Annotated in this window: 49 protein-coding genes; 23 read left to right on the top strand and 26 right to left on the bottom strand. The window is 65.2% G+C overall.

The window, feature by feature from the left end; genetic code table 11:
* Positions 1–358: 358 nt before the first annotated feature.
* The 3 genes from M9H71_RS19935 to M9H71_RS19925 all read right to left on the bottom strand — a co-directional run bounded on the left by M9H71_RS19935 (position 359) and on the right by M9H71_RS19925 (position 4,284).
* A complete protein-coding gene (locus M9H71_RS19935; RefSeq protein WP_455406660.1) occupies positions 359–1,210 on the bottom strand; it encodes a hypothetical protein in 852 nt (283 codons plus the stop codon).
* Positions 1,211–1,330: 120 nt separating this feature from the next.
* On the bottom strand, positions 1,331–2,884 hold the full coding sequence (locus tag M9H71_RS19930) for an acyl-CoA synthetase (RefSeq protein ID WP_455406659.1): 1,554 nt from the start codon (positions 2,882–2,884) through the stop codon (positions 1,331–1,333).
* Between the two features lie 224 nt (positions 2,885–3,108).
* Complete coding sequence (locus tag M9H71_RS19925) at positions 3,109–4,284, bottom strand: acetyl-CoA C-acetyltransferase (protein ID WP_455406658.1); 1,176 nt, start codon at positions 4,282–4,284, stop codon at positions 3,109–3,111.
* Between the two features lie 144 nt (positions 4,285–4,428).
* Here M9H71_RS19925 and M9H71_RS19920 point away from each other — a divergent pair, with 144 nt between their 5' ends.
* From M9H71_RS19920 to M9H71_RS19885, 8 genes are all read left to right on the top strand, one after another.
* Positions 4,429–5,106 carry a TetR family transcriptional regulator gene (locus M9H71_RS19920; RefSeq protein WP_164606252.1) on the top strand — a complete coding sequence of 226 codons (678 nt, stop codon included), beginning with the start codon at positions 4,429–4,431 and terminating at the stop codon, positions 5,104–5,106.
* A 459-nt stretch (positions 5,107–5,565) separates the two neighbouring features.
* Positions 5,566–6,324, top strand: a complete 759-nt coding sequence (locus M9H71_RS19915; RefSeq protein WP_013503496.1) for an SDR family NAD(P)-dependent oxidoreductase — start codon at positions 5,566–5,568, stop codon at positions 6,322–6,324.
* A 222-nt stretch (positions 6,325–6,546) separates the two neighbouring features.
* The gene (locus M9H71_RS19910; protein ID WP_455406657.1) at positions 6,547–7,353 is read left to right on the top strand and encodes an enoyl-CoA hydratase/isomerase family protein; all 807 of its coding nucleotides are present in this window, start codon (positions 6,547–6,549) and stop codon (positions 7,351–7,353) included.
* Between the two features lie 49 nt (positions 7,354–7,402).
* The gene (locus M9H71_RS19905) at positions 7,403–9,277 is read left to right on the top strand and encodes an AMP-binding protein (protein ID WP_455406656.1); all 1,875 of its coding nucleotides are present in this window, start codon (positions 7,403–7,405) and stop codon (positions 9,275–9,277) included.
* Between the two features lie 165 nt (positions 9,278–9,442).
* Complete coding sequence (locus M9H71_RS19900) at positions 9,443–10,570, top strand: acyl-CoA dehydrogenase family protein (RefSeq protein WP_415219888.1); 1,128 nt, start codon at positions 9,443–9,445, stop codon at positions 10,568–10,570.
* 116 nt (positions 10,571–10,686) lie between these two features.
* Positions 10,687–11,934 (top strand): acyl-CoA dehydrogenase, encoded by a 1,248-nt coding sequence (locus M9H71_RS19895; RefSeq protein WP_455406655.1) that lies wholly within the window; start codon positions 10,687–10,689, stop codon positions 11,932–11,934.
* Between the two features lie 188 nt (positions 11,935–12,122).
* Positions 12,123–13,367: an acyl-CoA dehydrogenase gene (locus tag M9H71_RS19890; RefSeq protein WP_455406654.1), complete on the top strand. Its 1,245-nt coding sequence runs from the start codon at positions 12,123–12,125 to the stop codon at positions 13,365–13,367.
* 166 nt (positions 13,368–13,533) lie between these two features.
* Complete coding sequence (locus M9H71_RS19885) at positions 13,534–14,229, top strand: nitroreductase (protein ID WP_455406653.1); 696 nt, start codon at positions 13,534–13,536, stop codon at positions 14,227–14,229.
* Positions 14,230–14,634: 405 nt separating this feature from the next.
* Here M9H71_RS19885 and M9H71_RS19880 read toward each other — a convergent pair whose 3' ends face one another.
* Positions 14,635–15,417 carry an enoyl-CoA hydratase/isomerase family protein gene (locus M9H71_RS19880; RefSeq protein ID WP_455406652.1) on the bottom strand — a complete coding sequence of 261 codons (783 nt, stop codon included), beginning with the start codon at positions 15,415–15,417 and terminating at the stop codon, positions 14,635–14,637.
* A 302-nt stretch (positions 15,418–15,719) separates the two neighbouring features.
* Here M9H71_RS19880 and M9H71_RS19875 point away from each other — a divergent pair, with 302 nt between their 5' ends.
* The 4 genes from M9H71_RS19875 (at position 15,720) to M9H71_RS19860 (ending at position 20,448) form a co-directional block, all read left to right on the top strand.
* Complete coding sequence (locus tag M9H71_RS19875; RefSeq protein WP_455406651.1) at positions 15,720–16,394, top strand: Crp/Fnr family transcriptional regulator; 675 nt, start codon at positions 15,720–15,722, stop codon at positions 16,392–16,394.
* Positions 16,395–16,404: 10 nt separating this feature from the next.
* Positions 16,405–17,289, top strand: coding sequence for a DUF6537 domain-containing protein (locus tag M9H71_RS19870; protein ID WP_455406650.1), 885 nt, complete (start codon positions 16,405–16,407; stop codon positions 17,287–17,289).
* A gap of 247 nt (positions 17,290–17,536) precedes the next feature.
* Positions 17,537–17,941, top strand: a complete 405-nt coding sequence (locus M9H71_RS19865) for a DUF3307 domain-containing protein (protein ID WP_455406649.1) — start codon at positions 17,537–17,539, stop codon at positions 17,939–17,941.
* A 290-nt stretch (positions 17,942–18,231) separates the two neighbouring features.
* Positions 18,232–20,448: a sensor domain-containing diguanylate cyclase gene (locus tag M9H71_RS19860; RefSeq protein ID WP_455406648.1), complete on the top strand. Its 2,217-nt coding sequence runs from the start codon at positions 18,232–18,234 to the stop codon at positions 20,446–20,448.
* Between the two features lie 32 nt (positions 20,449–20,480).
* Here the strand turns inward: M9H71_RS19860 and M9H71_RS19855 are convergent, their stop codons facing one another.
* Entirely contained in the window at positions 20,481–20,864 is a 384-nt protein-coding gene (locus tag M9H71_RS19855) for a hypothetical protein (protein ID WP_455406647.1), read from the bottom strand.
* A 247-nt stretch (positions 20,865–21,111) separates the two neighbouring features.
* On the opposite strand from M9H71_RS19855, the gene M9H71_RS19850 reads away from it, so the two are divergent.
* Entirely contained in the window at positions 21,112–21,519 is a 408-nt protein-coding gene (locus M9H71_RS19850; protein ID WP_455406646.1) for a hypothetical protein, read from the top strand.
* Here the strand turns inward: M9H71_RS19850 and M9H71_RS19845 are convergent.
* Positions 21,465–21,851 (bottom strand): YkgJ family cysteine cluster protein, encoded by a 387-nt coding sequence (locus tag M9H71_RS19845; RefSeq protein WP_455406645.1) that lies wholly within the window; start codon positions 21,849–21,851, stop codon positions 21,465–21,467. The two genes, M9H71_RS19850 and M9H71_RS19845, sit on opposite strands and share 55 nt — an antisense overlap.
* Positions 21,852–21,920: 69 nt before the next feature.
* Positions 21,921–22,541 carry a pyridoxamine 5'-phosphate oxidase family protein gene (locus M9H71_RS19840; RefSeq protein ID WP_455406644.1) on the bottom strand — a complete coding sequence of 207 codons (621 nt, stop codon included), beginning with the start codon at positions 22,539–22,541 and terminating at the stop codon, positions 21,921–21,923.
* A gap of 102 nt (positions 22,542–22,643) precedes the next feature.
* Here M9H71_RS19840 and M9H71_RS19835 point away from each other — a divergent pair, with 102 nt between their 5' ends.
* From M9H71_RS19835 to M9H71_RS19825, 3 genes are read left to right on the top strand one after another with little or no spacing between them, the layout of a single operon-like run.
* Positions 22,644–23,561 (top strand): LysR family transcriptional regulator, encoded by a 918-nt coding sequence (locus M9H71_RS19835; protein WP_455406643.1) that lies wholly within the window; start codon positions 22,644–22,646, stop codon positions 23,559–23,561.
* A complete protein-coding gene (alkB, locus tag M9H71_RS19830) occupies positions 23,561–24,211 on the top strand; it encodes a DNA oxidative demethylase AlkB (protein WP_455406642.1) in 651 nt (216 codons plus the stop codon). The genes M9H71_RS19835 and alkB overlap by 1 nt, the downstream gene beginning before the upstream one ends.
* Positions 24,212–24,248: 37 nt before the next feature.
* A complete protein-coding gene (locus M9H71_RS19825) occupies positions 24,249–25,478 on the top strand; it encodes an MFS transporter (RefSeq protein ID WP_455406641.1) in 1,230 nt (409 codons plus the stop codon).
* A 150-nt stretch (positions 25,479–25,628) separates the two neighbouring features.
* Here the strand turns inward: M9H71_RS19825 and paaK are convergent, their stop codons facing one another.
* Genes paaK through paaG form a run of 3 tightly spaced genes read right to left on the bottom strand, consistent with a single transcriptional unit; the run spans position 25,629 to position 28,215 of the window.
* Positions 25,629–26,960 carry a phenylacetate--CoA ligase PaaK gene (gene paaK, locus M9H71_RS19820; RefSeq protein ID WP_455406640.1) on the bottom strand — a complete coding sequence of 444 codons (1,332 nt, stop codon included), beginning with the start codon at positions 26,958–26,960 and terminating at the stop codon, positions 25,629–25,631.
* 14 nt (positions 26,961–26,974) lie between these two features.
* Positions 26,975–27,376 carry a hydroxyphenylacetyl-CoA thioesterase PaaI gene (gene paaI, locus M9H71_RS19815; protein ID WP_455406669.1) on the bottom strand — a complete coding sequence of 134 codons (402 nt, stop codon included), beginning with the start codon at positions 27,374–27,376 and terminating at the stop codon, positions 26,975–26,977.
* A 53-nt stretch (positions 27,377–27,429) separates the two neighbouring features.
* Entirely contained in the window at positions 27,430–28,215 is a 786-nt protein-coding gene (gene paaG / locus M9H71_RS19810) for a 2-(1,2-epoxy-1,2-dihydrophenyl)acetyl-CoA isomerase PaaG (protein WP_455406639.1), read from the bottom strand.
* Positions 28,216–28,367: 152 nt separating this feature from the next.
* Between paaG and paaZ the strand changes: the two genes are divergently transcribed.
* From paaZ to M9H71_RS19795, 3 genes are all read left to right on the top strand, one after another.
* On the top strand, positions 28,368–30,407 hold the full coding sequence (paaZ, locus tag M9H71_RS19805; RefSeq protein ID WP_455406638.1) for a phenylacetic acid degradation bifunctional protein PaaZ: 2,040 nt from the start codon (positions 28,368–28,370) through the stop codon (positions 30,405–30,407).
* A 57-nt stretch (positions 30,408–30,464) separates the two neighbouring features.
* Positions 30,465–31,481: a quinone oxidoreductase family protein gene (locus M9H71_RS19800; RefSeq protein ID WP_455406637.1), complete on the top strand. Its 1,017-nt coding sequence runs from the start codon at positions 30,465–30,467 to the stop codon at positions 31,479–31,481.
* Positions 31,482–31,787: 306 nt separating this feature from the next.
* Positions 31,788–32,525: a hypothetical protein gene (locus M9H71_RS19795; protein ID WP_455406636.1), complete on the top strand. Its 738-nt coding sequence runs from the start codon at positions 31,788–31,790 to the stop codon at positions 32,523–32,525.
* A gap of 442 nt (positions 32,526–32,967) precedes the next feature.
* Here M9H71_RS19795 and M9H71_RS19790 read toward each other — a convergent pair whose 3' ends face one another.
* The 6 genes from M9H71_RS19790 to M9H71_RS19765 all read right to left on the bottom strand — a co-directional run bounded on the left by M9H71_RS19790 (position 32,968) and on the right by M9H71_RS19765 (position 40,479).
* Positions 32,968–34,089, bottom strand: a complete 1,122-nt coding sequence (locus tag M9H71_RS19790) for a hypothetical protein (protein ID WP_455406635.1) — start codon at positions 34,087–34,089, stop codon at positions 32,968–32,970.
* Positions 34,090–35,132: 1,043 nt separating this feature from the next.
* A complete protein-coding gene (locus tag M9H71_RS19785; RefSeq protein ID WP_455406634.1) occupies positions 35,133–36,095 on the bottom strand; it encodes a fatty acid desaturase family protein in 963 nt (320 codons plus the stop codon).
* A 52-nt stretch (positions 36,096–36,147) separates the two neighbouring features.
* Complete coding sequence (locus M9H71_RS19780) at positions 36,148–37,371, bottom strand: bifunctional alpha/beta hydrolase/OsmC family protein (protein ID WP_455406633.1); 1,224 nt, start codon at positions 37,369–37,371, stop codon at positions 36,148–36,150.
* Between the two features lie 78 nt (positions 37,372–37,449).
* Positions 37,450–38,649 (bottom strand): cytochrome P450, encoded by a 1,200-nt coding sequence (locus M9H71_RS19775; protein WP_455406632.1) that lies wholly within the window; start codon positions 38,647–38,649, stop codon positions 37,450–37,452.
* Between the two features lie 68 nt (positions 38,650–38,717).
* On the bottom strand, positions 38,718–38,945 hold the full coding sequence (locus tag M9H71_RS19770; RefSeq protein WP_455406631.1) for a ferredoxin: 228 nt from the start codon (positions 38,943–38,945) through the stop codon (positions 38,718–38,720).
* 100 nt (positions 38,946–39,045) lie between these two features.
* Positions 39,046–40,479: an amidase gene (locus M9H71_RS19765; RefSeq protein ID WP_455406630.1), complete on the bottom strand. Its 1,434-nt coding sequence runs from the start codon at positions 40,477–40,479 to the stop codon at positions 39,046–39,048.
* 137 nt (positions 40,480–40,616) lie between these two features.
* On the opposite strand from M9H71_RS19765, the gene M9H71_RS19760 reads away from it, so the two are divergent.
* Complete coding sequence (locus M9H71_RS19760) at positions 40,617–41,729, top strand: SbmA/BacA-like family transporter (protein ID WP_455406629.1); 1,113 nt, start codon at positions 40,617–40,619, stop codon at positions 41,727–41,729.
* 15 nt (positions 41,730–41,744) lie between these two features.
* On the opposite strand, the gene M9H71_RS19755 is transcribed toward M9H71_RS19760, so the two are convergent.
* The 6 genes from M9H71_RS19755 to M9H71_RS19730 form a co-directional block, all read right to left on the bottom strand.
* A complete protein-coding gene (locus M9H71_RS19755; RefSeq protein WP_455406628.1) occupies positions 41,745–43,121 on the bottom strand; it encodes a GH1 family beta-glucosidase in 1,377 nt (458 codons plus the stop codon).
* Positions 43,122–43,310: 189 nt separating this feature from the next.
* Positions 43,311–44,090 (bottom strand): SDR family oxidoreductase, encoded by a 780-nt coding sequence (locus M9H71_RS19750; protein ID WP_455406627.1) that lies wholly within the window; start codon positions 44,088–44,090, stop codon positions 43,311–43,313.
* 41 nt (positions 44,091–44,131) lie between these two features.
* The gene (locus tag M9H71_RS19745) at positions 44,132–45,616 is read right to left on the bottom strand and encodes an ATP-binding cassette domain-containing protein (RefSeq protein WP_455406626.1); all 1,485 of its coding nucleotides are present in this window, start codon (positions 45,614–45,616) and stop codon (positions 44,132–44,134) included.
* Complete coding sequence (locus M9H71_RS19740; RefSeq protein ID WP_455406625.1) at positions 45,616–46,539, bottom strand: branched-chain amino acid ABC transporter permease; 924 nt, start codon at positions 46,537–46,539, stop codon at positions 45,616–45,618. Before M9H71_RS19740 ends, M9H71_RS19745 begins: the two co-directional genes overlap by 1 nt.
* A gap of 1 nt (position 46,540) precedes the next feature.
* Positions 46,541–47,416, bottom strand: coding sequence for a branched-chain amino acid ABC transporter permease (locus M9H71_RS19735; protein WP_455406624.1), 876 nt, complete (start codon positions 47,414–47,416; stop codon positions 46,541–46,543).
* A 195-nt stretch (positions 47,417–47,611) separates the two neighbouring features.
* On the bottom strand, positions 47,612–48,862 hold the full coding sequence (locus M9H71_RS19730) for an ABC transporter substrate-binding protein (protein WP_455406623.1): 1,251 nt from the start codon (positions 48,860–48,862) through the stop codon (positions 47,612–47,614).
* A gap of 204 nt (positions 48,863–49,066) precedes the next feature.
* Between M9H71_RS19730 and M9H71_RS19725 the strand changes: the two genes are divergently transcribed.
* Positions 49,067–50,146, top strand: a complete 1,080-nt coding sequence (locus M9H71_RS19725; RefSeq protein ID WP_455406622.1) for a tartrate dehydrogenase — start codon at positions 49,067–49,069, stop codon at positions 50,144–50,146.
* Positions 50,147–50,176: 30 nt separating this feature from the next.
* Here the strand turns inward: M9H71_RS19725 and M9H71_RS19720 are convergent, their stop codons facing one another.
* The 4 genes from M9H71_RS19720 to M9H71_RS19705 all read right to left on the bottom strand — a co-directional run bounded on the left by M9H71_RS19720 (position 50,177) and on the right by M9H71_RS19705 (position 54,396).
* Positions 50,177–51,022 carry a hypothetical protein gene (locus M9H71_RS19720; RefSeq protein ID WP_455406621.1) on the bottom strand — a complete coding sequence of 282 codons (846 nt, stop codon included), beginning with the start codon at positions 51,020–51,022 and terminating at the stop codon, positions 50,177–50,179.
* A 150-nt stretch (positions 51,023–51,172) separates the two neighbouring features.
* Entirely contained in the window at positions 51,173–52,087 is a 915-nt protein-coding gene (locus M9H71_RS19715; RefSeq protein WP_455406620.1) for an NAD(P)-dependent oxidoreductase, read from the bottom strand.
* Positions 52,088–52,124: 37 nt separating this feature from the next.
* Positions 52,125–53,375, bottom strand: a complete 1,251-nt coding sequence (locus tag M9H71_RS19710) for an allantoate amidohydrolase (protein WP_455406619.1) — start codon at positions 53,373–53,375, stop codon at positions 52,125–52,127.
* 70 nt (positions 53,376–53,445) lie between these two features.
* On the bottom strand, positions 53,446–54,396 hold the full coding sequence (locus tag M9H71_RS19705) for a LysR family transcriptional regulator (protein WP_455406618.1): 951 nt from the start codon (positions 54,394–54,396) through the stop codon (positions 53,446–53,448).
* Between the two features lie 115 nt (positions 54,397–54,511).
* Between M9H71_RS19705 and M9H71_RS19700 the strand changes: the two genes are divergently transcribed.
* Positions 54,512–55,330 carry a putative hydro-lyase gene (locus M9H71_RS19700; RefSeq protein ID WP_455406617.1) on the top strand — a complete coding sequence of 273 codons (819 nt, stop codon included), beginning with the start codon at positions 54,512–54,514 and terminating at the stop codon, positions 55,328–55,330.
* A gap of 59 nt (positions 55,331–55,389) precedes the next feature.
* Entirely contained in the window at positions 55,390–56,637 is a 1,248-nt protein-coding gene (locus M9H71_RS19695) for an ABC transporter substrate-binding protein (protein ID WP_455406616.1), read from the top strand.
* Positions 56,638–56,691: the final 54 nt, after the last annotated feature.

The raw sequence follows: 56,691 nt of genomic DNA, 5'->3' as shown, positions 1-56,691 counted from the left end.
GTTCTCACGCGCGCGGTAGCGCCTTGCCGCCGTATTCCTGCGATGCGCCTGCAATCGTCGCGATGATTTCCGTGAAACGAGATATTCTTGACGTGCGTCAAAGATCGTTGCACGAATTGTCTATTCGATGCTCGCATGAGTGGTGCACGCCGAGGCTCAGCGATTTGCGGACGCGAGCGGCAGCCCGATCAGCGGAGTGATCGTCGCCGGTGAGGCGGAGCGGTCGCGACAGGAAGAATTTCCGCCAGCCGGCGAAAGGTCGGCGCTGCGGCGGACCGAGTCTCCCTTGACTTAAAGCTCCGGCGGTTCCGGAGCTTTCTTTATGTCGGGCGGCCGAAATCGGCTGCGGAGCGTTGCTTCAGCCGCGGAAATCCTGCGGCGTGAAGCCGATATCGAGCACCCGCCATTCCCGATATTTGTCGGGCGGCAGCATGGTGTAGGGCTGGCAGGCTTCGAGCGCCGCGATGGCCCCTTTCATCAATGCCGGCCCCTTGGCCGAAGCGCTGGCCTCGATCAGGAACGGCTCCTGGGCGAGCCGTCCGTCCGGCGTCAGCCCGACCCGGATCACGATCTTGACGTTGTCCGATGGCGACAAGCCCGCCGGCAGCGCGGCGCAGGCTTTCAGCCGTTTGCGCAGCGCCGCGACCGCTTCGGCGCTGATATTGGCGACGGTCTCGGCCGGTGCATCGAAGCCGCCGCCTTCGGCCGGCAGGCCGAGCGCTACCGAGTACTTGACGGTGATGTCCGGCTCCTGAGCAATCGCAGGAGGGAACGGCGCGGGCGGAGCTGCCTGCGGCACAGGCTGAGATGGCGGGGCGGGCTGCTGTTGCGGAGGAGCCGCCGGTGCCTGCGCGCTCTGCTGCGGCGGCTGCGGAGCTGGAGCTGGCGGCTTGGCTTCGGCCGGTTGCTGTTTCGCGGGGGCCTGCTGTTGCGGCTTGGGCTCCTCGGTCGGTGTCGGCGATACCTCGAAATTCGGCGTCGGCTGCTCGGCAGGCTTCGGCGCTGGCTCCTTCTCCGGCGCCGGCGGCGGGGCTTCGTCCGCGGTGACCACCTCGACCTCGATCCGCTGCTCCGGCACGTCGGCGAACGGATGCACCTCGGCAAACATCAGCACCGCGCCGACCAGCGCGACATGGGTCAGCACCGAGACGGCGGCGCCGGCACGGTGGGGAGAGGGAGTGGACGGAATCTGATCACGACGAAGCCGCATTGCCCGGCAGCATAGCGCGGCACGACGACGGTGCGGAGTCGTTCTTGGCCTGCGGGGGACAGGCCGGGCGCGACATCCCCGTCGCCGGGCGGCGGGGATGCGCAATCAATGCGGAACCGGTCAGGCGGTCGCCGCCGCCTTGTTCTGCGCCGGCCAGTACCGATCCTTGAGGTGCCGCTTGACCAGCTTGCCGGTCGGGGTGCGCGGCAGCTCGGCCTCGAAGTCGACCGAACGCGGGCATTTGATCGGCGACAGCCGTTCGCGGCAGAACGCCATCAGCTCGGCCGCGCGTTCGGCGCTGGGGGCGGCGCCGTCGCGGAGCTGCACCACAGCCTTGACCTCTTCGCCCATCTCGGCGTTCGGCACGCCGAACACCGCGACGTCGGCGACGTCCGGATGGGTCAGCAGCACGTCCTCGGTCTCCTGCGGGTAGATGTTCACGCCGCCGGAGATGATCATGTAGCTCTTGCGGTCGGTGAGATACAGGAAGCCCTCGTCGTCGAGATAACCGACGTCGCCGAGCGTCGACCAGCCTTTCTCGTTGTAGGCCTTCTTGGTCTTGTCCGGATCGTTGTGATAGCTGAACGACGGCGCGTCGGCAAAGTACACGGTACCGATCTCGCCGACCGGCTGCTCCTCGCCCTCGTCGTCGAGGATCTTGATGGTCCCGACCACCGCCTTGCCGACCGTGCCGCGATGCGCCAGCCATTGCTGCGAGGTCGAGACCGTGACGCCGTTGCCTTCGGAGCCGGCGTAGTACTCGATCAGGATCGGCCCCCACCACTCGATCATCTTGGCCTTGACGTCGACCGGGCAGGGCGCGGCGGCGTGGATCGCGCCCTTCAGCGACGACACGTCGTAGCGGCTGCGGACCTCGTCGGGCAGCTTCAGCATGCGCACGAACATCGTCGGCACCAGCTGCGACTGCGTCACTTTGTACTTCTCGACCAGCGCCAGGAACTGCTCGGCGTCGAAATGCTCCATGATGATCGAGGTGCCGCCGAGCGTGGTCGCCATCATGTTGAAACGCAGGGGAGCTGCGTGATACAGCGGCGCCGGCGACAGATAGATGCTCTCGGCGTTCATGCCGCACATCTTCTCGCACAATAGGCGCAGGAACGGGCTCGGCACGTCGATGGCATTGCCTTCGAATTCGCGCTTGATGCCCTTCGGCCGGCCGGTGGTGCCGGAGGAGTACAGCATGTCGTAGCCGGCGACTTCGTCGGCGATCGGCGTGACCGGTTGTGCGGCGGTTTCCTGCTCCCACGAGCGGAAGCCGGTGATCGGCGGATCGACCATGTAGTACAGCGGCGCGCCCGGCGCATCCGACAGCAGCGACTTCATCGTTTCGCTGCCCTGCGCGGAGGTGATCACCACCTTGGCGCCGCAGTCCTGCACGATGTAGCCGATCTCATCCTTGGTGAGATAGCGGCTGATCGCGGTGTAATACAGGCCCGCGCGCTGCGCCGCCCAGCAGATCTCCATGAACGCCAGCCGATTTTCCATCAGCAGTGCGATGTGATCGCCGGCCTTCAGCCCCAGCGACCGGAACAAATGCGCGCCCTGATTGGAGCGCTCATCGAGCTGCCGATAGGTGAGGGCCTGGCCGGTCGAAGCCATCCGGTAGGCGACTTTGTCGGGATTGGTCTTGGCGTGAATCGACGGATGGGTCATGGCAGTTTCCTCTTTGGTGATGCGGCGGATTGGCTCCGCTCTGCTTCGTCATTGCGAGGAGCGAAGCGACGAAGCAATCCAGAGTCCGGTGCAAGGGCCTGGATTGCTTCGCTTCGCTCGCAATGACGGCGAAAGTCTCTCGTTTCGGCGACTGACGATGGTCAGGCGCTGTGGGTCAGGGACGCGGTGCGACGCGGACGCCGCCCCCGCGTCCAAGTCGGGCCTTACAGCCGCTCGACGATGGTGACGTTGGCCATGCCGCCGCCTTCGCACATCGTCTGCAGGCCGTAGCGCTTGTTGTTCTGCTTCAGCGCATGGATCAGCGTGGTCATCAGCTTGGTGCCGGAGCCGCCGAGCGGATGGCCGAGCGCGATCGCGCCGCCGTTGACGTTGAGACGGGCCGGATCGGCGCCGGTCGCCTTCAGCCACGCGGTCGGGATCGAGGCGAACGCTTCGTTGACCTCGAACAGGTCGATGTCGTCGATCTTCATCCCGGCCTTCTTCAGCGCGTATTCGGTGGCGGGCAGCGGGGCTTCCAGCATGATCACCGGATCGCCGCCGCGCATCGTCATGTGGTGGACGCGTGCCAGCGGCTGCACGCCGAGTTGCTTCAGGCCCTTCTCGTTGACCACCACCACGCCGGAGGCACCGTCGCAGATCTGGCTGGCGGTCGCCGCGGTGAGCTTGCCGCCGTTTTCGTTGATCAGCTTGACGCCCTTGATGCCGTCGATCGTCGCGTCGAAGCGGATGCCTTCGTCGATCTGGTGGATGTCGGTCGAGCCGTCGGCGCGGGTGATCTCGAGCGGGATGATCTCGTCCTTGAACTTGCCTCCTTGCGTCGCGGCGATCGCGCGCTGGTGGCTGTTGAACGCGAACTCGTCGAGCTCGTCCTTCGACAAATTGTACTTGTTCGCGACCATCTCGGCGCCGACGAACTGGCTGAACTGGATGTTCGGGTAGCGCTCTTCCATCTTCGGGCTCTTGTAGTTGCCGAGCCCGGCCTTGGCGGCGAGGATGCTCGGCGAGCCCATCGGCACGCGGGTCATCGATTCGACGCCGGCGGCGATCACGATATCCATGGTGCCGGCCATCACCGCCTGTGCGGCGAAATGCAGCGCCTGCTGCGACGAGCCGCACTGGCGGTCGACCGAGGTGCCGGGCACGCTCTCCGGCAGCTTCGAGGCCAGCACCGCGTTGCGGCCGATATTGACGGCCTGCTCGCCACCCTGGCCGACGCAGCCCATGATCACGTCTTCGATCTGATCCGGCGCGGCGCCCGAGCGGTCGACCAGCGCGTTGATGACGGAGGCTGCGAGATCGACCGGATGCCAGCCGGCCAGACGGCCACCCTTGCGGCCGCCGGCAGTGCGAGCGGCGGCGACGATATAGGCCTCGGCCATGTGTTCTCTCCCTGTAATGGTTGTTGGGTATTGGTCTTTGGGTGTTGGTCTTGGGTGGCGGCGATTTAAGTGGTGGGGACGGTTTTAGTCAATCGATCAATTAACGCTTGAGCCATGTCAAACGATGCTGTAAGTGCGATGGCAATGGCAGCGCATCTGAACCAGTCAACGGCTCCCAAGGCATCGGCGGCGAAAAGCCTGACCGCCGAGAAGTTGTTGGTTGCTGCAGGCGAATTGATGATCGAGCGCAACTCGGTCGAGATCTCGCTGGCCGACATTGCGCAGAAGTCGGGCGTCAACGCCGCTCTGGTGAAGTATCACTTCGGCAACAAGGACGGCCTGCTGCTGGCGCTGCTCGAGCGCGACGCCTCGAACGAGATGACCCATCTCGAATTCCTGCTGGCGCAGCCGCTGTCGCCGACCACCAAGATGAAGCTGCACATCGCCGGCATCATCAAGGCGTATCACCAGTTTCCGTATCTCAATCGGCTGATTCACTATCTGCTGCACGGGCAGAATCGTGACACCGCCGACGAGGTCACCAAATTCTTCGTCGGGCCGCTGCTCGATTTCCATCGCCGGCTGCTCGCCGAGGGCGTTGCCAGCGGCCATTTCTACGAAGTCGATCCGGTGTTGTTCTACACCACCCTGATTGGCGCCTGTGACCATCTGTTCTTCGGCCGGCAGACGATGATGCGCGCCGCCGGGGTCGGGCCGGTGACCGACGAGGTCTGCCGTTCCTATGTCGCCCATATCGAAAGAATCGTTCTCGGCGGGTTGCTGACGGCCAAGGCGCGTCGGCCCTCCGTCGCAGGATCATGAGCTAACAAAAAGAAGAAACCACCCCACCCAGACTCCAGAGGCCTTTCAATTACGACCCGGGACAAGCCAAGGAAATCCTAAAAACAACAATAACGCCCAAGGATCAGTTCACGGAACCTGCCCTCAAGAAGGTAGGCGGAATGGAGCTTCAGGCACCCCCGGGACATTGTTTGTGTCTCAATAACAAGAAAACGCCAGGAAACGCCCAAGCAATCTGTCGGAACGCGAGCTCAACGAAACGCCACCCAAGGAGAGGCCTCGAACCGGCTCGGCCGCGGCCCATGTCGCGACCTTTTGCCGGATGCTATGATCGGGGAAACGCCCAAGGGGCCCGTTGAAGGCCCGGACCAACAGCGCAATAACCACCCGGGACGTCGTCGGCTCGGCCGCTCACGAGAGCGGCGTGCGGTGGCGTTCGAGACAAGGCTTCAAGAAAGCGCCCAAGGAAAGGGATATCCAATGCAGTTGAAAGACGTCTCCGTTCTCATCACCGGCGGTGGTTCGGGGCTCGGCGCCGCGACCGCGCGGGCGATGGCCGCCAAGGGCGCCAAGGTCGCCGTCCTCGACATGAACAAGGATAATGCCGAGAAGGTTGCGGCCGAGATCGGCGGCGTCGCCTGTGTCGGCGACGTGTCGCAGGAAGCCCCGGTCAAGGAGGCGATCGCCAAGGCTGAAGCCGCGCACGGCATCGTCCGCGTGCTGGTGAACTGTGCCGGCATCGGCGGCGCGGTGAAGACCGTCAGCAAGAACGGCGCCTATCCGCTCGATCACTTCTCGCGCATCATCAACGTCAACCTGATCGGCAGCTTCAACTGCATCCGTCTCGTCGCCGAGCGCATGCAGAGCGCGCCGACCATCGGCGAAGAGCGCGGCGTCTGCATCAACACCGCCTCGGTGGCGGCGTTCGACGGCCAGATCGGCCAGGCCGCTTACTCGGCCTCCAAGGGCGGCATCGTCGGCATGACCCTGCCGGTGGCGCGCGACCTCGCCTCGATGAACATCCGCGTCATGACCATCGCGCCGGGCCTGTTCCTCACCCCGCTGCTGATGGGTCTGTCGGAAGACGCCCGCAAGAGCCTCGGCGCCCAGGTGCCGCATCCGGCCCGCCTCGGCGATCCGTCGGAATACGCCTCGCTCGCGGTGCAGATCGTCGAGAACCCGATGCTGAACGGCGAGACCATTCGTCTCGACGGCGCCATCCGCATGGCGCCGCGCTAAACGCGCACTTCTCACCCTCTCTGTTTCGGGAGAGGGTGAGTCTTCGTTCTCCGCCGCGTGTAGTTCGTGACAGACTGACGATCTCTCGCGCGGCGGAATTCGAAGCACGCAAGATTGTTCATCTCCTTGTATTTGGGAGAGGGGCGACTATCGCCGGAACGGCGATCCGACTAAACGTCGCGGCAGCGGCGTATAAGAACAAGAACTGACGGGAGTGACGGCGTGACCGAGGCCTTGCTGGTCGATCATCGTGACGGGGTCGATTGGGTGACGCTCAATCGGCCGGACAGCCTCAATGCTCTCGATCCCAGCCTGATCGACGCGCTCAACGATTACTTCGGCCGGTTGCAGCGCGACCGCAAGACCCGCGTCGTGGTGCTCAAGGGCGCCGGCGCCAATTTCTGCGCGGGCCTCGATCTCAAACATGCGATGGCGCGCCGCGCCGGCGAGAACGCCGCACCCGGCGTCACCGAGTCGCTGGATTCGCAGCGCCGGATCGCCGACATCGTGATGCTGATGCGCCGTTGCCCGCAGCCGATCATCACGCTGATCCGCGGCGCCGCCGCCGGCGGCGGCTTTGCGCTGGCGCTGGCTTCCGACGTCCGCATCGCCGGGCGCAGCGCGCGAATGAACTGCGCGTTCATCAAGCTCGGCCTCGGCGGCTGCGACATCGGCACCAGCTACTTTTTGCCGCGCCTGGTCGGCGTCTCGGTGGCGTCCGAGCTGATCCTCACCGGCCGCTTCCTCGGCGCCGAACGCGCACTGATGACGGGCCTGGTTTCCGAATTGGTGGAAGACGATCAGCTCGAAGCGGCCGCCCAGCCGTTCGTCGATGCGATGATGGCGGCGTCGCCGGTCGGTTTGCGGCTGTCGAAGGAATGCCTCAACATGGCGGTGGACGCCGGTTCGATCGAGCAGGTGATCGCGATGGAAGATCGCAATCAGGTGCTGTGTTCGCGCTCGGAGGATTTCAAGGAAGGCGTCGCCGCGTTCCTCGAGAAGCGCAAGCCGGTCTACGGCAATCGCTGACCAGATAACGTCGGCCCGGCAAGAGGCCGAAAAGACGGGAGACGAAGACATGACTGCCAGCGCAGCCGCGGTGCTGACCAAGCCGCCCTTCCGCAAGGTGAACTGGCTGCCGCGCGAGATCGAGGTCGATCGTCGCGAGGGCGGCGTCATCGTGATGAAGTCGCGCTTCCCGCTGATGGACCACGATCCAAATCTGCCGATGGCGCTGGCCAAGTGGGCCAAACAGCGCCCCGACCACATCTGGCTGGCGCAGCGCAAGGGGCCGGATCGGCAGTGGCGCAAGGTCAGCTACGGCGAGGCCAAGCGCATCGTCGATTCGCTCACCCAGGCGCTGCTCGACCTGAAGCTGCCGGAAGGCCGGCCGCTGACGGTGCTGTCCGGCAATTCGATCGAATTCGCGCTGATGATGATGGCGGCGATGCAGGCGCGGATTCCGACGGCGCCGGTGTCGCCGGCCTATTCGCTGATGAGCCACGACCACCTCAAGCTGAAATATCTGTTCGACCTGGTGAAGCCGGCGGCCGTGATGGTGCAGAACGGCGCGCCCTTCACCAAGGCGCTGCATGCGCTCGACCTGACCGGCGTCACGGTGATTCACGTCGAGGGGACGGCCGATGGCATCTCCAGCCTGTCTTTCGACGAGATGGCGGCGACCAAGGTGACGCCCGATGTCGAAGCCTCGATCGCAAAGATTACACCGGACACCGTCGCCAAGTTTCTGTTCACCTCCGGCTCGACCGGAATGCCGAAGGCGGTGATCAATACCCAGCGCATGATGTGCGCCAACGCCGCGATGATGATGCAGGTGCGGCCGCGCGATCCGAACGGTCCGCCGCCGGTGCAGCTCGACTGGATGCCGTGGAACCACACCATGGGCGGCAACGCTGCGTTCAACCCGCTGCTGATCGAAGGCGGCACGCTGTACATCGACGACGGCCGCCCGGTGCCGGGCCAGATCGAAGAGACGCTGCGTAACTTGCGCGAAATCTCGCCGACCTACTACGCCAACGTGCCGGCCGGCTACGCCGCGCTGGCGAGCGCGATGGAGAAGGACGACGCGCTGTGCCGGTCGTTCTTCAAGGACATGCAATTGATGGCCTATGGCGGCGCGCGGCTGCCGGACGATCTGTACGAGCGGATGCAGGCGCTGGCGGTACGCGCCACCGGACACCGGCTGGTGTTCTACACCGGCTGGGGCTCGACCGAGACCTCGCCGACCTCGACCGGCACCTATTGGGACACCGAACGCGTCGGCCTGATCGGGCTGCCGTTCCCCGGCGTCGAACTGAAGATGCTGCCGGTCGGTGACAAGTACGAACTGCGGCTGCGCGGCGTCAACGTAATGCCGGGCTATCACGGCCAGCCGGACCTCACCGAGAAGGCGTTCGACGAAGAGGGCTTCTACAAGATCGGCGACGCCGGCGTGTTCGTCGATCCGAACGATCCGGTGAAGGGCATCATCTTCGCCGGCCGTGTCGCCGAGGACTTCAAGCTGATGACCGGCACCTTCGTTCACGTCAGCACGGTGCGCACCGACTCGATCGCTGCCGCAAGCCCTGTGATCCAGGACGCGCTGGTGGCGGGTCAGGACCGCGCGTACATCGGCCTCTTGGCCTGGCCCAATCTCAATGCCTGCCGGGTGATGATCGGCGATCCGAATGCCAGCTTTGAGGACGTGGTCAAGCATCCCGACGTGCTCGCCGCGCTGCGCGCCGGGCTGGAGAAGCACAACCGCGAGGTTGAAGGCGCCAGCTCAATGCGGATCGCGCGCGCCATGCTGATGGTCGAGCCGCCGTCGATCGACGGCAACGAACTCACCGACAAGGGCTACATCAACCAGCGTGCCGGCCTCGACCGCCGCGCCGCTTTGGTCGAGCGGCTGTACGCCGAACATCCGGACCAGGATGTGATGGTGCTGCAGTGAGCGATACAAACCACCCATCTTTCGTCATTCCGGGATGCGCCCCTTGGGGCGCAGGCCCGAAATCCATACTCCCTGCGGTGGTTATGGATTCCGGGCTCGCGCTCCGCGCGCCCGGAATGACGAACTCGAATTCAGCTAACACCTAACAACAACGGGACTCCGCCCATGAATTTCGATTTCTCCGACGACCAGAAGCAACTGCGCGATCAGGCGCGGCGGTTTCTTGCCGAGAAGTGCCAGCCGAAGGCGGTGCGTGCCGTGCTCGAAGGCAAGGCGGATTACGACCGTGACCTGTGGAAGGGGCTCGCCGAGATGGGCTTCCTCGGCGTCGCAATTCCCGAGGAATACGGCGGGACCGGCGCGGGCCACCTCGAGCTTTGCGTGATCGCCGAGGAACTCGGCCGCGTGCTGGCGCCGGTGCCGTTCTCGTCCACCGTGTATCTGGCCGCCGAAGCGCTGCTGCTCGCCGGCTCGGAAGAGCAGAAGCAGAAGTGGCTGCCGAAGATCTCCTCGGGTGAGGCGATCGGCACGCTGGCGCTGTTCGAAGGCACCGGCAATCCGTCGCCGGCCGCCGTCAAGCTCGCGGTGTCGAACGGCACGCTCACCGGCACCAAGAAGCCGGTCGCCGACGGTGCGATCGCGGACTTCGCGATCGTTGCCGCGCGCACCGGCAACAGCGGCCGGGACACCGACGTCTCGCTGTTCCTGGTTGATCTCAAGGCCGGCGGCGTCACCGCCAAGGCGTTGCAGAACGTCGATCCGTCGCGCCAGCAGGCCGAGCTGACTTTTGCCGGCGCCAAGGCCGAGCCGCTCGGTGCGGCCAATGAAGGCTGGAGCATTCTGTCGCGCGTGATGGACCGCGCCGCGGTGCTGATTGCGTTCGAGCAGGTCGGCGGCGCCGACCGCGCGCTGGAGATGGGCCGCGACTACGCGCTCGACCGCATCGCCTTCGGCCGGCAGATCGGCTCGTTCCAGGCGATCAAGCACATACTCGCCGACATGTACGTCTCGGCGACGCTGGCGCGCTCGAACTCCTACTACGGCGCCTGGGCGCTCTCGACCGATGCGGCCGAGCTGCCGGAGGCCGCGGCCTCGGCCCGGATCAGCGCCACTCAGGCGTTCCAGCACTGCGCCAAGCAGAACATTCAGGTGCACGGCGGCATGGGCTTCACCTGGGAGTTCGACTGCCATCTGTACTATCGCCGCGCCAACGCGCTGGCGCTCAGCCTCGGCAGCCAGTCGTATTGGGAAGATCAACTGATCGACCGGATGCGCCAGAAGAACGCGGCGTAACAACGGCTCCGTAGGATGGGTTGAGCGTCAGCGAAACCCATCTTTCTCTTTCGCGTCGTAGGATGGGTTTCGCTGCGCTCAACCCATCCTACGAAGACGATTTCGAGGATGAAGTTATGAACTTCGACGATACCCCGCAGGAAGCCGAATTCCGCGCTCAGGCGCGTGCCTGGATCGACGCCAACGCGCCGAAGCAATACGAGGACGAGCTGCGCAAGGCGTCGCTGGGCCGCGTCGTGTTGAAGAATGCCAACATCCTCGAGGTCGCCAAGGCCTGGCAGAAGAAGAAGGCGGATGCCGGCTGGGCCGTGCCGCACTGGCCGAAGGAATATGGCGGCCGCGGCGCTTCGCCGATCGAGCGCGTGATCTGGCAGCAGGAAGAGGGCGTGTTCGGCAAGCTGACGGCGATGTTCATCATCGGCCAGGGCATGTGCGGGCCGACCATGATGGCCTACGCCTCGGAAGAGCAGAAGCGGCACTACCTGCCGCCGCTCGGCTCCGGCGAAAAGGTGTGGTGCCAGCTGTTCTCCGAACCCGCCGGCGGCTCCGACGTCGCGGGTCTGCGCACCCGCGCCGAGAAGGATGGCGACGACTGGGTCATCAACGGCCAGAAGATCTGGACCTCGGGCGCGCACTACTCGGATTACGGCATCCTGATCACCCGCACCGACCCGACCGTGCCCAAGCACAAGGGTCTGACGATGTTCTTCCTCGACATGAAGAGCCCCGGCGTCGGTGTGCGGCCGATCAAGCAGGCTAACGGCAATTCCGACTTCAACGAGGTGTACTTCACCAACGTGCGGATTCCCGACAGCCAGCGGCTCGGCGCGGTCGGCGACGGCTGGAACGTATCGCTCACCACGCTGATGAACGAGCGGATGTCGATCGGCGCCAATGTCGCGACCGGCTTCCCGGAGCTGTTCGACTATTGCAGTTCGCTCACTCTCGACGGCGCGCCGGCGCTCGACGATCGCGCTGTGCGGAGCAAGCTGGCGAACTGGGCGGTGAAGGCCAGCGGCCTGCGCTACACCTCGTTCCGCTCGATCTCGGCGCTGTCGAAGGGCCAGCGTCCGGGTCCGGAGAACTCGATCGGCAAGCTGGTCGCGGGCAGCATGATCCAGGAAGTCGCGATGTACGCGCTCGATCTGCAGGGCGCGGCGGGCGTGCTCAGCGGGCCTGAAGACGCCGAGGTTGCCGGCAAGTTCCAGGCGATGCTGCTGCGTTCGCCGGCGACCCGCGTCGAGGGCGGCACTGACGAGATCCTGCGCAACATCATCGCCGAGCGCGTGCTCGGCCTGCCCGGCGACATCCGCGTCGACAAGGACGTGCCGTTCAACCAGATCCCGACCAAGGGGCGGGCGTAACAAGATTGTAGGATGGCTTGAGCGCAGCGAAACCCATCGGCCAGCAGCGCGAGTGATTGATGGGTTTCGCGACAGCTCAACCCATCCTACGAACTACGAACGAAACTAGTCTCATGGTTCGCGACGCGCGCGCTGCGCGCTCCTGATCCTGAGGGGCCGAGACAAGAACAATGTGACGAGAGGCTGAGATGAATTTCGACGATACCCCGCAGGAAGCCGAGTTTCGCGCCAAGGCGCGCGCGTGGATCGACGCCAACGCGCCGAAGCAATACGAGCAGGAATTGGCGAAGTCCGGTCTCGGCCGGATCAGCCTGAAGAACGCCGACATCGTCGAGGTCGGCAAGTCGTGGCAGAAGAAGAAGGCCGACGGCGGCTGGTCGTGCCTGACCTGGCCGAAGGAATATGGCGGCCGTGGCGCCACCCCGATCGAGAAGGTGATCTGGCAGCAGGAAGAGGGCGTCTACGGGAAGCTCACTCAGCCGTTCCAGATCGGCGAGGGCATGTGCGGCCCGACCGTGATGGCCTACGGCGCCGAGGAGCACAAGCGCCGCTATTTGCCGAAGCTCGCCTCCGGCGAAGAGATCTGGTGTCAGTTGTTCTCCGAGCCGGCCGGCGGCTCCGACGTCGCGGGTCTGCGCACCCGCGCCGAGAAGGATGGCGACGACTGGATCATCAACGGGCAGAAGATCTGGACTTCGGGCGCGCACTACTCGGACTACGGCCTGCTGATCACCCGCACCGATCCCAATGTGCCCAAGCACAAGGGCCTCACCATGTTCTTTCTGGACATGAAGAGCCCGGGCGTCGAGGTGAAGCCGATCAAGCAAGCCAACGGCATGCAGGAATTCAACGAGGTGTTCTTCACCAACGTGCGGATTCCGGACAGCCAGCGCCTCGGCGAAGTCGGCGATGGCTGGAACGTGTCGCTCACCACGCTGATGAACGAGCGCATGTCGATCGGCGCGCGGCTCGCCACCGGCTTCCCGGAGATCTTCGCGTTCTGCAACGATCTGGTCACTGGGAACGGCCCCGCGATCGACGATCCGGCGGTGCGCAGCAAGCTGGCGAACTGGGCGGTGAAGGCGAGCGGCCTGAAGTACACCTCGTATCGCTCGATCTCGGCGCTGTCGAAGGGCCAGCGGCCTGGTCCTGAAAACTCGATCGGCAAGCTGGTCGCCGGCCCGATGCTGCAGGACATCGCCGCGTTTGCGATGGATCTGGAAGGCGCCGCGGGCGTGTTCACCGATCCGGCCGAGGCCGAAGCCGGCGGCAGCTTCCAGGCGATGCTGCTCGGCTCGCCCTCGATGCGGATCGCCGGCGGCACCGACGAGATCCTGCGCAACATCATCGCCGAACGCGTTCTCGGCCTGCCCGGCGACATCCGGGTCGACAAGGACGTGCCGTTCAACAAAATCCCGACCAAGGGGCGGTGAGGCGATCATCAACCACGGGCCGTCATTCCGGGGCGCGAGCGAGAGCTCGCGAACCCGGAATCCAGAGCTGGTTTGCACTCGAGCCTGCGCCCCGCGCGTTGCAGATTCCGGGTTCGCTCACTTCGTGAGCGCCCCGGAATGACGACCATTCAGGAATGAGGCCATCATGACCGACGCCGCTGCGACCTCCGCCCCGATCGACGTCCTCGAAAAATTGATGGCCGCGCGCTATTCCTGCCGGGCGTTCAAAGCCGATCCGGTGCCGCGCGATATCATCGAGCGCATCCTCGGCGCGGCGCAGAAGACGGCGTCGTGGTGCAACAGCCAGCCGTGGCAGGTGGTGATCACCTCGGGCGAGGCGACGGCGAAGTTTCGTGAGGTGATCTATCCGGCCGCCGCCGGCGGCGCGCCGATGTCGGGCGATTTCGAGTTTCCGCGCGAGTATCGCGGGGTCTATCTCGACCGCCGCCGCGAGAGCGGCTTCCAGCTCTACAACGCGGTCGGCATCGCCCGCGGCGACAAGGCCGCCGCCGCCCAGCAGGCGCTGCAGAACTTCAACTTGTTCGGTGCGCCGCATGTCGCGATCATCACCACCGACGAGGCACTCGGCGTTTATGGCGCGGTCGATTGCGGCGGCTACGTCACCTCGTTCATGCTCGCCGCCCAGGCCCTCGGCGTCGCCACCGTGCCGCAGGCCGCGCTGGCGTTCCATGCCGGCGTGGTTCGCAAGCACTTCGGCCTGGGTGATGATCGCCGCGTCGTCTGCGGCATCTCGTTCGGCTACGCCGACCTTACGCATAAGGCGAACTCGTATCGCACCAACCGCGCCGCGCTTGGCGAGGTGGTGACGTTCGTGGAGTAGCTGCTGCGCGGCCGAGTTCAAAACCTCTCCCCGCGCGCGGGGAGAGGTCGGATTGCGCAGCAATCCAAGTGAGGGGGCGTTTCCGTTTCGCCGAGAGTCCACGACTCGCGTCGCCCCTCACCCCAACCCTCTCCCCGCAAGAGCGGGGCGAGGGAGCTCGCTGCCGTTGTGGAGCGGCATCCCATGCTGATTATCGAGCGAAGCCGAGCACAGTTTCTCCCCGTCATTCCGGGGCGCGCGTCAGCGCGAACCCGGAATCTGATGCTTGCACTGCGCCGGAGATTCCGGGTTCGCCGCTTCGCGGCGCCCCGGAATGACTAGCGGATAGGCTTTGCGCGGCTTCGCGCCCCGGAATGACAACCAAGAGGTGGCTGCGCTGGTGCGAGCTGCAGCTTGTCCGTCCGCTCAAAACCGCGGCGCGCGTTTTTCCGTGAAAGCCGCGATGCCTTCCTTGATCTCGTCGCTGCGCATCGAGGCACGGGCGCGGGTGTCGGCGGCTTGTTCGTCGAACGCGGCGCGGGCGAATTCGTTGATGGCGCGCTTCATGCCGGCGACCGCGTTCGGCGCGTTGCCGGCCAGCGTCGTCGCCAAGGCGTCGACTTCGCGGTCGAGCCGGTCCATCGGCACCATCGTGGTGAGATAACCGATCCGCAGCATCTCGGCGGCGTCGATCCGCTGCGCGGTGAGAAACAGCCGCTTGGCGTTGTCGATGCCGAGGCGGGAGACATAGCGCTTGATGCCGCCCGGATAGTAGTGCAGCCCGAGCCTTGCCGCCGGCATGAACATCTCGGCGGTGTCGACGCCGATGCGGAAGTCGCAGGCGAGCGCCAGATCGGTCGAACCGCCATAGACCCCGCCGTTGAGTCGGCAGATCGTCGGCACCCGCAGATCCTCCAGCCGGTTGGCCACGACCTCGAACGCCGAGCCGGGAGATTCGGCCTCGACCTCGGCGGTGGCGCGCTCTGCGACTTCCCCGAGATCGAAGCCGGCCGAGAACGCCCGCCCGGTGCCCGTGAGCACCAGCACCCGCACTGCGGGATCGCCGTCGATCTGCGCGAACTGATCGAGCAGGACGGCGAGATCGTCCGGCTGCAGCCGGTTGAGGTGCTTCGGTCGGTTCAGCCGGATGGTGGCCCGCGGCCCGTCCACGGTGAGCACCGGCGGGCTAGCGGATTCGCTGTCGGTCATCGGCAAAATCTCCTGAAATCGAAGCGGGCGGCTGCCGGATCTGGCGCCGGCCCTGCAATGGCCGCGACAGGGGGGCGCAGCGGATGGGAAAGCGGCCGCGCAAACTGCCCGGCGGCCCGGTAGCCGTCAACTCGCCGGTGCGCGGCAGGGAGGCACCGCTCGCGCAAGCCGCTGCGGCTGGTTTATAATTCCGTCCGCACCAGCGTGTAAGGCTTCGCGGCGTCCGGCGACGGCGCGCAGCGGAGCTTCCGTCGTGTCCGCTGGGTTCGTCGCCTTCGATCGCAAGCAACGGTGGGTCCCACATGGATATGTCTCTCATCGCGCAGAACGCCGGTATGGCGAGCAGCGTGTTCGCGACCATCTTCGTGCTCGCCACCGCCACGATGCGGACGATGATTCCCCTGCGGGTCTTCGGCATCCTCACCAACGCGCTGCTGATCGCAGTGTCGATCCCGACCCACAACTATGCGACGCTGGCGCTGCACGCGGTGCTGCTGCCGCTCAACGCCTGGCGCCTGCACCAGATGCTGCAGCTCGTGCGCGACGTGAAGAAGTCGGTGAGCAGCGACCTGTCGATGGATTGGCTGAAGCCGTTCATGACCAAACGCAAATGCGTCGCCGGCGAGGAGCTGTTCTACAAGGACGAGCGGGCCGAGGAGATGTTCTACATCGTCAGCGGCCGGTTTCGTCTGGTCGAATCCGGCATCGAGCTGCCGATCGGCGCGATCGTCGGCGAGCTCGGGATGCTGTCGCCGACCCACACCAGGACGCAGACGCTGGAATGCGTCGAATCAGGGATGGTGCTCAGCGTGAGTTATCGCCAGGTCGAAGAGCTGTACGTTCAGAACCCGGAATTCGGCTTCTACTTCCTGCGGCTCGCCAGTGCGCGGCTGTTCGAGAACATCGAGTCGCTGCAGGCGAGGCTGGCCGAGACGACGCAGCCGCCGCGGACCGACGCCGTCGGTCGGACCGGCTGAGGACGCCGACTTGGCCGGTTACATCGACGCGCTTCGTTTCACGCTCGCCGAAATGCTCGGCGAGAACGATCGCGTGGTGGTGCTGACGGCGCCGGCTCAGGTGTCGCCGCCGGTCGCGCAGGCCTTGGAGGAGGCGGCCGCTCGGCTGGTGATCTATCAGGGCCGCCGCTATGCGCGGTTGTATCTCGACCGGTTGTTGCGCTTCATTGGTCGCCGCGACATCGACGACGCGATGTTGCTGCGGATCGCCGAGCTGCTGGCGATGCGGATGGCCTACGAGGATCCGATTCGGATCGCGCAGCTCACGCTGCAGGAGGCGGCGAGCGCTCCTGCCGGCCGGGCGAAGCCGCGGATCGACCGCAGATGCCGTTTCCGGATCGACGAGGTTGTGGCGGCGCTGCCGGTCGTGGTCGCGGATCCAACGCTCAAAGTGCTGGACTATCTCGGCTGGCTGCATATGCCGGTGAAGATGCGCTTCAACGGCAGCGGATGGCTCGGCGTCCGCAAGCTGCGGATCATCGCCTGGTTGCGGCGCTGGCGCCTGTTGTCGATCCGCTACGCCAACGAACGCAAATGGATCGAGCGCTGGCTGCACATGATCGATCGCAGCCTGGCCATGCGTCCGGACGCGGCGGTCGCGGTGATCGAAAGCGCCACCATGGTTCGTGGCTATGGCGACGGCTATCGCTACGGCATGGCGAATTGGACGCTGATCGTCGACGAACTGGTGAAGCCGGCGGTCAACGGCAGGCTGCCGCTGACGGATCTTGCGCAGGCGATCGCCGATGCGCGCGCCGCCGCTTTGCCGGAACGCAAGCAGACCAAGTTGAAGCGTGCGATCGAGGCAATTCGGGCGCGTTCCAGAGCCGCAGCGGCGCAGGCGGCGGCGTCGTGACGGCCGCTGTGCAGGGCCTGCCGGTATCGTCGTGTGCGACGGGTGCGGCGCGGGAAGTTCACAGGCACGGCAACCCGGCGTGCCGTCCGCCGCGTGCATTCGGTCGCCGGAAATGCCATAAAAACGCGCTGGCCGATCCCGGTCGGCTTCGTTGCGAAGCGTTCGTGCGGGACGTCGGACGATGGAATGGCCGCAAGCCGGCTGTCGTCGCCTCCACCGCCTGCCGAGCCCAAGCGAAGGTGCGAGCTTGATCCTTCCCGATCTGTCGTCGTCGATTGCCGTCGGAGCGCTGATCTATTGGATGCTGCTCCTCACCGTCAAACATGTGTTCGCGGACTTCATTTTCCAGAACAAATGGATGGCGATGGGCAAGGACGCCAAGACCGGCTGGGCGCTGCCGCTGCTCGCGCATTGCAGCGTGCATCTGGTGATGACGACGCTGCTGATGCTGATCGTCGCGCCGCAGTTCTGGTACATCGGCCCGATCGATTTCGTCATCCATCTGGCGATCGATCGCCTCAAGGGTTTCCTCGTCGCGACTTACGACGTGACTAATCAGGATATCTGGTTCTGGTGGCTGATCGGAACCGACCAGGCCCTGCATCATCTGACCGGTTTCGGCCTGTCGATCGTGCTCGCCGCCAACGTCTGATCGCCAACGCCAGAACGTGACGCTTTGCAGTGGAACTCCGTGGCGGGTGCTGACGATCAGTGCTGCAACCTGTGGTGCATGATTGCCCCGTTTTGCCGGGTTCCATCCACGGAAAACTCATAAACATCATCGATGCGTAACCATCGACGGGCTTTTCGCGCCAGTACGTAGTTGTACGCGGTAGCGCATTAACCGCCGGACGACATGTAATCGATTAATATCGCTGCGATCAGCAGGCGAGGCTGACCGCGCGCGAGGTCGTGGCGGAGGGAGCAGCAAGTCCAAATTCCATGGCCCGTTATCTCGAATCCCAGCTCGACTTCATCTTCTTCTTCTACGGGCTGGCGTTCATGCTGCTCGGCGCGCTGTGCTTGGCATTCGCGCGCCGCCTCGACGACGATCACCGTCCTCTGATCCGGTTGACCGGTCTGTTCGGCTGCGTCCACGGCGCCAGCGAATGGCTGGACATGATTGCGCTGATCGCCGGCGATGCCGGCGAGTTCCTGCTCGCGCGCGCGGTGCTGATGACGGCGTCGTTCGTGCTGCTGGCAGAGGCTGGCCGGCAAGGCTTGCAGTCGCGCGGCTTACCGGTGCCCGGGCCGTGGATCTTCATCCCGATCCTGTTGGTGATTGTTGCGGTGGGCGTGGCGGACGGCATTTGGTCCGCCAAGGCGGTGGCGCGCTATCTGCTCGCCGCACCCGGAGCGATCGCGGTCGGCCTCGCGCTGTTTTCGCTTCGTGCCGATTACCCGGAGTCCGGGCGATGGCTGATGGCTGCGGTCGCAGCCGGATTCATCGGCTATGGTCTGGTGGCCGGGGTGATCGTCGCGCCGGCGCCGTTCTGGCCGGCCGACGTCGTCAATCAAGACAGCTTCCAGCGCCTCACCGGCGTTCCGATTCAGCTCGTGCGTGGGCTGCTCGCCGTGATGCTGGCGGCGCTGGCCTGGGCGGCGTGGGGCCGCCGGGTGATGCAGACGCTCGACTATCCGGGCTACTCGCGGCACCTGAAGCGGCAATTCATCGGCGTGCTGACGAGCTTGCTGACGATTCTGCTGTTGGGCTGGGCGCTGACCAACTATCTCGGCGAAATCCATCGTCAGGACACGGAAACCGAGGTGGCCGGTGACGCCGTGCTGCTGGTCGGCAGCCTGGAACGCGAGATCGCGATCGCCGATGCGTTGGTGAAGGCGTTCGCAAACTCGCCGTCGGCGCAGCCGCTGCTGACCGGAGCGGATCGCAGCAGCCCGGAGGCGATGCGGGCACTGCTCGAACTCGATGCCGGGGCCGTTCATGCGGTGCGCAGCTTCATCGTCAATCGTTCCGGCGATATCGTCGTATCGTCGAACGGTTCCGATAAGAGCTGGCTCGGCCAGCCGAACCTGCGAGCGACCGATTGGTTCGAGCAGGCGATCCGAGGCCGGGCCGTGCGGGAATTTCGCGTCGATCCCCCCGACCGTCTCAGGACGTATCTGACCGCGTATCCGATCCGCAGCGCCGAAGATACCATCGACGGCGTTGCAGTGCTGGAAATCTCGCTCGAGGATCTGGCGGCGGTGATGGTGCGGTTCGATCAGGCGTTCTTCGTGGTCGATGAACGCGGCGTGGTGATCATCACCAACCGGAACGACGAGTACCTGCGGACGCTGTGGCCTCGCCCTGGTCTGCCGCGGCAGTTGCTCACCGAACAGCTCGGTGCGCCGCAACGGCAACTGATGCTGGCGCACGAAGTGTTCGGCGGCGGCTGGATGGAATTCGGCGGGCGGCGCAGCTATGTGCTGCGCGAGCCGATCGCCGAAACCCAGGCGTCACTGGTGATCGCAGTTCCGGTGAAGGGCATTTTCGCCAGCCGTCTGCTCGGCATCTTCATCACGCTGCAGGTCGCGATCGCGGCGCTGTTCTACTTCTTCGGGCTCGATAGCGGCGTGCGCGACCGGCTGCAACGCCAGCTCCATGAGGAACTGCAGCTCCGGTCGCAGGATCTCGCCCGGCAGGCTGCGACAGATGCGCTCACCGGCCTGTTCAATCGCATGACCTTCAACGAGCGGCTCGACAAGGAACTGGCGCGTTCTGAGCGCAGCGGCCAGCCGTTCTCGCTGATCATCTTCGATATCGACTACTTCAAGGAGGTCAACGATATCTACGGGCACCCGATGGGCGATCAGGTGCTGATCCGGTTGTCGCAGACGGTGGCCGCCAGCGTGCGGCGCTCCGATCTGTTGGTGCGCTGGGGCGGCGAGGAATTCGCGTTGCTGCTCGCCGATACCGACGCTCAGGCAGCCTATGAAACCGCCAAGAAGCTCCGGCTTCTCGTCGCCCATACCATCTTTGAACAGGTCGGCACCGTCACCGCGAGTTTCGGCGTAGCCCAGGTGCTTCCAGGCGATAACGCCGAAACTCTCGTCGCGCGCGCCGACAACGCGCTGTATCGCGCCAAGCTCAATGGTCGCAATCGGGTCGAACTCAGCTTGCCGGTCGTCGACACGCTGGAACTGTCGCCGACCTTATGATCACCCGCGATCGGTCGCGCCGACGCCGAAGCTCACGCGCTCAGCCGCGCATCCGGCGCGGTGCTCGCCTCGGCCGGCTCGTCATAACGCGGCGGATGGGGTGCCAACTTGGCGTTAGTTTTCATGAATTGCTGCTGGAACGCCATGCTGTCTTCCAGCAGACGCGCCATCGCGCCGCCGAGCCAGTCCTGATACTCGCGAAAAGCGTCGAGCGGGCTGCTCGCTTCGCCGATCCGCCGGGCCGTCTCCAGCGCGGCGCGGGTTCCAATTCGTCGACGTTCGAACCAGCCGTCGGCGAATTCCTTCATGTTATCGAGGACCGTTTCCTCGCTCTCCCAGAACTTGATTCCCATCGGGGCGTAGGTCTTGGCCGCCGGCTGCATCAGATTGGGGAACAATGTGACCGGATCAGTCATGGGTAATCTCCATCATGCCAGATGAATCAACTCACTGAACCGCGAGCCGCTCGAAGGCGGCGCATCCATAGTTAAACGATTAGATGGCGGCGTCACGACGAAAACGACCATGGTCGCAAAACGTGATCGACGTTTAGTTCCATGCGCTGGGCGCAGGGGCTGGTACTGGTATCAGGTTGTGTAGTTAAGAGCTCATTAACAAAATCGGCCGCATCTTCGCGATCGTCACCTGTTCGGGAGAACGCCGATGTGGTCCAGCCGTGAAGCTTTCGAGAACGACGCTTGCCCGGTCCGTGAGGAACTGCTGGGCCAGATGTATCGCGCCAACGAAAATGGATTGCCGCAGCTCGTCGACAGCGTGTCGGGCGACGTCCGGGCGATGCTGGCGCTGTTCTGCTACCGCCGCGCTCACCTGCAGCCGCTGGCTCTGGCAGTGGCGGCAAGCTGCGACGAGCGCGATCTGATCCAGGCCGGCGGGCGCGCAGGTTCCGTGCTGTACGCCCTGGCGCATGAAAAGCGCCGGCCGGCGATCAGCAGTTACTCGCAGCGCAAGGCGATCACGCTGTCGACCGCACCGCTCGCCAGCTTCGCGCCGCTCGATCAGGAGACCGACTTGGAACTCGGCGAAGGCGAGGGGCCGGACTCGGCCCACTGATCGTCCTCGTCCGGGGCGGTCGGCAGCGGCGGCAGCCGGAACTTGCGCCGTGCCATGGCACATTCCGGATCGCCGGGCTGGCAGTCGCGGCACACTTCGGGACGTAAGGCATAGATCGTGCAGGCGGTCGCTTGCCCGATCGTTCCGCTCAGCGCGGCACATCGATCGGCCTCGCAGCGCATCCCCGATTGCCGCGCATTGACCAGTGCTGCCGGAATCGCGTCGAGCGCGAAATCATCCTCGATCGTGAAGCGCGGCCAGTTCTCTGAATAGCTGCAGCATGCGCCGCAGCTCTGGCACGGATTTGCATCGATCGGGGCGAGGGCGCTCATCGCCCACTCTTATCCCGCGCCGGCCGTAGGGGAAACCGGCGGCCGGCGCCGGACCCACGAACGTGTCGATTATTTTTGCGCCTGGGTGGCGGCTTCGAGCAGCGCCTCGAGTTCGGCGATCCGGATGTCGCGCGTGGTGATCGCTGCTGCGACATCGGCCGCATCGAACTTCTGCGGGATGTGCTGCGGGCAGTTGCTGTCCCACGCCGCAACCTCGAACAGGATCGCCTGTTCGGGGCGTGCCTTGTAGCCCTTCGGCATCAGCCGGGCGACCAGGTCCGAATCGTCCTCGATCACCTTCGCGCGGCCCCAGAGCTTGATGCGCCGGCGGTGCGCATAGTCGATCACGAAAAGATAGGCCTTCGGATTTTCGGATAGATTGCCCTGGGTGATGAACTGCTGATTGCCCTTGAAGTCGGCGAATCCGATCGTGTGGGCGTCGAGCACTTGCAGGAAGCCGGCCGGGCCGCCGCGGTGCTGGATATAGGGTTGTCCGTCGGCGCTCGCGGTGGCGAGCAGCACGCTGGTCTGGGCGTGGAGGAAGGCGGCGAGGTTGTCGTCGATCGTGGTCGCCCAGCCGCCGTTGCGCTCGACGCGGGCATAGGAATCGCGTGATCCCTTGCGGGTCTGGATCGCCTTGACGGCCGGGGTGAAGGCGATGTCGCTGGAAACCTGCAGCGCTTCGGTCATGGGACCCTCCTACTCGATGTCTCCCGGATAAATCGTTCTGTGTGCCGTGCAGAACAATCAGTTGATTTGACACTTCATTGTTGCGCCATTTGAAATAGTGCGATGGATCGTCTCGACACCATGAGCGCCTTCGTCGCCGTCGCCGAGCTGCAGGGTTTTGCGCCCGCAGCGCGCAAGCTCGGGATGTCGCCGTCGGCGGTGACACGGCTCGTTGCCGCGCTGGAGCAGCGTCTCGGCACCCGGCTGCTGCAGCGGACGACGCGCTCGGTCGCGCTCACCGACACCGGCGCGCGCTATCTGGAGCGGGTGCGGCGGATCCTTTCCGATCTCGAAGAAGCCGACGCCTCGGCCGCTGCCGAGCGCGTCACGCCGTCGGGCCGGCTGGTGGCGTCGGCGCCGGTCGGCTTCGGCCGGCGCTATGTCGCGCCGCTGCTGTCGGATTATCTGCGGCGCTATCCGGAGGTGACCGGCGAATTGCGGCTGTCGGACCTGATGATCAGTCTGGTCGAAGACGGCGTCGATTGCGCGGTCCGGATCGGGCATCTGTCGGATTCCAGTCTGGTGGCGCGGCAGCTCGGCGCGATGCGGCGGATCGTGGTGGCGTCGCCGGACTATCTGGCGGCGCGCGGCGTGCCGGCGACGCCGGACGAGATCGCAGCCCATGACGTCGTGCATTTCGGGCAGACCGGCGCGCCGATCGGCTGGCGCTTCATCGTCGACGGCCGCGATGTTCGCGTCCCGTGTGCGCCCCGCCTCGTCAGCAATGTGGCCGATGTCGCGATTCTGGATGCCGAGCGCGGCGGCGGGCTCGCGCGCGTGCTGGCCTATCAGGCCGCCGACGCGATCGCGGCGGGGCGGCTGCAGATCGTGCTCGCCGACTACGAGGTGCCGCCGCTGCCGATCGCGATCGTGTATCCGACCGCGCGGCTGCTCTCCGCCAAGGTGCGCGCCTTCATTGATCTGGCGGTGGAGACGGCGGACTGGCAGTTCGGCGGCAATGTGAAGGGGAGCAGCGCGTGATGGCGGATTTGTTCGACAGCCTCGACGCGCCGCTGCCGGGCCGTGAGGACATCGCGCCCGGCGCCGCGCTGCTGCGCGGCTTTGCCCGCGAGAACGAGCATGACGTGCTCGCCGCGATCGACGCCGTCGTCGCGCGCGCGCCGTTCCGCCACATGATGACGCCGGGCGGCCATACCATGAGCGTGGCGATGACGAGTTGCGGCACCGCCGGCTGGGTCACCGACCGCCGCGGCTATCGCTATTCGTCGAGCGATCCGGACAGCGCTGCGCTGTGGCCGGAAATGCCCGCGGTGCTGCGCGATCTGGCGCAGCGCGCCGCCGCCGAGGCCGGCTTTACCGGCTTCGATCCCGACGCCTGTCTGATCAACCGCTATGTCCCCGGTGCCAAGATGGCGCTGCATCAGGACAAGGATGAAGTCGATTTCTCGGCGCCGATCGTGTCGGTGTCGCTGGGGCTACCGGCGACGTTTCAGTTCGGCGGCATGGCGCGTAGCGACAAGCCGCGGCGCTACGAGCTCCGCCATGGCGATGTGTTCGTCTGGGGCGGGCCGTCGCGGTTGGTGTATCATGGCGTGCTGACGCTGAAGGACGGCGAGCATCCGCTGCTCGGCCGGCAACGGATCAATCTCACCTTCCGTAAGGCGCTGTAGCGCCGCGCGGCGCGCAGGCACGACCCAAAGGGGGCTCATGACCGAAGCGGCGAACGACGACGTCGAAGCGAAGCCGGCGAGCGCGGTCACCCGCGCGGGCGTCTATGTGGCGCTGCTGCAATTGCTGTTCACGCTGCTGTGGACCACCTACGTGATCTATCTGCCGAAGCTCGCCTCCGAGGTCGGGATCGCGCCCGTCGCGGTGATCCTGATCTTGATGCTCGACCAGGCGATCTTCACCATCACCGACACCGTGATGGGGATCGCCGCCGACCGGGTGTCGGCACTGGTCGGCCGGCTCGGCATCTTCGTTGCGATCGTCGCCGCGCTGTCCTGCGCCGCCTTCGTCGCCATGCCGCTGGTGGCCGGGCAGGGGTCCGGCGCGCAAGTAGGGCTGATCGCGCTGATCGTGGTGTGGGCCGCGAGCTCCTCGGTGCTGCGTGCGCCGCCGCTGACGCTGTTTGGGAAATACGGCGCGCGGCCGTCGCTGCCGTTCCTCTCGGCGTTGACCATGCTCGGCTACGGCCTCGCCGGCGCGGTGTCGCCCTATCTCGGCGTGGTGTTGAGGGAGATCGATCCGCTGGTCCCGTTCGCGATCTCAAGCGCCGTTCTGATGATCACCACGCTGGTGCTGATCAAGGTCGAACGCAGCCTCGCCGGGCAGCGCGCGCCCGCGCCGCCGCGCCCGGCGGTCAAACCGCTCGGCAAGGTACCGGCGCTGTTCGTCGCCGGGATGCTGATCCTTGCGCTCGGCTATCAGCTTCATTTCAGTATCAACAGCGCCAACCTGTTTGCGCGCTTCGCAGAGCCTGACGATCTGCAATGGCTGATGCCGGTGTTCTGGATCGGCTTCAATCTGGCGCTGTTTCCGGCCAGCCTCGTGGTTAAGCATCGCGGCGGACTGATCGTGATGGGGGTCGCCGGCCTGATCGGCGCGATAGCTGTCGGCATCGCCGAACTGTCCGGGTCGCTCACCGTCCTGATCGCCGCGCAATTCGTCGCCGGCGCGGCGTGGGGCTGTATGCTGATGAGCGCGGTATCGGCGGCGCTGGCGATCGGCCGCACCGGCGCCGAGGGAAAGCTGGCCGGGCTGGTATTCTCGGCACTGGCGCTGGCGACCTTCGCACGGATGGCGGCAGTGGCTGGCGGGATGCAGAAGCTGCCGGACTACGCGCCGCTGCTACAATGGGCGCCGGTCGCGTGCTGGTCGGTCGCCGGCGCTGGCCTCGTGCTGCTCGCCGCCTCGCGGCTGCGCGGCGCGGATTAGCTTAGAGAGAGGCTTGTCATTCCGGGGCGTGCAGCGAAGCTGCACGAACCCGGAATCAGCAACGGGCAGAGCGGGGCAAAACCTTCTTTCCGAACGCCGGGATTCCGGGTTCGCTCGCTACGCGCGAGCGCCCCGGAATGACGTTGTGAGCTAACCCTTCGGCCGCTTGTCGAACACCCGCCTGGCTTTGCCGAGCGAGCGTTCCAGCGTGTCGGGCGGCACGACTTTGATCGTGGTGGAGATGCCGATGGTGTTCTTGATGTAAGTGGCCACGCGTTCGGCGTGCGGGACGAGGCCGGCGCCGTCCCAGCTCTCGGCGCGCGCCTCGGCCAGCACCGTCATCTCGTCCATCCGGCCCTCGCGGGTCAGCTCGATGATGAAGTGGCCGCCGCACCAGTCGGTGCCGAGCAGCACTTCCTCGATCTGGGTCGGAAACACGTTGACGCCGCGCAGGATGATCATGTCGTCGGAGCGGCCGGTGATCTTCTCCATCCGCCGCATGCCGGGGCGCGCGGTGCCGGGCAGGAGGCGCGTCAGGTCGCGGGTGCGATAGCGGACGACGGGGAAGGCTTCCTTGGTCAGCGAGGTGAACACCAATTCGCCCTTCTCGCCATCGGGCAGCACCTCGCCGGTCTCCGGATCGATCACCTCGGGGTAGAAGTGATCCTCCCAGATGTGCAGGCCGTCTTTGGTCTCGACGCATTCCTGCGCGACGCCGGGGCCGATCACTTCCGAAAGGCCGTAGATGTCGGTCGCGTCCATGTCGAACGCCTGCTCGATCTCGGCGCGCATCGCATTGGTCCAGGGCTCGGCGCCGAACACGCCGTATTTCAACGACGAGGCCCGCGGGTCGAGACCCTGGCGTTTGAACTCGTCGAGGATCGCCAGCATGTAGCTCGGCGTCACGGTGATGATATCGGGCCGGAAATCGTTGATGAGCTGCACCTGCCGCTCGGTCATGCCGCCGGAGACGGGCACCACGGTGCAGCCGAGCTTCTCGCCGCCGTAATGAGCGCCGAGCCCGCCGGTGAACAGGCCGTAGCCGTAGGAGTTGTGGATGATCATGCCGCGCCGCGCGCCGGCGGCGCGCAGCGAGCGTGCCATCACGGTCGCCCAGGTGTCGATGTCGTTCGCCGTGTAGCCGACCACGATCGGCTTGCCGGTGGTGCCGGACGAGGCGTGGACCCGCACCAGGTTTTCGCGCGGCACCGCGAACATCTTGAACGGGTAGTTGTCGCGCAGGTCGGTCTTCACCGTGAACGGAAACTTCGACAGATCGGAGAGCTGGCGGAAGTCCGATGGATGCACGCCCTTGGCGTCGAACGCGGCCTTGTAGTGCGCGACGTTGTCGTAGGCGTGCTTGAGCGACCACGCCAGCCGCTTGGTCTGCAGCGCCGTGATCTCGTCGCGCGAGGCGCGCTCGGCGTCGTCGAGTTCGGGATTGTAAGTGCCGGGCTTGATCTGGTGCACCGTCGCGGCCATTGCCGTCTCCTCCCTCAACGTTGGTTTGGTTGGTGTTGCGGCACCAGCGCGCCGCCGATCGAGCGCGAATGACCGCGGAATTCGGCGATCACCACCGATCCCGAGGTGACGCGGACGTCGTAGATGCCGCTGCGGCCGGAGCGTGAGACTTCGCGCGCGCTCGCTACCAGCCGCGCGCCGAGCTTACCGGGGCGGATGAAGCTGATCGCGCCCTGCGCCGCGACGGTCGAGTCGTTGTAGGAGTTGCAGGCATAGGCGAAGGCGCTGTCGGCGAGGGTGAAGATGAAGCCGCCATGGGCGATGCCGTGGCCGTTGACCATCTCGGTGGTCACCGTCATCGCCAGCGTGGCGAAGCCGGCGCCGATCTCGACGATCTCCATGCCGAGCCCCTTGCTGGCGTGATCGTTCGCCCACATCGCATCGGCGCAGGCCCGCGCCAGCGCGTCGGGCGACAGCTCGTCCTGCACGGTCACGATGCTCTCCCGGTGAAGTTCGGCGCGCGCTTGGCGATGAAGGCGTCGACGCCTTCGGCGTAGTCCGGCGTGCGCCCGGCCTTCCGTTGCAGATCGCGTTCGAGGTCGAGCTGGGCGTCGAGCGTATTGGTCGCCGCCGCCGCGAGCGCCTGCTTGATCAACGCCAGCCCCTGCGTCGGCTGGGTGGCGAGATGCGCGGTCAGCTTCTCGGCTTCGCCGCGGAGCTGATCGTCGTCGACCGCGCGCCAGATCAGGCCCCAGTCCGCCGCGGTCTCGGCGCCGATCGGTTCGGCCAGCATCGCCAGCGCTTTGGCGCGGGCATCGCCGATCAGCCGCGGCAGCAGCCAAGTGCCGCCGGAATCCGGCACGAGGCCAATTTTCGCGAACGACTGGACGAACTTGGCCGAGCGCGCCGCCAGCACGATGTCGCAAGCCAGCGCGATATTGGCACCGGCGCCGGCCGCGGTGCCGTTGACCGCGCACACCACCGGCTTGTCCAGCGCACGGATGCGCCGCACCAGCGGATTGTAGAACTCGTCGATGGTGACGCCGAGATCGGGCGCAGCGCCGTCCGTCACCGCGACGTCGGCAAGATCCTGTCCGGCGCAAAAGCCGCGTCCCGCGCCGGTCAGCAGCACCGCGCGGCAGGCCGGATCGCGCGCCGCGTCGAGCGCTGCGGCGAGCGCACGGTGCATCGCCGCGTTGAACGAATTCAGCCGGTCCGGCCGGTTCAGCGTGATCACGCGCCACGCCCCCCGATCGTCGATCAGGACCTCGTCCACGTTTCTCTCCCTCACCGTATCGGGGCTTTTCAAAAGCCTCTTGAATTGAACGATCGGTCAGTCAATTATTAGCCCAAGCCAACATCGTGTCAACGGCCGGCGTGGACGTCAAACCGCGCCGCGAACCGTGGGCCGCCATCGGGAGGGACTCCATGACCGTCACCTTGCAAAGCCTCGTCTGCGACCGCTGGGTGACGCCGGAGAGCGGCCTGGTCGAGATCCCAAGCGCGATCGATGGCCGAGTGGTGGCGCGCGCCGCCAGCGCCGGGCTGGATGTCAAGGCGATGGTCGAACACGCTCGCGAAGTCGGCGGGCCGAACCTGCGCAAGCTGTCGTTTCACCAGCGCGCCGACATGTTGAAAGCGCTCGGCGCGTACCTGACGGAGCGCAAGGAGACGCTGTATGCGCTCGCGGCCGACACCGGCGCCAATCGCCGCGACAACGCGATCGATATCGACGGCGGCCTTGTCACGCTGGCGGCGTTCGCCTCGCGTGGCCGCCGCGAACTGCCGGATACGCCGTTCATCACCGAGGGCGAAGTCGAGTCCTTATCGAAGCGTGGCAGCTTCGTCGGCCAGCACATCCTCGTCCCGCGCCGCGGCGTCGCGGTGCACATCAACGCCTTCAACTTCCCGTGCTGGGGCCTCTTGGAAAAGCTGGCTCCGGCGCTGCTCGCCGGCGTGCCGGTGATTGCCAAGCCGGCGACCGCGACCGCTTACCTCGCCGAGGCGCTGGTCAAGCTGATCGACGAATCCAAGCTGCTGCCGCAAGGCGCGCTGCAACTGATCTGCGGCGGCACCGGCGATCTGTTCGATCACCTGAGCGGTCAGGACGTGATCGCTTTCACCGGTTCGCTCGAAACTTCCGAGAAGCTGCAGGCGCATCCGAACGTCGCCCGCCATGCGATCCGCTTCATCGCCGAACGCGACTCGCTCAACGCCGCGATCCTCGGGCCGGACGTCATGCCGGACGCGCCGGAGTTCGATCTGCTGGTCCGCGAGATCGTGCGCGAGATGACCGCGAAGGCCGGGCAGAAATGCACCGCGATCCGCCGCGTGCTGGTGCCGCGCGCGATCGAGGCCGCGGTGATCGAGGCGCTGAAAGCCAAGCTCGCCGAGGTCAAGCTTGGCGATCCGCGCCGTGACGACAAGGCGATGGGCCCCTTGGTCAGCCGCAGCCAGCGCGAGGCCGTGCGGGCGGCAATCGCGACGCTGCAGAGCGAAGCCGACATCGTGTTCGGCGACCCGAACGTCTGCGAAGCTGAGGGCATCGACACCCAGGCGGGCGCCTATCTATCGCCGGTGCTGCTATGCGCCCGCGAGCCGATGCAGGCCAAGCATGTTCACGCCACCGAGGCGTTCGGCCCGGTCGCCACCGTGCTGGCCTATGACGATGTCGATCAGGCGATCGAGCTGGTGGCGCGCGGCGAGGGTAGTTTGGTGGCGTCGCTGTTCACCTATGACGACGCCGTTGCCGAGCGGATGATCCTCGGGCTGGCGCCGTTCCACGGCCGGCTGTTGATCGTCGATCGCGACGATGCGGCGGAATCCACCGGCCACGGCTCGCCGCTGCCTGCGCTGCTGCATGGCGGTCCGGGCCGGGCCGGTGGCGGCGAAGAACTCGGCGGCCTGCGCAGCGTGTATCACTACATGCAGCGCACCGCGATCCAGGCGTCGCCGCGGCGGCTCGCGGCACTCACCGGCACTTGGAGCCGCGGCGCGCCGGCGCCGGCGGCCGAGGTGCATCCGTTCAAGCTGAACTACAACCAGCTCGAAATCGGCCAGAGCATCGAGACCGCGAGCCGGCCGATCACGCTTCAAGATATCGAGCACTTCGCACATTTCACCGGCGATACGTTCTACGCCCACATGGACGAAGCCGCCGCGAAGGCGAACCCGTTCTTCCCCGGCCGCGTCGCGCACGGCTATCTGATCCTGGCGTTCGCCGCCGGGCTGTTCGTCGATCCGGCGCCGGGCCCGCTGCTCGCCAATTACGGCCTCGATAATCTGCGCTTCCTGAAACCCGTCTCGCCCGACGACAGCATCAAGGTGAAGCTGACGGTGAAGCAGAAATCGCCGGCGCGGCGGCCGGAATATGGCGAGGTGCGCTGGGATGTCGAGGTCGTCAACCAGAACGGCGAGCCGGTCGCACGCTACGATCTGCTGACGATGAGCGCGCGGCCCGCCGCATAGCCCGCCACGGCGGAATCTGGCACAACGCGGCCTCCGTTCCAGCCGAGGTTTGCCGCCATGACCGAGACTTCCGTTGCCGATGCGACGTCGATCGACGCGCGCTGCGTTCGCATCAACACCAAAGCTGCCGACGTGGCGGCGATCGTGCCGGCGATCGAGACGCAGCGGCTGGCACGGCGCGCGGCTTCCGAGGTGCTGATCGAGGTGAAGGCGGCGGCGGTCAATCCGTCCGACGTCAAGGCCGCGAGCGGGCTGATGCCGTACGCGGTGTTTCCGCGCACGCCGGGGCGCGATTTCGCCGGCCGCGTCATCGATGGTCCGGCCGAATGGATCGGCCGCGAGGTGTTCGGCTCGTCCGGCGATCTCGGCATCCGCCGCGACGGCACGCACGCCAGCCATTTGGTGGTCGAGGCCGACGCGCTGGTCAAGAAGCCGGCGAGCGTGTCGTGGGAGGAGGCGGCCGGGATCGGCGTGCCGTTCGTCACCGCGACCGAAGGCCTGCGCCGCGCCGCACTTGCTGCCGGCGAGACGCTGGTGATCATGGGCATCAACGGCAAGGTCGGGCAGGCGGCGGCGCAGATCGCCACCTGGCGCGGCGCCAAGTTGATCGGTGTGGTGCGCAAGGCGGAAGCCTATGCGGGCCATGCCACCGCGCCGGTGGAGATCATCTACTCGTCGTCCGCCGACGTCGCCGCCAAGGTGCGTGAACTCACCGGCGGCAAGGGCGCCGACGTGGTGTTCAACACCGTCGGCGATCCGTATTTCAAGGCGGCGAACCAGTGCCTGGCGCTGCGCGGCCGGCAGATCCTGATCGCTGCGGTTCACCGGATCGTCGAGTTTGACATCCTCGCGTTCTATCGCGGCCAGCACACTTACGTCGGCATCGACACGCTGGCATTCTCCTCGATCGGCACCGGCGAGGTGCTGCGCTCGCTCGGCGATGGCTTCGCCGGCGGGCATCTGAAGCCGTTCCCGATTCAGGCCAGTGCGATCTACCCGTTGGAGCAGGCCGAAGCGGCCTACCGCGCCGTCGCCAATTCGTCCCGCGACCGCGTGATCCTCAGGCCCGAGTAGTTCTCTCAACTGTCATTGCGAAAGACGCTCTGACATCATCGCCTCGGACTTGCGCGGTGGCGAGGGAGTGCGGGTGCGCGCGGACCTGTCATCGGGCCGGCCCCGGTGACACGTCCGCGAATAACGGTGAAGATGTCGTATCAAGCCGAATCCGCCAGAGAGATTGAAGGTCCGAGACATCACCACGCGCCCTCAAGGCTGTCCGCTTATTATACCGGCTTCAGAACAGGAACTTCGCAGGTCCGGGGATAGTTGAGGTTTCGCAGGAGAGGTACGAGGTTCGATCATCATCGGAGGGCTCTGTCCATGCTGGACAAGGTGAGCGGCGCCGATCTCGCGTTGCTGAGTACCCAGGCACTCAAGACCCGGCTGCTGCAACTGGTCGAAGGCCAGGATGACAAGCGGCTGAGCGAAAAGCTCGCACTGCTGGACGGTCCACTCGCGCCCTATGTCGACGAACTGACGCGGCGCAATCCGTATCCGCGCGCCGAGGATCAGGTCGCGGCGGTGATCGGGGTGTGGACGCCGGTGTGGTCGACCATCCCGTTTCACCATGCGCTGCCGGGCCGGATTCCCGCGCAGTCCTACCAGATCTTCCGTGATCGGGGCTTCTACGCCAACGTCGCGCACCATGCGCCGGGGCACCAGAACGCGCTGCTGCACCGGCTGACGCCGCTCGGCCTCGCCTGCAATCTGATGCTGGTGCAGCGGTTCGAGGTCACAGGCGGGCGGTGGCTGATCGAGAATATCGGCATCGAGCTGGCGCGCGGCCGGCGCGACAAGGGCCTCAGCATCGACGACGCAGAAGCCTGGTTCGATGCCGTGCTGGCACAGACAATCGATCGCTCCGACACCGCGAACGCCACCCTGGGCGCCCCCGACCTCAGCGGCCTCGACGCGGCATCAGCGAAGCGGCTGGCGAAGTCGTTCCAGGCCAAGCCGATGATGGAGAACATCTACCTCGACGACGATCTGCGCCTGATGCGAAGCCAGCGCGACCCCGCACAGCGGCCGTCCTACACCATCGGCGTCCGCCTGCGTTGAAGCGCCGACGGCCGCCGAGGCCGCCTCGCCGCGTGACCAAGAGATGGTCCTTCCGAACCTGCAGCTACGCCATGTCATCAGTCACGACTTAGTTGTCGCTCCGGGCGCGAGCTCCAGCTCGCGAACCCGGAGCCCCGAGCTGCTACGCCGCCGTCGCTGATCTTCCGACCTGGATTTTCCACCGCCCACTGCTGGGCTCGATCGGGCGCCCAGCATTTCAGAGCCTCCGCCGCCGTGGGTGAGGATAGCAACGCGCGCGCGCGAATACGACCGCTCGCCTTCGGTCTCCCGAACTTAAGTCAGAGATCCGGTGTAGCAGTTGTGCAGCTCCGCGCTCGCCGGTAGTCGGGCGGGAGCCGACATAGACCAGTAAGGATCACTGCTGAGGTGGGTGGAAGTGGCCCGTTCGCGACATCATGAAATCGGAATCGTATGCGCAGCGTTAATTCCGTGATCGCCGCGCCCTCAATATCGCTCGCTCGACTATCTTCTGACCTTCGTAGTAATCCATGTCGTCCACGATGTATTTGCCGAAAGCCTTCGCATCGCTTGTCGGTGGCATTGGGGCCGTCCGACTTATCTGTAACACGGAAGTAAGTGCGAATCGGTAAAGCGGCGGGGCTAAATGGAAGAGCAAAGACTGCGAATTCTTAGGTCGCAAAATTGCGTGTGATACCTCGTTGCCGTGCAAGAACGCGTTGCGCGCTTCATAAAGTGGGCCATATACGAATTGTGGCAGATTGCCTCTGGTGTATTTCCTTAATCGTGGCGTCCGTGCCTTGTAGAGTTTCTTGCTAAGGGTCGTGTCCTGGTAATTGATGTTCTCGAAGAGTTCATAGATCGTCGTGACGTCAATTTTTTGTCCTGGTCCTGGATGTGCCAGTATCTCGAATGCGCTTACCCACAATGCAACGATCCGACCGATGTCGTACATCGTCGTATCAACCACACCCGGCGTCAGACAAGAGACTGTTGCCATGTTCAAGGAACGTAAGAGAGCGATGTCAGTGTGGCTCGGCTTTGGCTTGAAGTAGCGGTGTTCCCAACGCTGCAAAAACACCTTGAACAACGTTTCGTCGATATCATGCTGCCGAAGGTCGTGTGCGGAAATATCCGGTGACGATTGCCCTCTGAACTCGCTTGCCATATGCAGGCCCATGCCGCTGATCGTGCTCGTCAGAAGGTGTCGGTAGTTTTTGTCGAGCATCCACGGATAGAGGTAAAACGTGTTCGAATACAGAATGCGCGGTATCTGACCTCGGCGCACTATCATCTGTGCGCGCTGATAGGGGATTACGGAAAGAGCCACTAGATCGCGAAAGCTTGCCAACGGCTCTAGCTTCAGAGGCTTGGACTTTGACTTCTTGACGATGAGGACAGACGGCTCGACGGCTATGCCGAACGCGTCTTTGAAGCTCGCGATGAAAGAGCGAAAGGTCGAATGCTGGTTCGCGAGCTCAATAATGCGCGGGTCTCTTATCGACGCGATGGCCGCCCGGCCGCCGTTTACCGCATCGCGGACACGCAGGTTCGGCATCACCCATATTGGTGCCCACTCCACCATCGCTGTCGCTCTCAAAAAATGATACCCACGGGAATTAATATTGTACGCAGGTGTGGCCGAAGCTCACTGTCGCTGCAAGTCTAGAGTTTTTGTGCGGGTGTCTGTGTCCGTCGGCCGGCGTCGCTATCTTGTGCGGATTCGCTCTTGCGCTTGCGAAAGTCGCTTATTGGCCCATCGCGAAATCTGTCACCGCACCGCGACCCCAGCCGCTTTGGGCACAAGGCGGACATGGCCTGACCCGCTGGGGCATGCGACGCGGCTCTCGCCTTCGTTCCTCATTCGCACGGATGTCTGGTGACAATATTCCGATAGGGACTATAGTCCGCGTCGTCCTGTCCGTGAGGGGCGCTTCTCGAGGGCGCTTGGAAGCGGGGCAGGTCGTCGACCGCAAGACCGGCCGGTGAGTCCGGTGGGAGCTGAACAATCAGCGACCGCTGGATGACGCGGCGTCCTGCGCGTTGCGGTTCGCACCCGCAGCGTCCGGGAGGCAGAAGGTCAGCGAAAACAAGTTTACGCAGTTTTCGCAAAGCAAACTGCTATGCCGCCGCTACTACGAGCGGCTGCCCTGTGCGTGGCTGGACGGGCGCAGACCGAGGCGGGGAGAGCCGGACAACTCGCTGTGCTCCCGGAAGAACGGTCCCGACGCCAAAACTCGCCGCTGGTGGGCGCGCCGTGACGGCGTTTTCGCGATGGATCGCAAGCCATCGCGACCAACCACCAAGTTTGCGCGGCGCGGCGCGCACAACTCGGACGCCGTTGGCGCCGCGAGACCGCGGAGGCATGGCAGTTTGGAATTGGAATCGATGGTGGCGGCAGGGCAGAGCAGGAGGGCAGGGCAGAGCGGAGCGCTCGCTCCAAGCACAACCGTCATCGTCCGGCTTGTCCGGACGACCCAGTATCCCAGAGCGCTCGTTGCTCCATGCGGAACTTGCGCCACAGGCGCTCGGGAATACTGGGTCCCCCGCATGCGCGGAGGACGACGACGGAAAATGGGATGACGACGAAGAGGCGTCCGGCGCTGATCCGAGGAGCAGCCACGCCAGCTACTCCGCTGTCACCGCGCGCGGCCGCGTCGTCGCCAGTGTCAGCACGTCGCGATAGGACGGCGCCACGGTGACGCGGTCGATCAGGCCCTTCTGCTGTAGCAGCCGGTGCGCCTCAGGCAGATTGTAGCAGGGCAGGTACATGAACAGGTGATGCTCGGCGTGGTAGTTGACCCAATATGGCGCGATCAGCGCGCGTTCGATCGGGTTCGCCAGCGTGGTGCGGGCCTGGCTGAACGGATCGGCGCTGGTGGAGGTGCAGGCGTGTTCGGCGATATTGCGCACCCGCGTCACCAGCGGCAGCCAGGTCGCCATCGCCACCAGCCAGACGCCGACGAACCAGATGCCGGCGCCGGCCAGCCAGAACAGCGCCAGCAGCACGGCATTGGCTGCAAGGAAGCGCTGGGTGCGCGCCTTGCCGCTGGCGACGAAGCTGTCGTGCTTCGGCGCGCCGCTGTCCGCCGGGGCGAACAGCGCCCTCAGCGCCGGCAGCCGCTGCTTGACGAAGGTCTGTCCGGTGAGATCGCGGATCGCCTTGCGGGCGAAGCTGTCCTTGCTGATCGGGAACGGCGCCGACAGCACCAGGTCGGGGTCCTCCGGCTGCTGGGTGTATTTGTGATGCTGCAGATGATAGCGCCGATACGCCGGCAGATCGGCGCCGACCGGCACCGCGCACAGCCATTGCCCGATCCACTCGTTGAGCTTCGGATTGCGGTGCAGCCCGCCATGCGCCGCCTCGTGCATCAGGATGGCGAGGCCGAGCTGCCGCGTGCCGACGATCATCACCGCGATCAGCCAGGTCAACGGGTTCGGCCAGATCGTCACCAGCGCGACGACGAGGGCGATCGTGCCCCAGGCATGCGCCACCAGCCACAGGCCGCGCGCCGAGCTGCGATGCGTCAGCCGCGCCCATTCGTCGGGCGTGAAAATGGTCTTCGGATCGATCCGCGCCACTGCCGGCATCGCCGCCTCCCTGATTTGTTTTTCGGCAGTGTCGGGGAAGCGGCCGGCAGCGTCAATCGGCGCTGCGCGTGATGATGCTGACTTCCGAGGTGAGGGTGCGGTGCACCGGGCATTTGTCGGCGATCTCGATCAGCTTGGCGCGCTGCTCGGCCAACAGATCACCTTCCATGCCGATCACCCGCTCGATGCGGTCGAGCAGCCCGACCTTGGTTTCGCACTCGGCGCAATCCTCGGCGTGGATCTTGGCATGGCTCAGCGTCACCGTGACGCGATCGAGCGGCAGCGCCTTGCGTTCGGCATAGAGCCGCATCGTCATCGAGGTGCAGGCGCCGAGCGCGGAGAGCAGCAGGTCGTAGGGCCCCGGCCCGCTGTCGCGGCCGCCGACGCTGGCCGGCTCGTCGGCCAGCAGCCGATGCGGGCCGACGCTGATCTGCTGCTGGAACTTGCCGTCGCCGGTTTCCTGCACGGTGACGAGGCGCGGCACTTCGGGCACGCCGGCGGTCGGAGCCGGCGGCTCGGCGTCGATGTAGCGCTGCGCCCAGGCGGCGATCACCCCGGCGGCGTAGTTCGCATCACGGCGATCGCTCAGTAGATGGTCGGCGTGATCGAGCGAGACGAAGCTCTTCGGATGTTTGGCAGCGAGGAAGATCTTGGTAGCGTTGTCGATGCCGACGGTGTCGTCGGTCGGCGCGTGCAGGATCAGCAGCGCTTTGTGCAGCTTGCCGATCTCGGCCATCAGATTGTGTTCGGCGATGTCGTCGAGAAACGCGCGCTTGATCGTGAAGGGGCGGCCGGCGAGCTTGACCTCGACGCTGCCCTCGCTGCGGATTGTTTCGATATGCTCGGCGAACAGTCCGGCGACGTGCGACGGATCGGACGGCGCCGCAATGGTGGCGATCGCCTTTGCTTCAGGGATTTGTGCTGCGGCCGCCAGCACCGCAGCGCCGCCGAGGCTGTGGCCGATCAGCAGCGTCGGCGCGCGGTGGCGCTCGCGCAAGTGATCGGCGGCGCGAACCAGATCGGCGACGTTGGACGAGAACGTCGCATTGGCGAACTCGCCTTCGCTGGCGCCAAGCCCGGTGAAGTCGAACCGCAGCACCGCGATGCCGTGCGCCGCCAGCGCCGCCGAAATCCGCCGCGCCGCCAAGTTGTCCTTGCTGCAGGTGAAGCAATGCGCGAACAGCGCATAGGCGAGTGGCTGCGCATCCGGCAGATCGAGCGCCGCCGCGAGCTGATGCCCGCCGCTGCCTTCGAATTGGAAACGTTCGGTGGGCATCGGCTGGCCTCCTGATTCGGACATCATTTCGGGCTCGCGCCGCGCACGCCCGAAATGATGATTGTTGAAAGCGCCGGCTCAGCTCGGTTTGTCGAACAGCAGCGGCAGGCTGCGCGGGCCTCGCACCGTGCCCTCCGACCAGCGCACCTTGTGTGACGGATCGAGCCTAAACGAAGCAATCCGCTTCAGCCACTCTTCGATCGCAACCGTCATCTCCATCCGCGCCAGATTGGAACCGACGCAGCGATGGATGCCGAGGCCAAACGCGACGTGCGGATTTTCCTTGCGGTCGATCATCACTCGGTCGGCGTCGGGAAACACCGATGGATCGCGGTTGGCGGCCGGGAACGACAGCAGCACCATGTTGCCCGGCTTCACCGGACAGCCGGCGATCGCGGTCTCGCCCACGACCTCGCGTGCCATCGTCACCGGCGAATAGGCGCGCAGGAATTCCTCGATCGCGGTCGGCATCAGCTCCGGTTCGGCGAGCAGGCGTTCGCGGTCGGCCGGATGCGTGGCGAGGTGCCACAGCGCCGCGCCGATCGCGCTCCAGGTGGTGTCGATGCCGGCGATCAGCAGCAGCCGCAGCGAGCCGAGCACATGCGCGTCCGATAGCGGCTGGCCCTTGTCGTCGCGCGCGTTCATCAGCGTGCTGATCAGATCGTCGGTCGGCTTCTGCTTGCGATGCGCGATATGCCCCTGGAAATAGGTGCTCATCTCGAACACCGCCTTCATCAGGATGGCATCGTCGTTGATGCCGAGTTCGAGGATCTCATGAATCCAGCGGATGAAGATGTCGCTGTCGTCTTCCGGGATGCCGAGCATATGGCAGATGGTCTTCACCGGAATGTGCTTGGTATAGGCGGTGGCGGCATCGCAGCCGTCGTCCTCGATGAAGGCATCGATCAGTTCGTTGCAGATCGCGCGTACCCGCGGTTCGAGCTTGGCGACCGCATCGGGCGTGAACGGCGGCAGCAGCAGGCGTTTGGCCGGCTTGTGCTCGGGCGGATCGGAGGTGATCGGCGGCGCCGGCGGCGGCGATTCCGAGCGGACGTTGCGGACGATGACCCGCCGCGACGAGAAGTGCTCGGTGTCGTAGGAGATTTCCTTCACCGCCGCGAACGTGGTCGGCATGTAGCAGCCGAGAAAGCGGTCGGTGTGGACCAGCGGACTGGCCGCTCGCAGCTCGTCCCAGATTGGATAGGGGTTCTCGGTCCAGCGCGGATCGGTGTGGTCGAAGTCTCTGACCCAGTCGGTGACGGGTGCGCGTTCGCTCATGTCTGGCGTTTCCTCTGCGAAAGATCGTTGCGGTCTTAGCGCCGCTCGAACGTGAGAAGGCGGAGTGATCAAGCCTCGTCGATGACGATCGCGTTCTCCGGGCAGTTGGATTTGGCCAGCCATGCCTGGTCGATCAGCGCGGTGGGCACCGTGCCGTCGCCGATCTCGTGGGCATTTCCGTAGTCGTCGAGCTCGAACAATTCAGGAGCCAGCGCCTTGCAGCGCGCATGGCCCTGACATTTGTCTTGGTCGACGTGGATTTTCAGCGTCTCGGACGCTCTCAGATGATCGGACATTGGCGTTTCCCTATCGTCCGCCTTTGTCGGCGGATCTATCGATGTTGCAACACGCCGGAGAGTAGCACAGCGTGTTGCAACCGCCAGTCCCGCAAGGTGCCTACAGGCTGGCAGGCGCCGGGCGCGGATCGATCGGGGTCGTGCCCTTCAGGCCGAGGATATCCTCGAGCACCGCGGCGCCGGCGAGCAGGCCGGCTTCGTTGCGCGGCCGTGCCACCATCTGCAGGCCGACCGGCAGGCCGGTCGTGGTGAAGCCGCAAGGCAGCGACAGGGCAGGGCAGCACACCAGCGTGATCGCGTAGACGATGCCGAGCCATTCGACGTAGTTGTCGAAGGTATGACCGTTGCATTCGGCGAGATAGCGCTGCTCGACCGGGAACGGCGCGGTGATCGTCGCTGGGCACAGCAGCAGATCGTAGGTCCGGAAGAACTCGATGGTCCGCGCCGTCATCGCCACCCGCTGCGCTTCGGCCTTGGCCAGATCGTCGACGCTGAGCTTGAGGCCCTGTTCGATATTCCAGATCACTTCCGGTTTGAGCAGGTCGCGCTTGGTGCGCAGCAGATCGGCCTTGCTGATCGCGAAGTCGAACGCGCGCAGCGCCTGGAAGCACTCGTGCGCTTCGGACAGATCAGGCTGCGCCTGCTCCACGATCACGCCGGCCTCGGCGAAGCGCTCGGCTGCCTTGGCTGTGATCGCGGCGACCTCCGGATCGACCGGGGTGATGCCGAGATCGGGCGAATAGGCCACGCGCAGCGGCTTCTGCCGCGCCCGCGCGGCGGCGAGGAACGAGGTCGCAGGCGAGGGGATCGACAGCGGGTCGGCGGCGAATTCGCCGCTCATCGCGTCGAGCAGCAGCGCGACGTCCTCGACGTTGCGCGCCATCGGCCCGTTGACGCCGAGATTGCGGTCGATCTTCGCCACCGGCGTGTGCGCGACCCGGCCGAAGCTCGGGCGCAGGCCGACGATGCCGCAGAAGCTCGCCGGGTTACGCAGCGAGCCGCCCATGTCGGAGCCTTGGGCCAGCCATGCGGTGCCGGATGCGAGCGCCGCGGCGGCGCCGCCGGACGACCCGGCCGCCGAGCGCGACAGGTCCCACGGATTGCGCGTCGCCCCGAACACCTCGTTGAAGGTGTTGGCGCCGGCGCCGAATTCCGGGGTGTTGGATTTGGCGTAGACCACGGCGCCGTTGGCTTCGAGGTTCTCGACCATCAGGTCGGAGCGGGCCGGCACGACGTCCTTGAAGATCGGCGAGCCCTGCGTGGTGAGCACGCCGGCGACGGCGGTGAGATCCTTGATCGGCAGCGGCAGCCCTGCGAGCAGGCCGCGCTCGGCGGCCGGTTTCTTCATCAGCTCGGTGGCGTGGGCGCGGGCACGGTCGAAGCACAGCGTGGGGAGCGCGTTGACGGCGCCGTCGATCTCGGCGATCCGCTCCTCAAGCACGTCGAGCACCTCGAGCGGCGTGACCTCGCCGGACTTGAGCTTGCCCACCACTGCACAAGCGGTTTCCTTTACCAGCGCCTGATCTGCCGCCACCTGTAACTCCCCTGAGTTGATTGCGCCGGCGATATCACTGCATCACCGTTCTGCGCGTTGGACCGGATACCAAGACTAGACGCAATGGGTAGCCCCGAGCGCTTCACAACCCGCAGCTCTGGGCCTTATATCGCATCATGGGACTCTTCTCACATAACGACTCCAACGGCCACAACCTGACCGGGTTCTGGCTGCTGTCCCGCAAATTTTGGCTGAGCGGCAAGCCCCGGGTGACCGGCCTGATCGTGGTGCTGATCGGCGTGGTGCTGGCGCAGCTGCTGGTTCAGTTTTATCTCAATTTGTGGAATCGGCATTTCTTCGATGCTCTGGAGCGGCGGGACGGTGCCGCGTTGTGGACGCAGACCGGGATCTTCGTGATGCTCGCGGCCACCAGCGTCGTGGTCGCTGCGACCTCGGTGTGGGGCCGCATGACCGGGCAGCGCAAATGGCGCGAGTCGATGACATGTGAAATCCTGGCGCGCTGGTCGCGAAAGGACCACAACGTCCCAATCGATGGTACAGATCACGGTGCGGAGAATCCGGAATATCGTCTCGCCGAAGACGTCCGGATCGCCACCGACTCGCCGGTCGATCTGATCCTGGCGTTCCTGTCCTCGGTCCTGACGGCGCTGACCTTCTTCAGCGTGCTGTGGAGCGTCGGCGGCAGCATCAATCTCAGCGTGTTCGGCTATCGCGCCGAGATTCCCGGCTATCTGGTCGTCGGCGTGATCGGTTACTCGACGGTGATGACCGCGCTGATGTTGTGGTTCGGCCGGCGCATGACCAGCATCAGTGAACAGCGCAATCAGAACGAGGCCGAATTCCGCGCCGCAGCCGAGGTGATGCGGGGCGGGCGTCCCGCCAGCGAAGCCGACGAGACGGCGTGGATGGTCAAGCTGGCGGAGCGGCTGAAGGCGGTGCTGCGGTCGTGGCGCGATCTGTGCTGGCAGCTCGTCGATATGACGCTGGTGTCGCACAGCAACTTCCTGTTCGCGCCGGTCGCCGCGTATTTCCTGTGCTTCCCGAAATATCTCGCAGGCGCAATGACGCTCGGCGAGGTGACGCAGAGCGCGGCCGCCTTCGTTACCGTGCAGGGCGCGGTGAACTGGCTGGTCGACAATTATCAGCGTTTGGCGGATTGGCGCTCCTCCGCCAATCGCGTCGCGGCGCTGCTGGCCGCGATCGACCGGATGCCGGATCGGCTTCCGGCCGCTCCAACCGGAGCCTCGCGTGAACTGGCGCCGTCGTAAGCGCCGCTGACCGGCTCAGGCGGCACCGCCGCGGGCGTGACTGATCACCTCGGCGAACCATTTGAACGACGCCTTCGGAATCCGCCGCAGCGTTGCATAGTCGACGTAAGTGAGGCCGAAGCGGACGCCGTAACCGGATTCCCACTCGAAATTGTCGAGCAGCGACCACACCATGTAGCCGCGGACGTCGGCACCTTCGGCGATCGCCTGGTCGAGAGCGCTGATGTAGTCGCGCAGGAAAGCGATCCGGCCGGGATCGATCACGTCGCCGTTCGCGTCCGGTGTCTCGACGTTGCTGCCGTAGCCGTTCTCGGTGACGTAGACCGGTTTGCCGTAGCGGCGGCTGATCTCGATCAGCGTGTCGCGGAACGCTTCCGGCTCGATCGTCCAGTCGATCGGCGAGCGCGGAATGCCGGCGGGCTTCGGACCCCAGCCGAGGCCGACGATCGCGCTGGGATCGGAGTTGATATAGACGGGGCTGTAGTGGTTCAGCCCGAACCAGTCGAGCGGACGCTGAATGTGCGCCATGTCGCCGGGCAGAACATGCGGCTTGATGGCGTCCCGGATCAGGTCGGGATACTCGCCGAGATATTGCGGGTCGGCGAAGGCGCGGTTCCAATAGTCGCTGATCAGCTTGGCTTCGGCGACGTCCTCGGGCCTGTCGCTCGACGGGTAGACCGGCTGGTAGTTGGTGACGAGCCCGATCTTGGCGTCCGGCACGGTGTCGCGCAGCGCGTCGACCGCGGCACCGTGGGCGAGATTGACGTGGTGAATCCAGCGATGCAGCTTGTCGTCGGCGCTGCGGTCGCGCACGCCGAACGAGCGGCTGAACAGGCTGAAGATGCCGGGTTCGTTGAGGGTGGCGAAGCGCTTCACCCGGTTGCCGTAACGCTCGCCGATCACCCGCGCGTAGTCGGCGAACCAGCTCACGATGTCGCGGTTCAGCCAGCCGCCGCGCTCTTCCAGCGCCTGCGGCAGATCCCAGTGATACAGGCAGATCCATGGCTCGATCCCGGCGGCTTCGAGCGCGTCGATCAGGCGGTCGTAGAAGGCGAGGCCGGGTTCGTTGATCGGACCGATGCCTTGCGGAAAAATCCGCGGCCAGGCGATCGAGAACCGGTACGCCTGAATTCCGAGCACCTTCATCAGCGCGACGTCTTCCTGGTAGCGGTGGTAGTGATCGCAGGCGACGTCGCCGGTGTCGTTGTTGGCGACATAGCCGGCGCGGCAGTACACGTCCCAGATGCTCTGTCCGCGGCCGTCTTCGTTCGCCGCTCCCTCGATCTGGAAGCTGGCGGTCGAGACGCCCCAGACGAAATCCCGGCCGATGTGCGACAGCGTCGGCAGATCCGGCGCAGGCTCGGTGGAAGACGGGGGGAGGGACGACACCATGGCGGGATCTCCGATTGCAGGTGTCATTTGATACGCTCCGGCCCATAAGGCCGGGCTTGCGCTGAATCAAACAGCGACGTTGTGCCGCCCGCGCGGCCGCAGCACGATCGTCGCAGCGGCAAGCAGGATGCGGTGAGCCGGCACATCGTCATGGCAGGGTTGCGGCCGGCGCGACGCCGGCCTCGCTCGTCAGCTCGGCCAGCCGCCGCTCAAGCCGCCGTCGACCGTGAAGATCGCGCCGGTGGTGTAGCCGGAGCGATCGGAAGCAAGATAAGCCATCATGTCTGCAATCTCGCGCGGCTGCGCTGGGCGGCCGAGCGGGAGGTGTTTCTGAAGCTCCAGGTAGCGGTTTTCGTCTCCGAGTTCGGCCTTGGCGCGGCCCTTCATGCGGCCGAGATAGCGGTCGGTGCCGACCGGCCCCGGATTGATGCCGACGACGCGGATGTTGTCGGCGAGGCTTCTGCCGCCGAGCGCACGGGTGAATGCCATCAGCGCCGCATTGCCGGCGGAGCCGCAAATATATCCGGCGTCGAGCCGTTCGCCGGCCGCGCCGATGTCGTTGATGACGACGCCGCCGCCGCGCGCTTTCATCTGCGCGTAGATCAGCCGGGTCAGGTCGATGAAGCCGTACACTTTCAGATCCCAGGCGTGACGCCAGGCGGCGTCGTCGATCGCATCGATCGTGCCGCGCGGAATGTCGCCGGCGTTATTGACCAGGATGTCGATGTCGGTTGCCTGGGCTGCCAGTTGCGTCAGATCGTCCTTGTTGCGCAGGTCGGTGACATGCAACGCGACGTCGACACCGTGAAGCTCGCGCAGCCGTGCGCCGAGTGACTCGAGCGCATCCTTGTTGCGGGCCGCGAGCCGCAGATGGCAGCCCTCCTCGGCGAAGGCTTCAGCGGCGGCGGCGCCGATGCCTTTCGACGCGCCGGTGATGAGGACGCGCTTGCCGCGCAGATGCAGGTCCATCTAGTGCCCTTTGCTGATGTCCGGTCGGCCTGAGACCGGCGCTACAAATAGCCTTCTCCGGCCTCGGCGGCAAAGCGCGCCGGATCGCCTTCCCACACGATCCGGGCGTGTTCGAGCACATAGACACGGTCCGCGTGCGGCAGCGCAAAGGTGACGTTCTGCTCGCCGAGCAGCATCGTGATCGATGAGGTCTGACGCAGCTTTTCCAGCGCCTTGGACAACTGCTCCAGGATCACCGGCGCCAATCCGAGCGTCGGCTCGTCCAGGATCAGGATCTTCGGCTGCATCATCAGGGCGCGGCCGATCGCCAGCATCTGCTGCTCGCCGCCGGAGAGAGTCTGTGCGAGCTGGCTTTGGCGCTCGCGCAGGATCGGAAACAGTTCGAACAGCCATTCGATCTGCTTGTCGCGGACGTCGTCGGAGAGATGATAGCCGCCGAGGTCGAGATTCTCGCGCACCGTCATCTCGCCGAACAGTTCGCGCGACTCCGGACATTGCACGATGCCGTCGCGGGCGATCCTCGCCGCCGAGCTGCCGCGCAGCTCTTGACCGCCGCGCTTGATCGCACCGGTGTAGGGGAGAAGGCCGGAGATGGCGTTGAACAGCGTGGTTTTGCCGGCGCCGTTCAGCCCGACCACCGAGACGAACTCGCCCTCGTGGACGTGAATCGATACCTTTTCCAGCGCCTGCGCCTTGCCATAGAACACGTCGAGATTTTCGACCTGCAGCAGCGGCACCGCGTCGCGGAAGCTGGTCTCTGGCCGCGCCGAAGTTTCGATCGTGCCGCCGAGATACACTCGCCGCACCGTTTCGTTCTTCATCACCTCGCTGGCGGCGCCGGTGCAGATCTCTTCGCCGAGATACATCGCCAGCACGCGATCGACCAACGCCGCGACGCTCTTGACGTTGTGGTCCACCAACAGCACCGCGCGTCCCTCGTCGCGGAAGCCGGAGATCAGTTCGGAGAACGCGCCGACTTCGGCCAACGTCAGCCCGGCGAACGGCTCGTCGACCAGCACCACCTTGGGATCCCGCGCGATCGCCTTTGCAAGTTCCAGGCGGCGCAGATCGGCGAATGGCAGCGTCGGCGGCTTCCGCCGCATCACCGCACCGAGGCCGACCCGCTCGGCGATTGCCTCGGCGCGTTCGATCAGCGCGCGATCGTGAAACAGCGCCAGCAGGCTGTCGGGCAGCAGCGCCACCATGATGTTTTCGAGCACGGTCTGCCGGTTCAGCGGCCGTGAATGCTGGAACACCATGCCGAAGCCCTGACGGGCGATCTTGTGGGCCGGGAGGCCGGCGACGTTCTGGCCTTGGAAAATGATTTCGCCCGCGGTCGGGCGCTCGATTCCCATGATCGATTTCATCGCCGTGGACTTGCCGGAGCCGTTCGGGCCGATCAGCCCGAAGATTTCGCCGGCGCGCAGATCGAACGACAGGTTCTTCACCGCGGTGAGGCCGCCGAACCGTTTGGTCAGGCCGCGGACTTCGAGCGTCGGAGCAAAGTTGCCGGAGACTGCGTCCATCACGTCCGAGCCTCGCGCGACATGGCCGCTCCGAGGAAGCCGCCGGGGAAGAACAGCACAACGATCAGCGCGACCGCCGAGACGATGAAGGTGGCGAGTTCGCCCGTCGGGCGCAGGAATTCGCCGGCGACGATCAGGAACACCGCGCCGAGCGCCGCGCCGATCACGGTGCGCCGCCCGCCGAGCACGGCGGCGACGATGACGTTCACCCCGACCGCGACATCCACCACCGTGCCGACCGATGCGGTGCCGAAGTAGAACACCAAGAGCGCGCCGGACAGGCCGGAGAAAAACGCGCTGACGACGAAGGCGAACAGTTTGTGTTTGACGATGTTGAAGCCGAGTGCGCCGGCCTGCACCGGATCCTGACCCGAGGCCTGCAGCACCAGGCCGATCGGAGATTGCGATAGCCCGTACAGGATCGCGCCGCTCACGGTCATGAAGCCGAGCGCGAGCCAGTAATTGGCTCCGGCGTTGATGGTGATGACGTCGGGAATGGTGAGGCCGATCTCGCCGCCGGTGAGATCCGCGAACACCACGATGAAGTTCTGCAGCATCAGCACCGCCACCAGCGTGGTGAGACCGAAATATGGTCCCCGCACCCGCAGCGCCGGCAACGCGAGAATGAAGCCTGCGACCACCGCGGCCATCGCGCCGATGAAGATGCAGATATACGGCGATACGCCGTAAAGGTTGTTGATGATGCCCGCGGTGTAGGCGCCGGTGCCGATCAGGAAGGTCGGGCCGAAATTGACCTCGCCGGCGAAGCCGAACAAAAGGTCCCAGGACATCGCGAACACGCCGAAATAGAACGCCACCGTCAACAGCCCGAGGATGTAGCCGGAGACGTAGAGCGGCAGTGTCGCGGCGACCGCGACGACGAGAAGCGCGATCCAGAACAGTCGTGACGTGAACAGACCCATCTCAACGCCTCCCGAGCAGGCCCTGAGGCCGCAGATACATCACTGTCACCAGCAGCAGCAGCGCCGGGATGGTTCGATACGCGGGTGAAATCATGTAGGCGGTGATGGTCTCGAGATAGCCGACCACGAAGGCGGCGATCAGCGAACCGGACACGCTGCCGAGCCCGCCGAGCACCACGATCGAGAACGCACTCGCGGTCAGCGGTCCGACGCTGTAGGACGACACGCCGAGGAACATCCCGAGAAGCACCCCGGCGATGCCGGCGAGCACGCCGTAGATGATCCAGACGACGACGTAGATGTTGGTCAGCTCGAGCCCGAGCAGGGTGACGCCGCGCGGATTCATCGAAGCCGCCAGCACCGCCTTGCCGATCTTGGTGCGGTTGACCAGCAGCCACAGCAGGGCGATCACCAGACAGCACACCAGCGCGGTGAAGATCTGGTTGCGCGGGGTGCGCACGCCGAGGATCTCGACGACGCCGGTGACGATCGGCAACACCGTCTTGGCGTTGTTGGTGAAGAAATAGGCGATCGCCTCCTGGATCATGATGCCCCACAACAGGGTGCCGGTGAGGACGAAGATCTCTTTCTCCTCGTTGGCGATCCGCCGCGAGCGCTGGATCGGCTGCACCACCACGAAGTAAGTGAGCAGGGCAATCACCAGCGCGGTGCCGATGCCGATCAGAGCGCCGGCGTAGCTGCCGATGCCGAACGTGCTCGACGCCGCCCAGGCTGCGACCGCAGCGGCCACCATGATGGCGCCGTGCGACAGGTTGAGCACGCCGGAGACGCCGAAGATCAACGTGAACCCGGTGGCGCCGAGCGCATACAAGGCGCTGATGGCGAAACCGTCGATCAGGATTTGCAGGGCGAGCATGCGGGACTTTCAGTTGGCCAAATCCGGGACGTCATTCCGGGAGCGCGCCGCCGGCGCGCGGCCCCGGAATCCCGAGCTGTTCTGAGATTCCGGGTTCGCGGGCGTCGCCCGCGCCCAGGAATGATGATGTGGAGAAGCTTGCAGCCGGACGAAAAATGCTCCCGGCGTTTCCGTCCGGGAGCATTAGGCTCATCGTCAGTTCGCGGCGGCCTTGATGAAGGCCGGGAACTTGATCTTGGCTTTGGCCACTTCGGGCGGCCACACCGCGACCTGCTTGCCGTCCTGCCACTGCAGCATCAGGCCGGTGAGCAGGCCCTTGCCGTATTTCAGGCCGTGGGTGAACGGATCGTCCTTGCCGTAGAACTGGACGCGCCCAATCGTTCCCTCGTAGTCGGTCTTTTCCAGCGCTTCGACCAGCTTGTCGCCGTCGGTGGAACCGGCGCGCTTCACCGCCTCGGCGATGTAATAGACCTCGTCATAGGCGGTGTAGCCGGCATAGGACGGGTAGTTGCCGTACTTCTTCTTGAAATTCTCGGCGAACGGCACAGACTTCGGCGTGACCGCGACGCCCGGTCCGGACACGCCCTGATACAGCACGCCGTCCGAGGCGTTGTTGGTGTCCTTGCCGAAGGTCTCGTTGGTGGCCTGAGACGAGATGCCGAACATCGGAATCGGCACCTGCTGGTTCTTCCACTGCACCGTCGGCTGCACGCCGACATGCGAGACGCCGGTGATGATCACGTCCGGCTTCGATCCCTCGATCTTGTTGAAGATCGGCGTGAAATCGGTGGTGTCGGGCGAGAACCGGATGTGATCGAGCACCTTCAGCCCGATCTTCGGAAGGCACTCCTGATAGCCGACGTCGAGCGGCTTGGTCCAGGCGGCGTCCTCGCTCATGATCACCGCGCTCTTCATGTGGCGGGCGTCGACCAGCAGATCCTTGGCGGCATCGCACACCGACTGGGCGAGCTCGCCGGAGGTCAGATAGCCGTGGAAGGTGTATTTGTTCTTTTCGTAATCCTTGTGGATCGCCTTGGTGATCTCGTTGGATGCCGCGCCGGGCGTGACGAACGGTGTTTTCAGCCGCGATGCCCAGGGCATCAGCGCCAGCACCACTTCCGAGATGTAGCTGGCAATCACCGCATTCACCTTGTCCTCGTTCACCGCGCGCTGAAACGCGCGGACGGAATCAGCCGACGAGGAGTGATTGTCGTAGCTGACGATCTCGATCTTGCGGCCGTCGATGCCACCTTTGGCGTTGATTTCATCAGCGGCAAGCTGGGCCGCCTGCGGAATAGAGGCGCCGGCGATGGCCTGCGCTTCGGCGATCACGCCGATCTTGATCGGATCGGCGGCGAGGGCGGACGAGACGCCGAAGCCGAGCGCGGTCGCGGCGACCACAGCACGCACCGACCACGAACGGACATTCGAGGGAGCTGAAGACATGGCGTTTCCTCTTTATTGTCTTTGTTGGCGGCGCGTTGGCCGGCGGCTTGTTGATCAGCCGTGAAAAGTGTAACGCGCATTTTGTCGCAGGCAAGCGCAATACCTGGGCAATACGCGATTCCGCTATGTGCAGCGCAGCGTTGAACGCTGGCGTACTTTGGGCCAGATGGAAGCGCGCGACGCGCGAGACAAAGGGGAACCGACTTGAGTGAGAGCAAAGACCAATATCGCATCGCGGTGATCGCAGGCGACGGCATCGGCAAGGAAGTCATGCCGGAAGGACTTCGGGTGTTGGAGGCGGCCGCCAGGAAGCATCGCGTCAAGCTGAAGTTCGATCATTTCGACTTCGCCAGCTACGATTACTACGAAAAGCACGGCCAGATGATGCCGGACGACTGGAAGGAGAAGATCGGCGGCCACGACGCGATCTTCTTCGGCGCGGTCGGCTGGCCGCAGAAGATCCCGGATCACATCTCGCTGTGGGGATCGCTGATCAAGTTTCGGCGCGAATTCGATCAGTACGTCAATCTGCGCCCGGTCCGGCTGATGCCCGGCGTGCCGTCGCCGCTCGCGGGACGCAAGCCGGGCGACATCGATTTCTGGGTGGTGCGCGAGAATACCGAGGGCGAGTATTCGTCGGTCGGCGGACGGATGTTCCCGGACACCGAGCGTGAGTTCGTTACCCAGCAGACGGTGATGACGCGGACCGGGGTCGATCGGATTCTCAAATTCGCGTTCGAGCTGGCGCAGTCACGGCCGAAGCGGCATCTCACCTCGGCGACAAAATCGAACGGCATCTCGATCACCATGCCGTATTGGGACGAACGCGTCGAAGCGATGGCGAAGTCCTATCCCGAAGTGAAGTGGGACAAGTACCACATCGACATCCTCACGGCGCATTTCGTGCTGCATCCTGACTGGTTCGACGTCGTCGTCGGTTCCAATTTGTTCGGTGACATTTTGTCCGATCTCGGCCCGGCCTGCACTGGCACGATCGGGATCGCCCCGTCCGGCAACATCAATCCGGACGGCGATTTCCCGAGCGTGTTCGAACCTGTGCACGGCTCGGCGCCGGACATCGCCGGCCAGGGCATCGCCAATCCGATCGGAATGATCTGGTCGGGCGCGATGATGCTCGAGCATCTCGGCGAGAAGCAGGCTGCGGACTCGATCGTGAAGGCGATCGAGCGGACGCTCGGCGAGCGCACGCTCCGCACCCGCGATCTCGGCGGTCAAGCCGACACGGCGGCCTGCGGCAAGGGTGTTGCCGAGATGGTCGAGTAGGCGGCCCGCCGCTGTTCGGTTGCGCTGGTGTCAGCGGTTCGGCGACGAGCCCGCTGCATCGGCGCGGACCACCAGGGTCATCGGCTTGCGCACGCGACGCCGTTGCCGAAGCTGTGGCGGCTGGCGTAACGGGCGGCGCGGCTTCAGCGCGATGGCGTAGCCGGGCTTCCGGCTCGGCAGCGTCGGGAGCGGGCGGGCCGTGATACGGCCCGCTTTGCGCTGGGTGCGCTTGCCGGCTGCCTTGCCGTGGGTGCCGCGTGCGGCGGGGCGGCGGTTCTGCAACGGTCGCGGCTTGGTGACGATGCGTGGCCGTGGCGGCACGATGCGGACGACCGGCTGCAGAAGCAAAGGACGTGGCTCGGCAATCGGCTGAACCGATACAGGCGCTGGCGGTTCGGTCGCCGAGCTTCGAGGTGCCTCGCTCGCTGGCTCTACTGACAGGTCCCGCGCGGTGCGCGCCGCGACGTCGGCGCCGGCATCGTGAATCCGCACGCCGCGTGGCGGCGGATCGGTGCGGTCGCGATAAATGCCGAAGGCGACATAGGCGGCCACCAGCACAGCGACCAGCAGGGTGATCGGCGCGCCGACGACCAGCGTGCCGGCCATCACGATCATCGCGGTGGCTGCAGCCTTCAACAGCTTGTCGCTGTCGTCGAACAGCCGCTCCAGCCACAGCCAGTTGCTGCGCGTCCAGATCGGCGGATCGATCCGGAAGGCGAAGCGGGCGCGGGCCCCGGCGAAGCCGATCTCGCGCGCCGACAACAAGTACCAGGTGACGAAGAACGCCAGCAGGAAGGCGATTGTGCCGGCCAGACCGGCGGCCGAGCCGATAATGATCACCAGTGCCAGGGCGAAGACCGCGTACCAATCCTTCATGGGAATGTCTCCATGCGATTCGCAAACTATCGCATGGGCGCAGTTCGATCGTTGTTGATGCGGATCACGCCGGGTCGACGGCCGAACGATGATGGCCGTCGATATTCAGTGGTTGTGGTAGCTGATTGCCGATTTTGAACGGATGATCGATCAGCCGCCGGTCGCAATCCGCCGGCAATGGGCCCGGGCGGCAGCGATCAGGTTGTCGCTCGCTTCGGGGGTACGGAACGCCGAATGCGCCGACAGCGTCACGTTGGGCAGGGAAATCAACGGATGGTCACAGGGAAGCGGCTCGATGTCGAACACGTCGAGGGCCGCATGGCGCAGATGGCCGGAGCGCAGCGCGTCGATCATCGCGGCCTCATCGACGAGGGCACCGCGCGCGGTGTTGACCAGGATCGCTCCCGGCCGCATCGCCGCGATCCGCTGCCGCGACAGGAAGCCGCGAGTTTCGTCGTTGAGCAACAGATGCATCGAGACGACGTGGCTGTCGCGCAGCAGCGTGTCGAGATCGACGAACCGCACGCCGTCCACCTGCTTGGCCGAGCGGTTCCAGGAGATCACGTTCATTCCCGAGCCGTGCGCGATCCGAGCGACTTCGGCGCCGATGCCGCCGAAGCCGATCAGGCCGAGCGTCTTGCCGGTGAGCTGCATCCCATCTTCACGCAGCCAAAGGCCGTGCCGCATCTCGCGGTCCATCACTGCGAGATTACGCGCCGCCGCCCACATCAGCGCGATGGTCGCTTCCGCCACCGCGGTGTCGCCATAGCCCCGGATCAGATGCACCTCGATGCCGAGTTCGGCCAGCTCCTCGATATTCATGTAGCTGCGGGCGCCGGTGCCGAGAAACACGACGTGCCTTAGCCCGGCGCACTGCCGCGCGATGCTGGTCGGCAGATAGGTGTGGTCGATCAGCGCAATCGAGGCGTCGGCCAGTACGTCGGGCAATTGTTCCGGCGTCACGTCGGGATCGCAGTGGATCCGCACTGGCGGGTCGCCCGGCGCCGCAAGCCTCTCCATCAGCTCGGCGAGCGTATCGCTGGCGTCGACGAACACCGCATGCATCGTGATCTCTCCAGAAATTGGCGCCGGTCGTCAGCGATTACTTGGCGACGCCCGCCAGCGACAGCACGGTGTGCAGCAGCACGTTGGCGCCGGCAGCGCAGTCGGGCTGGGTCGCGTCTTCCAGCTCGTTGTGGCTGATGCCGTCTTTGCACGGTACGAAGATCATCGCGGTCGGAATCTTGGTGTTCAGATTGCAGGCGTCGTGACCGGCGCCGGAGGTGATGTGGCGGTTGGCATAGCCGAGTGCGTTGGCTGCGGCCTCGACCGCTCCGACCAGTTTCTGATCGAAATGCGTCGGCTCCTTGCGCCAGACCAGATCGAGCGCAACCTCGACCTTGCGGCGCGGTGCGATCTCGGCCACCGCGGCGCGCAGCCGCTGGTCGAGCTGTTCAAGGATCGCGGCATCGGCGCTGCGCATGTCGATGTTGAAGGCGATCTCGCCGGGGATGACGTTGCGCGACGGCGAGGCGATCACCGCTTCGCCGACAGTGCCGACCGCATTGGGGCCGAGTTCGGTGGCGATCTTCTCGACCGCCAGCACGATCTCCGACAGCGTCGCCAGCGCATCGCGGCGCAGATGCATCGGGGTCGATCCGGCGTGGCTTTCGAAGCCGGTGATCTTGCCATCGTACCACAGCACGCCCTGACCGTGATCGACCACGCCGATGGTCTTGCCTTCGGCTTCCAGGATCGGTCCCTGTTCGATGTGCAGCTCGATGAAGCCGGTGAACGGCTGAGTGCCGATCGCCTTGTCGCCGCGATAACCGATGCCGTCGAGCGCTTCGGCGACGCTGACGCCGGTAGCGTCCTTGCGCGACAGCACGTCGTCGACGGTGAAGTCGCCGACGAACGCAGCCGAACCCATCATCGCCGGGGCGAAGCGTGAGCCTTCTTCATTGGTCCAGTTGGTGATGCACAGCGGCAGCTCGGTCTCGATGCCGGCGTCGTTCAGGGTGCGGATCACTTCGAGCGCGGCCAGGGTGCCGAGAATGCCGTCGAACTTGCCGCCGGTCGGTTGTGTGTCGAGGTGCGAACCGAGGCCGATCGGCGGCTTGGTCATGTCACGGCCCTTGCGCAGCGCGAACATGTTGCCGAGCGTATCGACGCTGACGTCGAGGCCAGCGCTCTCGCACGCGGCGCGAAACCAGTCGCGAACCTGCTTGTCCTCGGCCGAGAGCGTCAGCCGCCTGACACCGCCCTTCGGCGTGCCGCCGAACTGCGCGGTGGTGTAGATGGTGTCCCACAGCCGCGAGGAATCGATTTGCAGGTTCGAGGCAGTCTTGGTCATAGGCACTCCGGGAAGTCAGCGCGGGCGGCGCGAGGCGGGGCTAAAGTGTGACAAAGCGGCCGGACGCGCGTCAACCGATCGCCGGCTCAACGACGTGAGCAATATCGCGGAGCTGCATTGCGGGATCGGGCATGAAGCCGCCGGTGTGCGCGATCTCGGCAGCGAGCTCAGCGACGCGCTCGATCGCCACCGTGTCGGGCGAGGCGAGCCAACTCGCGGAAAACCGCAGCGGTGAGATCTTCAGATTAGTCTGCAGCAGGTGCAGCCGCCCTTCGGCGAGTTCGTTTTCGACGATCGCGGTCGGGATCACCGCGATGCCGAGCCCCTCGATCGCCATGTGGATCACCGTGCCGAGCGAGGCCGACGCGTGCAGGCGGATCGGCGGCAGCTCCGGCTTGTTGAACAGCGAGCGCACGATCTCGTAAGGCTGCGTCTTGCGCGGGAAGGTGATGATCGGGAATTTCGCCAGATCGGCGACGGTCAGCGGATCGTGGCCGAGTCCGAGCGTGGGGCTGGCGAGAAAGCCGATCGGGTACTCGCACAGAACGCGGCTGCGCACCGTCGACGCCGTCATCGGCCCGAGCAGGAACGCCAGCTCGATCTCCTGTGCCAGCAGCCGCGCGCGCAGGTTCGGCGTGATGTCGACCTCGATCTCCAGCGACAGATTGGGATAGGCGCGGTTCACCTGTTCGATCAGGCGCGGCAGCCAAGTGTGCACGATGGTTTCGGCGACGCCGAGCCGCAGCACGCCCCGCATGCTCGACTGATCGCTGACCGCGGCCATCATTTCGGTGCGCAGCCGAACGAGCTTCTCGGCATACAGCATCAATTGCCGGCCGCTCGGAGTCGGCGAGGCGACGCGGTGATCGCGCTGCAGCAGTCGCACCCCCAGCTCCCGCTCGAGCTGGGCGATGCGTTGCGAGATCGCCGGCTGCGTGGTGTTGAGCTTGTGCGCGGCGCCGCGGAAGCTGCCCAGCGTCACGACCCAGATGAATGTTTCGAGCGCTTTGAAGTCCACCATCGGTCGACTCCTTCGGTCGATAAGTCGATCTTATTGTTTCCGATCAGAAACAAAGATTAGACATTATATTAGGCTTCGGCTCCACTGCTGTCGAGAGACTAGGCAGGGCGAGTGAATGACTGTTTTTGCGGCAGAGCAACAGTTCCACGACGCTGACGCGTCAGTTCCTTCCCACCAGGCGCGGCTCGCGTATCGCGCCGGGCTCGCCGAATCCACCGCCGGAGTGGCGCCGGGCTGCGTCCAGGGCAATCTGGTGATCCTGCCGGAAAAAGACGCCGCGGCGTTCCACCGGTTCTGTCAGCTCAATCCCAAGCCGTGTCCGATCATCGGAATGTCCGACATCGGCAATCCGATGATGCCGTCGGTCGGCGTCGATCTCGATATTCGCACCGACGTGCCACGCTACGTGGTCTGGCGCGACGGCGAGGCGGTCGATGAGCCGACGGATATCATCGCGTACTGGCGCGACGACCTGGTCGCCTTCGTGCTCGGCTGCTCGTTCTCGTTCGAGGAGGCGCTGCTCGCCGAAGAGATTCCGATCCGGCACATCGAGCGGCAGGTGCGTGTGCCGATGTATCGTACCAACATCCCGTGTGCGCCGGCCGGGCCGTTCGCCGGGCCGATGGTGGTGTCGATGCGGCCGATGAAGCCGAAGGATGCGATCCGCGCCATCCAGATTACCTCGCGCTTTCCTTCCGTTCACGGCGCGCCGGTGCATATCGGCCTGCCGCAGTCGATCGGCATCGCCGATATCGCGAGGCCCGACTACGGCGACCCGGTGCCGGTCGAGGCCGACGAATTGCCGGTGTTCTGGGCTTGCGGCGTCACTCCCCAGGCGGTCATCGCTGCCGCCAGGGTGCCGTTCGCTATTACTCACGCGCCCGGATTGATGCTTGTCACCGACCTGAAGAACAAGCACCTTGCTGTGCTGTAGAGGCCAAACCGAACCTTCGACCGCTCCACTCCCAAATATTGGTAGCAAAGGAAGACGTCATGAAGATCAATCGACGTAACCTCGTCCTCGGTGGCGCGGCGAGCGCCGCACTTCTGCCGTTCGCAACCGCACGGGCCGAGACCAAGGAAGTCGTCATCGGTGTGATCTATCCGTTGTCGGGCTCAAGCGCCCAGATCGGCGTGGACGCCCAGAAGGCGTTTCAGACCGCGGCGGATATCATCAACAACAAGTACGATTTCGACCTGCCGCTGGCGCGCAGCGAGGGGCTGCCTGGCCTCGGCGGCGCCAAGGTACGGCTGGTGTTCGCCGACCATCAGGCGGACCCGCAGAAGGGTCGCGCCGAAGCCGAGCGCCTGATCACCCAGGAGAAGGTGTCCGCTATCGTCGGCACCTATCAGAGCTCGGTGGCGGTGACGGTCAGCCAGGTCTGCGAGCGCTATCAGATCCCGTTCCTGTCCGCCGACAACTCCTCGCCGAGCCTGCATCGCCGCGGCCTCAAGTTCTATTTCCGCGCGGCACCGCACGACGAAATGTTCTCCAAGGCGATGTTCGACTTCTTCGATGCCGAGAAGAAGAAGGGCCAGAAGATCGAGACCCTGGCGCTGTTCCACGAGGACACCATCTTCGGCACGGACTCCTCCAACGCCCAGCTCGCGCTCGCCAAGGAGCGTGGTTACAAGGTGGTCGCCGACATCAAGTACCGCGCGAACTCGCCCTCGCTCACCGCCGAGGTGCAGCAGCTCAAGGCCGCCGATGCCGACGTGCTGATGCCGTCGAGCTACACCACCGACGGCATCCTGCTGATCCGGACCATGGGCGAACTCGGCTACAAGGCCAAGAACATCGTCGCACAGGACGCCGGCTTCTCCGAGAAGGCGCTGTACGACGCGGTGGGCGACAAGATCCCTGGCGTGATCTCGCGCGGATCGTTCTCGCTCGACCTCGCCAAGAAGCGGCCGATGGTCGGCAAGATCAACGACATGTACAAGGAGAAGTCCGGCAAGGACTTCAACGACTACTCGTCGCGGCAATTCATGGGCCTGATCGTGATGGCCGATGCCATCAACCGCGCCAAGTCGACCGATGGCGAGAAGATCCGCGAAGCGCTGGTCGCCACCGACATGCCGGGCGATCAGACCATCATGCCGTGGAAGCGCGTCAAGTTCGACGAGAACGGCCAGAACCAGGACGCCGATCCGGTTCTGCTGCAATACGTCGACGGCAAGTTCGTCACCATCTTTCCCGAGCAGGCCGCGGTCGCCGACGCGATCTGGCCGATGCCGTAAGTAACCTCTCAATTCGTCATGGCCGGGCTTGATGTTCAGCCCGGAGACATGACC

This window comes from Rhodopseudomonas parapalustris, from assembly GCF_053772255.1.
The sequence above is the reverse complement of the archived record's forward strand: the minus strand, read 5'-3'. Positions and strand labels throughout refer to the sequence as shown.

Excerpts from the sequence above, each read along its gene's own strand:
- M9H71_RS19935 (WP_455406660.1), bottom strand. The coding sequence starts at position 1,210 with ATGCGGCTTCGTCGTGATCAGATTCCGTCCACTCCCTCTCCCCACCGT.
- M9H71_RS19930 (WP_455406659.1), bottom strand. The coding sequence starts at position 2,884 with ATGACCCATCCGTCGATTCACGCCAAGACCAATCCCGACAAAGTCGCC.
- M9H71_RS19925 (WP_455406658.1), bottom strand. The coding sequence starts at position 4,284 with ATGGCCGAGGCCTATATCGTCGCCGCCGCTCGCACTGCCGGCGGCCGC.
- M9H71_RS19920 (WP_164606252.1), top strand. The coding sequence starts at position 4,429 with ATGGCAGCGCATCTGAACCAGTCAACGGCTCCCAAGGCATCGGCGGCG.
- M9H71_RS19915 (WP_013503496.1), top strand. The coding sequence starts at position 5,566 with ATGCAGTTGAAAGACGTCTCCGTTCTCATCACCGGCGGTGGTTCGGGG.
- M9H71_RS19905 (WP_455406656.1), top strand. The coding sequence starts at position 7,403 with ATGACTGCCAGCGCAGCCGCGGTGCTGACCAAGCCGCCCTTCCGCAAG.
- M9H71_RS19900 (WP_415219888.1), top strand. The coding sequence starts at position 9,443 with ATGAATTTCGATTTCTCCGACGACCAGAAGCAACTGCGCGATCAGGCG.
- M9H71_RS19895 (WP_455406655.1), top strand. The coding sequence starts at position 10,687 with ATGAACTTCGACGATACCCCGCAGGAAGCCGAATTCCGCGCTCAGGCG.
- M9H71_RS19890 (WP_455406654.1), top strand. The coding sequence starts at position 12,123 with ATGAATTTCGACGATACCCCGCAGGAAGCCGAGTTTCGCGCCAAGGCG.
- M9H71_RS19885 (WP_455406653.1), top strand. The coding sequence starts at position 13,534 with ATGACCGACGCCGCTGCGACCTCCGCCCCGATCGACGTCCTCGAAAAA.
- M9H71_RS19880 (WP_455406652.1), bottom strand. The coding sequence starts at position 15,417 with ATGACCGACAGCGAATCCGCTAGCCCGCCGGTGCTCACCGTGGACGGG.
- M9H71_RS19875 (WP_455406651.1), top strand. The coding sequence starts at position 15,720 with ATGGATATGTCTCTCATCGCGCAGAACGCCGGTATGGCGAGCAGCGTG.
- M9H71_RS19860 (WP_455406648.1), top strand. The coding sequence starts at position 18,232 with ATGGCCCGTTATCTCGAATCCCAGCTCGACTTCATCTTCTTCTTCTAC.
- M9H71_RS19855 (WP_455406647.1), bottom strand. The coding sequence starts at position 20,864 with ATGACTGATCCGGTCACATTGTTCCCCAATCTGATGCAGCCGGCGGCC.
- M9H71_RS19850 (WP_455406646.1), top strand. The coding sequence starts at position 21,112 with ATGTGGTCCAGCCGTGAAGCTTTCGAGAACGACGCTTGCCCGGTCCGT.
- M9H71_RS19845 (WP_455406645.1), bottom strand. The coding sequence starts at position 21,851 with ATGAGCGCCCTCGCCCCGATCGATGCAAATCCGTGCCAGAGCTGCGGC.
- M9H71_RS19840 (WP_455406644.1), bottom strand. The coding sequence starts at position 22,541 with ATGACCGAAGCGCTGCAGGTTTCCAGCGACATCGCCTTCACCCCGGCC.
- M9H71_RS19835 (WP_455406643.1), top strand. The coding sequence starts at position 22,644 with ATGGATCGTCTCGACACCATGAGCGCCTTCGTCGCCGTCGCCGAGCTG.
- alkB (WP_455406642.1), top strand. The coding sequence starts at position 23,561 with ATGGCGGATTTGTTCGACAGCCTCGACGCGCCGCTGCCGGGCCGTGAG.
- M9H71_RS19825 (WP_455406641.1), top strand. The coding sequence starts at position 24,249 with ATGACCGAAGCGGCGAACGACGACGTCGAAGCGAAGCCGGCGAGCGCG.
- paaK (WP_455406640.1), bottom strand. The coding sequence starts at position 26,960 with ATGGCCGCGACGGTGCACCAGATCAAGCCCGGCACTTACAATCCCGAA.
- paaI (WP_455406669.1), bottom strand. The coding sequence starts at position 27,376 with ATGTGGGCGAACGATCACGCCAGCAAGGGGCTCGGCATGGAGATCGTC.
- paaZ (WP_455406638.1), top strand. The coding sequence starts at position 28,368 with ATGACCGTCACCTTGCAAAGCCTCGTCTGCGACCGCTGGGTGACGCCG.
- M9H71_RS19800 (WP_455406637.1), top strand. The coding sequence starts at position 30,465 with ATGACCGAGACTTCCGTTGCCGATGCGACGTCGATCGACGCGCGCTGC.
- M9H71_RS19795 (WP_455406636.1), top strand. The coding sequence starts at position 31,788 with ATGCTGGACAAGGTGAGCGGCGCCGATCTCGCGTTGCTGAGTACCCAG.
- M9H71_RS19790 (WP_455406635.1), bottom strand. The coding sequence starts at position 34,089 with ATGGTGGAGTGGGCACCAATATGGGTGATGCCGAACCTGCGTGTCCGC.
- M9H71_RS19785 (WP_455406634.1), bottom strand. The coding sequence starts at position 36,095 with ATGCCGGCAGTGGCGCGGATCGATCCGAAGACCATTTTCACGCCCGAC.
- M9H71_RS19780 (WP_455406633.1), bottom strand. The coding sequence starts at position 37,371 with ATGCCCACCGAACGTTTCCAATTCGAAGGCAGCGGCGGGCATCAGCTC.
- M9H71_RS19775 (WP_455406632.1), bottom strand. The coding sequence starts at position 38,649 with ATGAGCGAACGCGCACCCGTCACCGACTGGGTCAGAGACTTCGACCAC.
- M9H71_RS19770 (WP_455406631.1), bottom strand. The coding sequence starts at position 38,945 with ATGTCCGATCATCTGAGAGCGTCCGAGACGCTGAAAATCCACGTCGAC.
- M9H71_RS19760 (WP_455406629.1), top strand. The coding sequence starts at position 40,617 with ATGGGACTCTTCTCACATAACGACTCCAACGGCCACAACCTGACCGGG.
- M9H71_RS19755 (WP_455406628.1), bottom strand. The coding sequence starts at position 43,121 with ATGGTGTCGTCCCTCCCCCCGTCTTCCACCGAGCCTGCGCCGGATCTG.
- M9H71_RS19750 (WP_455406627.1), bottom strand. The coding sequence starts at position 44,090 with ATGGACCTGCATCTGCGCGGCAAGCGCGTCCTCATCACCGGCGCGTCG.
- M9H71_RS19745 (WP_455406626.1), bottom strand. The coding sequence starts at position 45,616 with ATGGACGCAGTCTCCGGCAACTTTGCTCCGACGCTCGAAGTCCGCGGC.
- M9H71_RS19740 (WP_455406625.1), bottom strand. The coding sequence starts at position 46,539 with ATGGGTCTGTTCACGTCACGACTGTTCTGGATCGCGCTTCTCGTCGTC.
- M9H71_RS19735 (WP_455406624.1), bottom strand. The coding sequence starts at position 47,416 with ATGCTCGCCCTGCAAATCCTGATCGACGGTTTCGCCATCAGCGCCTTG.
- M9H71_RS19730 (WP_455406623.1), bottom strand. The coding sequence starts at position 48,862 with ATGTCTTCAGCTCCCTCGAATGTCCGTTCGTGGTCGGTGCGTGCTGTG.
- M9H71_RS19720 (WP_455406621.1), bottom strand. The coding sequence starts at position 51,022 with ATGAAGGATTGGTACGCGGTCTTCGCCCTGGCACTGGTGATCATTATC.
- M9H71_RS19715 (WP_455406620.1), bottom strand. The coding sequence starts at position 52,087 with ATGCATGCGGTGTTCGTCGACGCCAGCGATACGCTCGCCGAGCTGATG.
- M9H71_RS19710 (WP_455406619.1), bottom strand. The coding sequence starts at position 53,375 with ATGACCAAGACTGCCTCGAACCTGCAAATCGATTCCTCGCGGCTGTGG.
- M9H71_RS19705 (WP_455406618.1), bottom strand. The coding sequence starts at position 54,396 with ATGGTGGACTTCAAAGCGCTCGAAACATTCATCTGGGTCGTGACGCTG.
- M9H71_RS19700 (WP_455406617.1), top strand. The coding sequence starts at position 54,512 with ATGACTGTTTTTGCGGCAGAGCAACAGTTCCACGACGCTGACGCGTCA.
- M9H71_RS19695 (WP_455406616.1), top strand. The coding sequence starts at position 55,390 with ATGAAGATCAATCGACGTAACCTCGTCCTCGGTGGCGCGGCGAGCGCC.